This is a genomic window from Segatella sinensis, from assembly GCF_040095255.1.
GTDB lineage: Bacteria > Bacteroidota > Bacteroidia > Bacteroidales > Bacteroidaceae > Prevotella > Prevotella sinensis.
Genome location: NZ_JBBNGE010000003.1, coordinates 57,672 through 115,342, shown reverse-complemented (window position 1 = coordinate 115,342; position 57,671 = coordinate 57,672). Strand labels below are relative to the sequence as shown.

Genomic DNA, 57,671 nt, shown 5'->3' with positions numbered 1-57,671 from the left:
GAGCTTTCATACCCCTTCTTTTCTGCTCGTTTGTTGTATCTCTCTACCATTTTGGCCACTTTGTCTTTCAACTCAGATGGCACATTCCATTCATGATGTTCGCTTGAAATATATTCTTGCGTCTCAAAAAGCCCCATTAAATTATTTTTATCCATAACTATTTGATTCTATTTGAAATAACTTTTGTTATAAACAATAATATCAGTTGAAACACAACTATAAGTGTTATCACTATTATCACCCAATTATCCATTATTCTATTTGGAGAAAATAGCGACAATACAAGTTCGATGAATCCTAAGATGGGATATAACACATATAAAGACGATTTGAAACCATCTTTTAATTGCACTATCCCAGTCAACAACATAAAAATCCCAAACAATATGATGATTCCGCTGCTGAGAAGCACATTAAGCCACTCATAACTACTCAATAATAGACCAAACAAAAAGTTGGTGATAAGTAGTGTTGTGCAAGTGAATAAGACTATTCTCTTCATTGTCGTATACTTTTATATTATTGGTAACGGTGGAGGACATTCTTCGTCAAACAAAGATTGAAAGTCTTCCACGTTGCAAATTTTATCCCAAGCTTTCATGCCTTTTCTCCAAACTAATATGTTAGCATTGATTTCATTGCCTGAATACTTTTGGCATATAGTATCAAAATCCATTGGCCCAACAGATTTGCCATTTATGCCTAAGTAATAGACAAATGCTTTCGGTAATGGGGGAGGAACTTCATCAGAGTTTAAGCCATTGGAAAGTGTCTTTGAAGCCATGGCTCCGACTGCATTTCCTATGCCAACACCTGCTCCAAGTCCCATTGCTGTACCCATACCGCCCTCATTTTCAGCAGCTGCCTCAAGTACATCGTACGAACGAGATAGACGATAATTCTCTTTGCCCATGATATTGATATGAGCAGCCTCGTCTTTGACTTGTTTCAAGCGTACAAAACTTGGGTCGTCTTCTTTTACAGAAATGGAAATGATGTTGAATAGTTCCAAGCTGATACCATAACGCATAAAAGTATCTTGTAAATGGCTTTGTGCATATTCAGACAGACCTTCAACCTGTGAATTGACATTCAAAGTAGATAGACCTTCTTCCTTCAGCTTGTTGTAGATGATGGTTGTCAGTTTAGACAATATCATACCACGGAAATAAGACACAATCTTGTCAACGGCAAAGGTTGGCATATTCCCGACTAACTTCTCAAGAAAGATTCTTGGATTAGTAATTTTGAATCCATATTGCCCGAAAGCACGTATTGGAACAATCACATCATACTTTGGATCTTCTACTTGTAAAGGTGTTGCTGTTCCCCACTTGCAGTCAAGCAGTGATACTTGGTTGACAAACCACACTTCGGCAGTAAAAGGGGTATCACCTCCAAATGGAATGTTCACTACCTTATTTAATATGGGAATGTTTTCTGAATTTAGTGTGTATGTGCCACTTGTGAACTCGTCTAATATCTTTCCGCCTTTTACAAAGAATGCAGTTTGGCTTGGATAGACAATCAACTGACTGCCTAACTTTATATTGTCTGACTTAAACTTACCTACAAGTTCTGTATCAGAAATTTCATGCTTTATAACATCTACAATTGCCATGCGACAGACAAGTTAGAAGCACCTTCAGCTCAAACAGTGCAGTTTGATAAATCTACTTAAATAGGCATACAAAAAAGTGGAGCTTCTATTCGCACCCTTGATGTAAGCCTTCGACTGCTCATGGAATTGGGATATGAATAGACAACTCCACTTGCAGTATGTTCGTGTTGATATACGAATACACCGAAATGGAGCGTCCTTTCACATATACCCTCAATTCCATTTTGTGAGTTGTCGAAGTTCACATCAAATCAGGTATAAGCGAAATACGCTTTTTCTAATATGTCTGTCAAAAGCCTATTACAGCAATATGACGCAACAAAGTTAATGAAATTCTATGAGACTAAAGAATTTCTATTGATGAATTTGCTGTTTTCTATCTGTATTTAGAATAATTCCATTTTGCGGTTGCGTTTTGTTTGAAAACTGTGTGAAAATAACCTTTTCAATTAAACAGATACACTTTCTATAGCGTATCAATACCTTATCAAAGATTTAAATGATGCACCACATAGATTGATACAAAATCAAGTTGTCAGACTAGACTTCTATTATTAAAGAGGTAGCGACTTCATTTGTTGTACAAAAAGGTATATAGTCGTACAACTACAAGGTGTATAGTCGTACAACTAAAGGGTGTATAGTCGTACAACTAAAGGGTGTATAGTCGTACAACTAAAAGGTGTATAGTTGTACAACTGAAGGGTGTTGCCACTAGGCTCGTAAGGTCTGCTGACTGCAGTGAACAGACTTGCTGAGCCTAGAGGGAACCTTGCAGAAATGGTCTCCGATAAATAACCTATATAATAGCTAACCTCTAAATATCAGCTATAGAGTATAATTGAGTGGGAGTAAAGATATCAATAAAAAAAGACCACCATCTGAGTTGAATATCAAACTCAAATGGTGGTCTTTTTTTATTGATGAGTACTGAGTACTTTCTGAATGATGTACTCAGTACTTTTTGTTTTTAATAACCGTCGTTCTGCTTCAACTGCAAGTTAGCATCAAGTGCACCCTGTGGGATAGGGAGATAACGGTTGGTGGTCTTGAATACACGATCCTCAATCTTCTTGTCAGCTGCAGAAGCATTTACATTGATAGTGGCACGCATACCAGGAGCCACAGACTTATCCATGCTCACAGTACCAACCTGACGCTCCAATGTGCAGTTCAGCAAAGTCTCAGCCAACATCTTGCCACTGGCATCCTTCCAGCGTAAGATATCAGCACGGCGGATACCCTCACCTGCGAACTCAACACCACGTTCGCGACGAATCAACTCGCGAAGCTTCTCCTTGGTATTGTACTTAGCTTCATCTACATCAGGCATACCTACACGGTTACGAACCATATTCAGGTAGGTGTAAACCTGAGCAGAAGGACCGTTCAATTCATTCTCTGCCTCGCAGTAAGTAAGCAATACTTCTGCATAGCGGAAGACGATAGGCTGGCAAGTGGTGTTCCAGATGTCAGGATACTGGTTCATAGGTGCCAAGTACTTACCCCATGTCAAACCAGTCTTTGAACTGTTGTCGGCTGCGGTGTAAAAGTTGGCATTAGAAGCTCCATTTATAGTCTTGTCAAGCGAATTGTAGATAGCCTCTTTACCATTACCATTGATGTAGTCACAACCAGGATAGATGACAGTCATTGCCATACGTGGGTCACGGTTGTTAAATGGATGAGTAGGATCATAGCCAGAACCCGGTTCGTCCTTGGTCAAGCCGTTTGCCATTTCATAGGTGTCGATCAAGCCGTAGCTAGGGACGATAGAAGACCAACCACCATCGGCGTTGTTGTACATACGGCCAATCACATTGTTCTCGTAGTCGTTTTCTACAGCCTGAACGGCAAGGATGATTTCCTTGGAATCCTGACCTGCTACATTGAACAGGTTAGCATAGTTGTTGTCCAACTCATACTGGTTCAATGCAATGATCTTCTCTGCACGATCTTTAGCTGTAGCATAGTCTCCATAATAGAGAGCCTCTCGCATGCGGAGAGCCAGAGCTGCACCCTTGGCGATGCGACCACGGGCTGCAGGAGTTACATTGATATCGTTTACCAACTCGTCGAGTTCCTTCTCGATATACTCCTTCACCTCCTGCTCGCTTTTACGTGGAACCATAGCTTCCTCTGCAGTAGCATAGCTTTCGATGATAGGTACACCACCATAGTTCCAATTCATCAGGAAATAGCGGTAAGCGCGAATCCAACGAGCCTGAGCCATAATGTCTTTCTTGGCAGTTTCTGGCATAGTACACTTGTCTATGTTAGCCAACAGCTCGTTGACGCGACGGATGCGTGAGAAGTCGTACCAGTCTCTACCGCTGGATGCGGTCAAGGTACCATTACCTATGGCTGTATAACCCTCCCAAGGGAACTGGTCGTAACCGAAGTCACTTGTACCATCCCAATACAGGAGGAAACCGTCCCAACCCCAACCGGAGTTGTACTGGTCTTGCCAGTTGTTGTAACAGCCAACGAGGAACTTGTCTGCGTCTTCCTGCGTCTGCCAGGTGCTGACAGGTGAAAGAGCATCCTTTGGGGCTGTATCGAGGAAATCGGAGCATGAGGTTGCCAAGAGGGCGGTCATGCCGATGAATATATATTTCTTAAGATTTCTCATGATAATATCCTTTTTAAGTTATTAGAATGTTACGCTCAAACCGAATGAGTGAGTGCGGAGCAATGGATAAGAGCTGAGTCGCTGGCTCGTAGCCTCTGGATCCACGTTGATGTCGAGGTCGTCGATTGTGAACAAATTCTCGCAAGAGTAGTAAACACGTACCTTGTTGACATGCAGGAATTCGAGTGCCGACTTAGGAAGTGAGTAACCCAGCTGCAAGTTCTTCAAGCGGCAATAAGATACATTCTTGAGCCAGAATGTAGAAATCACCTGACGAGAAGAGCTAGGAGAGTTTGTATTGGTGAACAATCTTGGCATCTTAGGATTTGACTTGTTGTAAGTCCAGGAGTCTCTCCAGATGGTTGCTGGGTGAGAGCTGTCGCCCACAAAAGCACCTTCTACCTCGTAAGCATCGAAGTAGCGGTAAGCCTTAAACTGTCCATTGAAGAACAGAGAGAGGTCGAAACCCTTCCAAGCTGCGTTCAGGTTCAAACCGAAGGTCCAGCGAGGAACAGAACTGCCTGCATAGAAGCGGTCGTTCTCGGCATCAATCTTGCCATCACCGTTGATATCCGCATATTTCAAGTCTCCAGCCTTGAAGCTGCCACCGCCGAAAGGACAAGAACCCTTTGAACCGTCTGCTGGCCAGTAGTAGTCCATATAGTCCTGTGCTTCCTTATCACTCTGGAAGAATCCGTCAGCCTTATATACATAGTAGCTGTTGAACTCCTGACCCGTAGCGTTGCGCTGGTTGTAGCCAGTACCTACGTATCCCTTACCAGGCATGCTCTCAATCTTGTTCTTGTTGTATGCAACATTCAAGCCTGCGCCTACTGTCACCTCACCAAACTTATCGTTGTAGTTGAGGCTCATCTCGACACCCTGGTTGCGCATCTGGCCCACATTGTCAAGATAGCTACCCAAAGCAAACTCGTAAGGAGCATCTACAGAGATCAGGATACCATCTGTAAGACGGTTGTAGTAATCAACAGATGCAGTAATCTTGTTATCGAGGAATCCCAGGTCAACACCTACGCCCCATGTGGTCGCCTTCTCCCATGTGATGGTGTTGATCTTGTATGAACTCTGGTAGTATCCAGATGTTACCTTGCCATCGAATGCATACTTGGCATTGATATTGTATGTATTGATAGCTGGATAGTAATCGCTCAAAGCCTCCTGGTTACCCAACTGACCCCAAGATCCGCGAATCTTCAGGTTTGAGAGCCAAGACTTGGTTCCCTCCATGAAAGCTTCCTCGCTTACACGCCATCCTGCAGAGAATGATGGGAAGTAACCCCAACGATGACCATCTGCGAAACGGCTGGATGCATCGGCACGGAGGTTAGCCTCGAAGAGGTAACGGCCTGCGAAGTCGTAGTTTACGCGACCAAACCATGAAAGCATATTCAGCTCACGGGTATATCCCTGTGCCTGCTGGGTAGATACATCACCGGCATTGATATCGGTAACACTGTTGTTAGGGAAGTTCTTGCGATAAGTGTACCAGTACTTATAATCGTATGCCTCTGCATGCCATCCTGCCAAAGCACCTATGGTATGCTGTCCGAAGGTCTTGTTGTAGTTCAGCAATGCCTCGAAGGTCTTGCGCTCCCACTTATATACTCGTTCATCGTGGAAATTTGGATCGGTCTTCTTGTTCTCATTGTAAACAAAGTACTTCTGGAAGTAGTCGTAGTTCTGGTTGTTGTTTACATAAGATGCACTCAACTTTGCAACCAGTCCATCGATGATTTTGTAATCAACACCGAAGAGACCTGTGAAGTTGGTATTACGACGATATACCTTCAGATCGTTGTCGAGCCATGCAATAGGGCTACCATCAGAGATAGTTCCCCATGTACCATCGTCATAACGAGCGGTAATCCATGGTGCAATCAAGTTGAGCTGACGGATGATCTGATCAGAACCACCACCTGCGTATGCAGAAGAAGGGTCGGTATAATCGTTCTTGATGTAAGCGAGATTCAAGCGGGCAGTGAGGCGGCTGTTGATCTTCATCTCCAGGTTGGTACGGCCGTTAACCTGCTCACGGCCAGCGTGAGGCAAGATACCCGACTGCTTCAGATAACCTACAGATGCAAGATAGTTTACGCTCTCAGTAGCACCGTTCACGCTTACGTTGTGGTGCTGCAAGGAACCTGTCTTGTAAGCCAGGTCGTACCAGTCGGTATTAGGAAGTGCATTGATTTCCTCTTCTGAGGTAAATTTCTTAGCCTTGCCCTCGCTTTCGAGCGCATCATTCAGCATGTGGGCATACTCGTATGAATCCAGACGGTCAACCAGGCTGGTTGGATTCTGCACACTCACATAACCATTATAAGAAACTTGAGGCTTGCCGCTCTTACCACGCTTGGTGGTGATGAGGATAACGCCGTTGGCAGCCTTGGAACCATAGATGGCAGCAGAAGCAGCATCCTTCAATACAGAGATGCTCTCGATATCGTTAGGGTCGAGGCTACTCATGGTACCAGACTCTACGCCATCAATCAAAATATAAGGAGAGGAAGAGTTGAGGGTTCCCACACCACGTACGTTGATGCTACCAGAGTCCATACCCGGAGCACCATTGGTACCGCTGATGGTAACACCAGGCATCATACCCTGGAGTCCACTCTGCAAGTTCTGGATAGGACGGCTTTCCAAAGCCTTGCTATCCACTGATGATACAGAACCGGTGAGGTTCACCTTCTTCTGTGTACCGTAACCTACAACTACAACTTCATTGAGCTCCTTGTCTTCAGACTTCATGGTAATCTGCATGTTGCTTGCAGCTGTAAGTGTCTGTGGATTGAAGCCGATGTAGGAAATTGTAATCTTGCCATTAGGATTTTTCAGACTGAGGGAGAAATTTCCGTCTAGGTCGGTTACTGTTCCATTGGACGTGCCAACTTCCATCACGGTAACACCGATAAGAGGTTCGCCTTGATTGTCGACAACACGTCCTGTTGCTACTTTCTTCTGCTGTTGGATGCTGTTGGTAGGGTGGTTCAAGTTGTCAGCTTTTACCATAGTACCATTTGCAAACGCAGGAGACATGGAAGTCAGCGCACAAATCAGCAACGCTGTCTTCATTTGGTCTTTAGGTTTCATGTTCTTACTCATATTGTTTATGTTAAGAGTTGATGTTTAATTAAGATTTAGTGTATCTACTTAGATCTTATTTCGGGGCAAAGATACAAAAAAAATATGTAATCAGCAAGGAAAAATGAAAGTATTTTCTAATAAACGTGAAAAAATGTGTGTGTGTTTTCAAAAGTAGGGGAGTTATTGTGGCACTTTTTCTTTTATACCTTATTTATATAAAGTATTTTTCTTTAAGGAGGGGCAGGAATGGTTGGGATGGAATACTTCTCAAGCCTTGATAGTGGTATTCATATCCTCTCATTCCTGTCTTCTTTTTTTTATTCTGCCATGAAAAAAACAGTGGTTATCCCTTCTGCTCTTTCAGCAAATCACGGATCTCTGCCAGGAGCTTCTCTTCCTGGGTAGGCTCTGGAGCCTTAGGAGCTTCAGCAGGCTTCTCTTCCTTCTTGGCGGTAACCTTGTTCACTACCTTGATGAGCAGGAATACACAGAAGGCAACGATGAGAAAGTCGAGAGTGGTCTGGAGAAAATTGCCATAGTTGATGGTTGCCGCCTGAAGCTTCTCGCCACCGATCACCTCTACTGATGGAAGAGTGACTTTGAGGTCGGAGAAGTTGACGCCACCAATGAGCCATCCGATAGGAGGCATGATGATGTCGTCTACTACAGAACTTACAATCTTGCCGAAAGCACCACCGATGATTACACCGACTGCCATGTCGAGTACATTACCACGCATGGCGAATTGCTTGAATTCATTCAAAAATTTACCCATAGTCTTTAATGTTTATAATGATTAATACTTCCCTTGGAATGATACCTTTTTTGCTTTTCAGTGTACGATGAAGCTTTTTCCCCTTAATATAATAAGGTGTAAGTTTCAGACGCAACTTTCACTTTATCTTCTGGTGTCATATTCTACTTCCTTTTAATAATTGCATTTTGCTATATGGAGTTGTCAGTATGGCATCTTAAAGTGCTAAAAATAGGTAATATTCTAGTTCTATCGCCCTTTTTTAACTTATTTAATACTCTATTCGTGTGCAAAGTTAGAAAATTTTTTGTAACTTTGCGCTCGAAAAGAAGAAAAAATGCTTGATAGGGATGAAAAAAGGTGTTATCAGCTCCTTCGGATTCGCTTGATAGCTTAAAAGATATAATTTTTAAACTTTTAATTTAAATATTAGAACAATGATTAAGATTGGTATTAACGGATTTGGCCGTATCGGTCGTTTCGTATTCCGTTCTACAGTTGAGGCTGAGAACGCAAAGGAAGTACAGGTAGTAGCTATCAATGACTTGTGCCCAGTTGATTACATGGCTTACATGTTGAAGTATGATACAATGCACGGTCAGTTCGACGGTACTATCGAGGCTGACGTTGAGAAGAACGAGTTGATCGTAAACGGTAACCACATCCGTGTTACTGCTGAGCGTGATCCTGAGAACCTGAAGTGGGATGAGGTTGGTGCAGAGTACGTAGTTGAGTCTACAGGTCTCTTCCTCGCTTACGACAAGGCTGAGAAGCACTTGAAGGCTGGTGCTAAGTATGTAGTACTTTCTGCTCCTTCTAAGGCTGACGCTAACGGTAACCAGGCTGATATGTTCGTTTGCGGTGTTAACACTGACAAGTACAATGGTCAGAAGATCGTTTCTAACGCTTCTTGTACAACAAACTGCTTGGCTCCTATCGCTAAGGTATTGAACGATAACTTCGGTATCGAGACAGGTTTGATGACAACTGTTCACTCTACAACTGCTACACAGAAGACTGTTGACGGTCCATCTATGAAGGACTGGCGTGGTGGCCGTGCAGCTGCTGGCAACATCATCCCTTCTTCTACAGGTGCTGCTAAGGCTGTAGGTAAGGTTATCCCTGAGTTGAACGGTAAGTTGACAGGTATCTCTATGCGTGTTCCTACTTTGGACGTATCTGTTGTTGACTTGACAGTTAACTTGAAGAAGGCTGCTTCTAAGGAGGCTATCTGCGCTGCAATGAAGGCTGCTTCTGAGGGTGAGTTGAAGGGTGTACTCGGTTACACAGAGGATGCTGTTGTTTCTTCTGACTTCTTGGGTTGCGCTTTGACATCTATCTTCGACGCTAACGCAGGTGTTTACTTGACAGACAACTTCGTTAAGGTTGTTTCTTGGTATGACAACGAGATTGGTTACTCACACAAGGTTGTTGAGTTGATCAAGATCATGAAGAAGCACAACGGTTAATTCGTTGCCTCTTAACGATTAAGTAATATAGCCGCCCAGCATTTCTGATGCTGGGCGGCTTTTTCTATATACATACTTCTCTTTTCTGTCTATATACTTCCTTTTTTGTTCAAAAACTCACAAATGATTGCTCAGATCGTCTTGATGTGAGAATTTCTTTTCGTTTTATTTTGTATTATCAATTATTTCCTTTATCTTTGCGGCATGAAACAGACGATGATTACCATATTAGGTCCTACTGCGAGCGGAAAGACGAGCCTTGCCGCAGCGCTTGCTTCCAAGGTCAACAGCTTGGATGCTGCGTCGTGGGGTGGAACTACCCAGGGGGCGGAGATTATCAGCGCCGATAGTCGCCAGGTGTATCGTGGCATGGACATCGGTACGGGAAAAGACCTGGAAGATTATACCGTGGACGGCAAGTTGATACCTTATCACTTGATAGATATCTGCGAACCGGGAACCAAGTATAACCTCTTTGAATATCAGCAAGATTTCTATGATGCCTATCTCGATATCCGGAAACGGGGCGTACTGCCTATCTTGTGCGGCGGAACAGGACTGTATATTGAGTCTGTGCTCAAGGGATATCATCTTTCGCCTGTACCACAGAATCAGGAGTTGAGAGACCGGCTGGCTGATAAGAGCCTGGATGAGCTAACGGTGATGCTGAAAGAGTTGAAGGCTAAAACGGGTTCCAATATGCACAATCGCACAGATGTGGATACTGCACAGAGGGCTATCCGAGCTATCGAAATAGAAACCTATAATCTGGAGCATCCTATGCCGGAACGGGAATTGCCTTCGGTAGATTCGCTTATTATAGGTGTCAGTATCGATCGTGATGCCCGTAGAGAAAAGATTACCCGAAGGCTGAAGCAGAGACTCCAGGAAGGAATGGTAGATGAAATCAAAGGTTTGCTCGACAGGGGAATTCCAGCAGAAAACCTCATCTATTATGGTTTGGAATATAAGTTTATCACCGAATATGTGATTGGTAAAACCACCTATGATGAAATGTTCAGAGGTCTGGAGATAGCCATCCATCAGTTTGCCAAGCGCCAGATGACCTGGTTCCGCGGTATGGAGCGAAGAGGGTTTACCATCAATTGGATAGATGCCCTGCAGCCGATGGAACAGAAAGTGGAGCAGGTGCTGGAGATAGTTAAAAGTTCTAAGTAAGAATCATGGCAGTGAATGAAAATAAGTGGGGACTCCTGTATTGTCCCCGTGGCGGTTGGCGCAGTGCCAAGCGCTGGGAAAAGATAGAAAAGGTGCTCAGGCAGCAGGGCGTGGATTACGACTTCGTGCAGAGCGAAAACCAGAAGAGCGTTGAGCGACTGGTGAAGATGTTTGTCAATAATGGCTATAAGACGATAGTGATTGTTGGCGGAGATTCTGCGCTCAATGATGCCGTCAATTGCCTGATGCAGATGGATGCTTCCGAGCGCAATGAAGTGGCGTTGGGAGTGATTCCTAATGGCCTGATGAATGATTTTGCCCGCTTCTGGGGATTCGATGACAGTAACGTAGAGCAGACGGTGGCCTGGCTTAAGAAACGCAGGGTGAGAAAGATAGACCTGGGATGTATCCGATACACCAACAAGAAAGGGGAGAAGTGCTTGCGCTATTTCCTCAACTGTGTGAACATCGGACTCATTGCTGCGATTATGAATCTGCGTCGCCAGACCCATCATGTCTTCGGTTCCAGAACGCTGTCGTTCATCTTCTCGTTTATTCTGATGATCTTCCAGCGTCTCGACTACAAGATGCATATCAAGATCAACTCTGATGTCATCAGACGCAGAGTGATGACGATGTGTGTAGGCAATGCGGCTGGTTATGGTCAGACGCCAAATGCCGTGCCGTATAATGGATTGCTGGATGTATCGGTGGTGTATCATCCACAGATGACCCAGCTTTTCGAGGGTATTTATCTTTTTGTGAAGGGAAAGTTCCTGAATCATAAGAGTGTGCATCCTTACCGTACCCGCGAGGTGGAGGTAGAGGAGGCTTCTCATGCCTTGATAGGTATCGATGGCAGGTTGATGAATACGCCAGTGGGTCCTTATAAAATAACAGTAATTCAGGAAGTCATCAACTTTCTGATTCCTGCATAAACGCCAATGAGGGTGAGTTCTAATCGTAGAACTCGCCCTCATTGGCGTTTATGCAGTGGCTTTTATCCTTTTGCAATTTTCTTGATTTCCTCTTCGTTGAGGATTTTGATCTTTCTGACATTCGTTTCTATCAGACCTTCTGATACAAAGGCCGAGAGCGTGCGGATGCAGTTGCTCGTTGTCATATTGGAAATGTTAGCGAGGTCTTCACGACTCAGGCTGCAGTCCAGTGTGACTCCGTCTTTAGCCAGTCCGTATGAATCATGCAGAAACAGGAGTGCTTCGGCGAGGCGGGCACGGATGTGCTTTTGGGTGAGGTTGACTGTGCGGTCGTCTGATTTTCCAATTTCCACGCTCAGGTACTTGATAAAGTAGTATCCGATCTTGTAGCTTTTCTGCAGCAGCTTCATCAGTACGGGTAGTGGAAAATGTACTACGGTGCAAGTATCCAGAGCCTGGGCTGCAGTCTTGTAGATTTCGTTTGCAAAATAAGCACGGAATCCGAAGAATTCGTTCGGTTTGATTACGCGGATAATCTGGCTCTTTCCGTTGATGCCATCCTTGAATATCTTCACTTTGCCTGTGAGAAGACACATTGCATCAGTGGGAGTTTCATCGCACTGGTAAATCATCTCTCCTTTCTTGTATTTGGTGATTTCAACATGTTCTTTCAATGTTGCAATCTGGTCGCTCTCGAGTCCGCCCCATATTTTCGAAATCTCTCGAGCTACCTTAGCTTTATTCGCATCTTTCTTCTTTTCAACCATTATCGTTCTTCTATTTATGCACTAGTTCGTTAAATCGGCTGCAAAATTACACTTTTTTTTTGATATAACTCAATAAAAAACGCTAAAAATATGTTTTAAAACATACAAAAGTAAGATTTTCTAAAAATGTGTCACTTTTTCCTTTGTCTTCCCGCAAAAAAGCCGTACCTTTGAAAGCAATAAATATAGTCAACAAATATTAAAACCTTAATATAGATCTATGAGTTATCTAAAATTCGAAAAGGCCCTAATGACCAACTTACAAGAGTCATTGCCGAAAGAGTTGTTAAGGACTAATCGTTCGGGCGCATATTCGTGCTCAACGATAGTGGACTGTAATATCCGTAAGTACCACGGACTTCTGGTTGTACCGGTTCCTGAGCTGGACGACGACAACCATGTTCTCCTGAGTTCTCTGGATGTTACGGTGATTCAGCATGGTGCTGAATTCAATCTTGGTCTGCATAAGTACCAGGGCAACAACTTCAGTCCGTTGGGCCACAAGTACATTCGTGAGTTTGATTGCGATAAGGTGCCTACTACACTTTACCGTGTGGGTGGTGTGATCCTCAAGAAAGAGGTAGTTTTCCAGCATTATGAAGATCGAATTCTGATCCGCTATACGCTGGTTGACGGTCATTCTGCCACTACACTTCGTTTCCGTCCTTTCTTGGCGTTCCGCAGCGTGCGTCAGTTTACCCATGAGAATGCGACTGCATCTCGTGACTACTCTGGTGTTGACAACGGAATTAAGACATGTATGTATGCTGGTTATCCAGACCTCTACATGCAGTTTTCAAAGAAGAACGAGTTTAAATTCTGCCCAGATTGGTATCGTGGTGTGGAATACCCTAAGGAGCAGGAGAGAGGTTATGCTTCTAATGAAGACCTCTATGTGCCAGGATATTTCGAGATGGATATCAAGAAAGGCGAGTCTATCGTCTTTGCCGCAGCTACATCTGAAATCAAGACTTCCGGCTTGAAGAAACTCTTTGATAAAGAGGTGGATGAACGTGCACCTCGCGATAATTTCTTCCATTGCCTGGTGAATGCTGCACATCAGTTCCATCGCCGTGAAAAGAACGACGACCGCTACATACAGGCTGGTTATCCATGGTTCAAGTGCCGTGCCCGTGATACATTCATTTCGCTCCCAGGTCTTACTCTCTCTATCGAGGAGAATGATTACTTCGAGCTGGTGATGCAGACAGCCATGCGCGGATACTATGAGTTTATGGAGGGTAAGCCTCTTACCACTCATATTACTGAAATCGAGATGCCTGACGTTCCTCTTTGGGCTATCTGGGCTCTTCAGCAGTATGCCAAGGAGACCTCTAAGGAGGAGTGCTACAAGAAGTATGGCCAGTTTATCAAGGATGTCATCAATTTCATAAGAGACAACAAGCACCCTAACCTGGATTTGATGGAGAACGGCTTGCTCTATACCAATGGTAAGGACAAGGCCGTGACCTGGATGAACTCTACGGCTAATGGCCGACCTGTAGTGCCTCGTACCGGATATATCGTAGAGTTCAATGCTCTGTGGTATAACGCTTTGTGCTTCTGTGCAGCTTTGGCAGGAACTGCTGGCGAAGAGGATGCACAGCAGAAATTGCTGGCTCAGGCTGAGGTTACCAAGAAGTCGTTCGTTGATACATTCCTCAATGAATATGGCTATCTCTACGACTATGTAGATGGCAATATGATGGATTGGAGTGTTCGACCAAATATGATCTTCCCAGTGGCATTCGATTATTCTCCATTGTCACAAGACCAGAAGAAGAAGGTACTCGAAATCTGTACCCGCGAACTCCTTACACCTAAGGGATTGCGCTCACTCTCACCTAAGAGTGGCGGTTACAACCCTATCTATGTAGGTCCTCAGACACAGCGCGACTACGCTTACCATCAGGGAACAGCATGGCCATGGCTGGGTGGTTTCTATATGGAGGCAAGCTTGAAACTCTACAAGCGTACCCGCTTGAGTTTCGTAGAGCGCCAGATGGTAGGTTACGACGACGAAATGTCTTATCACTGCCTTGGCACTATCAGTGAGCTCTTCGATGGCAACCCACCATTTGCAGGCCGAGGCGCCATATCTTTCGCCATGAACGTGGCAGAGATTCTCCGTGCGCTCGAATTACTAGAAAAGTATCAATATTAATATAAGGAGGACGCTATATGAAAGTATTAATGTTTGGATGGGAGTATCCTCCTCACGTATTTGGTGGCTTGGCTACTGCCAACTTTGGTATCACCCAGGGCTTGCATGCCCAGGGAGATGTCGATATTACATTGTGTCTGCCTCATCCTTTCGGTGATGAGGACCGCAGTGCATGTAAATTTGTGGCTATGAACAGTGTGCCTATCGCCTGGCGCGAGGTCAATCATGACTATGTGCAGCAGCGTGTTGGCAACATCATGAATCCTGATGACTATTTCCGCTACCGTGACCACATCTATGCCGACTTTAACTATATGAACGTGAATGACCTCGGCTGTATGGATTTTGCCGGCGGTTATCCATCTAATCTCCACGACGAGATCAACAACTACAGCATCATCGCTGGCGTTGTAGCCCGTAGCGAAGAATTTGATATTATCCACGCCCACGACTGGTTGACATTCCCTGCTGGTATCCATGCCAAGCGAGTGAGTGGCAAGCCATTGTGCATCCATGTACATGCTACCGACTTCGACCGTAGCCGTGGTAAGGTGAACCCTACCGTATATGCTATCGAGAAGGACGGTATGGATAATGCCGACTGCATCATGTGTGTATCTGAGTTGACCCGTCAGACCGTGATCAACCAGTATCATCAGGATCCACGCAAGTGCTTTGCCATGCACAATGCGGTGTATCCACTGAAGCAGGAGTGGCAGGACATCCCACGCCCAGACCATAAGGACAAGGAGAAGGTGGTAACCTTCCTGGGTCGTCTCACCATGCAGAAGGGTCCTGAGTATTTCGTAGAGGCAGCCAACATGGTATTGCATCGTACCCGCAATGTGCGTTTCTGCATGGCAGGTTCGGGCGATATGATGGATCAGATGATTTATCTGGCAGCCGAAAGAGGTATTGCCGACCGTTTCCACTTCCCTGGTTTTATGCGAGGCAAGCAGGTATATGAGTGCCTGAAGGATAGTGATGTATATGTAATGCCATCCGTGAGTGAGCCATTCGGTATCTCTCCTCTTGAGGCTATGCAGTGTGGTACACCTACTATCATCTCCAAGCAGAGTGGTTGCGGTGAAATCCTCACCAACTGTATCAAGGTAGATTACTGGGATATCCATGCCCTTGCCGATGCTATCTACAGCATCTGCCACAACGAGAGTCTCTTCGATTATCTCTCAGAGGAAGGCAGAAAGGAAGTAGATCTGATTACCTGGGAGAAAGTGGGAGCCCGCATCAAAGATCTCTATCTCAAGACTTTGGGATGGAAGTAATGTTAAATGTTTAATGTTAAAGGGCTAATCATAAAGTTCAAAGTTCAAAATTTAAAGTTCAAAGTATGAAAACAATTTGTTTATATTTCGAGATACATCAGATTACCCATCTGAAACGCTACCGCTTCTTCGATATCGGTACTGATCATTATTACTATGATGATTATGAGAATGAGCGTAGCATCAACGACATCGCAGAGCGCTCTTATATGCCTGCACTCAATGCTATCCAGGAGATGATAGAGAAGAGCGGTCAGTATTTCAAGGTTGCCTTCTCGCTCTCTGGTGTCGGTATGGAGCAGTTGGAGCTTCACGCTCCTCAGGTTTTGGAGAAGTTGCAGGAATTGAACCAGACCGGTTGCGTAGAGTTCCTCGCTGAGCCTTATTCTCATGGCCTTTCTTCTCTCGTCAACGAGGAGACCTTCAAGTCAGAGGTGAAGCGCCAGTGCACAAAGATTGAAGAGTACTTTGGCAAGAAGCCTACCGTTCTCCGCAACTCTTCTCTCATCTACAGCGATGAGATTGGTGCTACTGTAGCTGATATGGACTTCGTGGGTATGCTTACCGAAGGTGCAAAGCACGTGTTGGGTTGGAAGTCACCACACTATGTATATCACTGTGCGATGAATCCAAAGCTCAAGCTCTTGCTTCGTGATGTACGTTTGAGCGATGATATCTCTTTGCGCTTCGCCAACAGCGACTGGGAGGGTTATCCACTCTTCGCAGATAACTATATGAACGACATTGCTTCATTCCCAGAGGAGGAGCAGGTTATCAATATCTTCATGGAGTTGTCGGCTCTTGGTATTGCTCAGCCATTGTCGAGCAACATCCTTGAGTTTGTGAAGGCTTTGCCAGAGTGCGCTAAGCAGCGTGGCATTACTTTCTCTACTCCTACAGAGATTTGCAAGAAGATCAAGTCTGTAGGAGAGATTAATGTACCTGATACATTGAGTTGGGTAGATGAGGAGCGTGATGTAAGTTCCTGGCTCGGTAACCCAATGCAGCGCGAGGCTTTCAACAAGCTTTATAGCGTAGCTGACCGTGTACGTATCGCCAACGATCCACGTATCAATCAGGACTGGGATTATCTTCAGGCAAGCAATAACTTCCGCTTCATGACCACCAAGCCTAGCAACGTAGGTCTTGATAGAGGTATTTATGCCAGTCCGTTCGATGCATTCACCAACTATATGAACATTCTTGGTGACTTCATCAACCGAGTAAATGATCTCTATCCTACTGATGTAGATAATGATCAGTTGGAGGGTCTTCTTACCACCATCACCAACCAGGATGAGGAAATCGAGATGAAGGACAAGGAGATTACCCGTCTCCAGGCTAAGATAGAGAAGATTGAGAAGGAGGTAGCAAAGCTTCGTGCAGAGAAGCCTGAGAAGCCAGCTGCCAAGAAGACTGCTGCCAAGAAGGCACCAGCCAAGAGAACTACAGCCAAGAAGGCAGCTGAAAAGCCTGCTGAGGCTGCAGAAGAGAAGTAAGCTTAGAATTTAGATTACTCATAACTTTTAGTCCCCCTTGCGGCTCGTGTTGAGCTGTGAGGGGGACTTTTTGTTTAGAAATACTTTGGATAACGTATTTCTCTGTTAGCATTAATTTTCAAAATGAATCCAGTCGATATCGAAGAAGGCTGCATCGTTCTTCTTGGCGGTGCGGGTGTTGAAGAAACCGAGTTTTGCACCAATCCACTTGCCTTCACGCATCGTGAAAGGATCACCTATTCGCAAACCACGTTATCTCTCCATTACTGATATTGCAGTTGTAGATGTTGACGTATGGTCCCCAGATGGCAACACCATCCGTATTATGAGAAGCTTTGCCTTTTCCTATTTCTGAGGCAGGCTCACTGATTATTATTACAGGTTAGAAAGTGCCTTGTTTCTCTTTTTGCCTGGTAATGGCACAATATTGCCCCGGTAAAGGGCAATATTGTGCCATTACCAGGCAAAAAACGATACGTCGGGAGAAAGATTTCTACAGGACTATCCTAGTGATTCGCTCTATGGCTTTCTGCTGCATATGGAGAGTTTTGCTTGTAGAAATCCCACTCTCGGTTTCACTCTTCACCATTTTGCCTGAAACCCCGATAAACACTGGGGGGATGAGAGGTGAAGAGTGGGTTACAACTCTTCACCTATTCAAATGCTTGTCTATGAGAAACTTGTAGCGCTTTCGTGAAGAGTGAAGAGTGTTTTTGAGAGTAGCTGCTTGCGCATAATACCGTGATGTTCTTGCAGAGTAATCGGTTCATTGCTTGTTTCAGAGATTAATGAATAAAAATTTTGTTTGTTGTATTTGGTTGTAATGATACATAAAAAAGATATATTTTCGATAGTTTTTTAGTTAAAAATTTGGCTGTTCTAACAAAAAAGTGTATCTTTGCGGTGAAATTTAACATTATTAATACTTCAAATAAAGATTCGCCTATCGATTTAGACATTTACTTAATGATAAAATAAGGATTAAGAAATGAGAAAACTCAATCAAATGACAGATGAAGAATTGGCCTTGGCTTACGTCGAGGGCGACAATAAGGCTTTTGACCTATTGCTGTCCCGCTGTGAGGTAAAGCTGTTTTCTTACATCCTCTTTGTCGTACATGATGAAGAGCTGGCGAACGATATATTTCAGGAAACTTTCGTGAAGGCGATTGTCAAACTTCAAGATGGGCAATATTCGCCTAATGGTAAGTTTGTCTCATGGCTTATGCGTATAGCTCACAATGTAATTGTCGATGGCTATCGTGATGCCAAAAATCTGCTTTTTACCGACCAGCATAACGATAATGATCTTTCTCGTCTGAAGGGTGATGCTGTGACGGATAGTTTTGTGGAGAAGGAAATCGTGCGCAACCAGGTGTTGAGCGATGTGAGACGGTTGGTGGATTTTCTGCCTCCTAACCAGCGGGAACTCATATATATGAGATTCTATCAGCAGTTGACTTTCAAGGAGATTGCTGAATTGACGAATGTGAGTATCAATACGAGTCTGGGACGTATGCGTTATGCGCTTCATAACCTACGTCGTATGGCGAAGGACTATCACATCAGCTTGCAGCTTGACTAAACTTTCCGCTGTTTTATCAGCGGGAAGTTTAATCTTCTTGCTACTTCTATATCGTTGGTTCAGGGCGTATTGGGTAATTTCAACCGTACAGGTCGAAATTCTTTAGTCCTCTTTCTTTTTCAATTCTTTCAGATTGTGAATAGTTGCACAAGGATCTGAACTCTTGAAGACGTAGCTGCCACTCACCAGTACATCGGCTCCAGCCTGTACAAGTCGTGGGGCAGTTTCACCCTGTACACCACCATCTATCTCGATAAGTGCATGGCTGCCGCTCTCCTTGATGAGCTTGCGTAGGCGATGTACCTTCTTGATGGTGTTTTCTATAAACTTCTGTCCGCCGAATCCTGGATTCACGCTCATCAGCAGCACCATATCCACATCGCAGATGATATCTTCCAGGACATTTACAGGAGTAGAAGGATTGAGGGTTACGCCAGCCTTCATACCAGCAGCATGAATCTGCTGGATAGTACGGTGTAAGTGAGTGCATGCCTCGTAGTGCACATTCATCATCATGGCACCAATCTTGGCGGTTTGCTCTATGTATTGCTCTGGGTGTACAATCATGAAGTGTACGTCGAGAGGTTTGGTGCAAACTTTCGCCACGGCTTCCAATACAGGGAAACCGAAGGAGATGTTGGGCACGAATACACCATCCATAATGTCCATATGGAGCCAGTCTGCTTCACTCTTATTGATCATTTCTACATCGCTCTTCAAGTCAATGAAATTGGCTGAGAGGAGAGAGGGGGAAACCATTGTTTTCATCTTTATTTCTTTACTTTGATTATATGTTGCAATCAGTTGATAAAATACGCCTTGCAAGATTCATTCTTCTTGAATGCGCGATAAGTGTAAGCCATCTGTTTGATGAAATAGATGGTCTTGGCAGATGGTCTCATCTCTTCGGAAGTAAATAAATGCTTCATAGGCATATTTTTTATGAATTGATTAATACTATGCTGTTTCTGATTGGCATCGGTTATGGGAAAGATTCCTCATCATGATGCTTATATATTCATAAACGATGACCTTGTGGTTTTATTATATCTGGTGCTTATATTTTTTTTGTGAATAGTACTCCGATTACTTATATATAATAAGGTGTAAGGGGAAAAAGAAAGAGAAAAATAAGAAGAAAATAACTTTTTTCTGTTAAAATGATTATTTTTTAGATAAAAATTTTGCTATTTCGTAGAAAAAGTGTAATTTTGCAATCGGTTAGTTGTAGTGACTATGCCAGTAACAAATTATAATTAAAAGAAACAAAATAAAAAATTAAAAATATGATGAACTCGTTTGTATCTACAGCATGGTGGTGGCGTAACTCAAGATCTAGAAAGTCGTGAGTCGAGTACCCGTGTGGATGCAAATCCAAATATACTAAGGGCCTGCCGTAACTTACGACAGGCCCTTTTTACATATCTGGGGAGTTTCGGAAAATGATTCTTACTTGAAAGAGTATTAACAAAATAAAAATATATAGGAGAACAGGATTATGGAAATGAAGAATATCTTGAACAGAATGTTGAACCACGAGGAGTTGACCCGTGACGAGACCAAGAATATTATCCTGGGAATTACTCAGAGTGAGTTTCCCGAGGAACAGATTACAGCCCTGCTTACTGGTTTGCAGATGCGCGGTGTGACCGTAGATGAACTTCTCGGTTTCCGTGATGGTATTTTGGAGACTGGTGTTCATGCCATTCTCAATTGTGACCGATATATCGATGTTGTAGGTACTGGTGGTGATCGCAAGAATACTTTTAATATCTCTACTACCTCTTGTTTCGTCATTGCTGGTGCAGGATATAAGGTGGCTAAACATGGTAACTTCGCTGCAACTTCGGTGAGTGGTGCTTCCAATGTTATCAAGAATCACGGAGTACAGTTTACTGATGATCTTGATAAACTCAACCGTTCTCTCGATGAGGCTGGAATCGTTTATCTTCACGCTCAGCTTTTCGCCAAGGCAATGAAGTTTGTGGGTCCTATCCGCAAGGCTCTTCAGTTTCCTACCGTCTTCAATCTCCTGGGGCCTTTGGTTAATCCTAGTCAGCCAAAATGCCAGTTGCTCGGTGTTGCCAACCTCGACCAGATGCGTCTCTATAATCAGGTTTACCAGAAAATCGGCATAGATTACGGAATCGTAAACAGTATTGATGGTTATGATGAAATTTCACTTACCAGTGATTTCAAGGTTACTACCAACAATTACGAGAGAATCTTCAAACCAGAGGACCTGGGCTTCGAGATTGCCAAGCCTGAAGAGGTAAGAGGAGGAGCTACCGAGCAGGAAGCAAAGGATATTTTTGATGCAGTGCTCGAAAATCGTGCCCTGCCAGCGCAGAAGAATATCGTGCTCGCTAATGCAGCCTTCGGCATCCAGGTGATGGAGAAGGGAAAGAAGAGCATCGATGAATGCGTGGAGATTGCACGCGAAAGCATTGATTCTGGAAAGGCTCTTGCAACATTCAAGAAATTCGTGGAACTCAATAGTTAAGGAAAATGGATATTTTAGAAGAAATCATCGCTCACAAGAGAATCGAGATAGCACAGCGTAAACGCTTTATCCAACCCCGCCAGATGATTACCCTCGCTGAGCAGAAGATGCAGGAGGATGAAGGATGTGTTCCGGGGGGAAGCATGAAGGAAGCGTTGATGAAGTCGGAGACTGGAATCATCGCAGAGTTCAAGCGTAAATCTCCTAGCAAAGGATGGATCAAGGAAGAGGGAAAGGCCAGCATCATTCCTCTAAGCTATCAGCAGAATGGGGCAACGGCACTGAGTATCCTCACAGACATAGATTACTTTGGTGGCTATGATGAGTTTATCCAGGAGGCTCGCCATGTAGGTGTAACTCTACCTATATTATATAAGAACTTCGTGGTAGATGAATATCAGCTCTTGCAGGCTCGATATTGTGGAGCTTCGGCGGTGTTGCTGATTGCTGCCTGTCTTTCCAAGGAAGAATGCAGAAATCTGATGAGAATGGCTCATCAGCTGGGATTGGAGGTTCTTTTGGAAATGCATGGCGAACGTGATTTCGAATATGCAGAGTTGGAACCGGATATGTACGGAATCAATAACCGCAACCTCGGAACCTTTGTGACGGATGTGGAAAACAGTTTCCGACTGTCCGAAATGCTTCCGAAGGATGTATGCAGAGTGAGTGAAAGTGGAATCTCCCAGCCCCAGACTGTTCTTAGATTAAGAGAAGAAGGTAGATTCAGGGGGTTCCTGATGGGAGAGCAGTTTATGAAACAGGCTGAGCCTGGAGAGGCGCTCGCTCAATTTATCAATCAGTTAAAATCATAGGCAGATGTTAGTAAAGGTATGTGGAATGCGTGAGCCTGAGAATATAGAAAAGGTGGCTCAGCTAGGGGTGGATATGATGGGATTCATCTTCTACCCAAAGTCGCCGAGATTCGCTTCTCAATCTGTGGATCGAACGGCTGCAGATAAGAATGTTTGCAGAGTGGGTGTCTTTGTCAATGAATCTGCTGGATTGATTTCTGATAAGATTCATCAGTTTGATTTGAATGCCGTGCAGTTGCATGGAAATGAGAGCCGCGAACTCTGTGAACTGCTTCATAAGCAGAATGGTTTGTTGAAAGTTATCAAGGCTATCAGCGTTTCCACAGCCGGAGATATCCAGAAATATAAGGAATACGTAGGCGCTGTTGATTACTTCCTTTTCGATACCAAGTGTAAAACGGTGGGTGGAAGTGGTCAGCAGTTTGATTGGCAGGTTTTGGAGAATTACGATGGCGATGTTCCATTCATCTTGAGTGGTGGAATAGGGCCGGAGGATGTAGAGAGAGTCAGAAACTTCCATCATCCAAAGTGCATCGGAATCGATCTGAATTCGAAATTCGAGTTGAAGCCGGGCTTAAAGGATGTGGAGAAGTTGAATACATTTCTTGAAAATATAGAAACAAAGAAATTTAAAAAGAGTATTATGAATAAGATAAATGCATTGTTTGCAAACAATAAAGACCGCAAGCTTTTGAGCTTGTATTTCTGCGCAGGTTGCCCAACCCTCGAAGGAACGGGTGATGTGATTAAGGCGATGGAGCGCAAGGGAATAGATATGATAGAGGTAGGAATCCCGTTCAGTGATCCTCTGGCAGATGGACCTGTCATTCAAAGTGCTGGTACTAAGGCTTTGAAGAATGGAATGACCGTAAAGAAGCTCTTCGCTCAGTTGAAGGCCATCAAGAATGAAGTGCAGTTGCCACTTGTGCTGATGGGCTATCTGAATCCTATCATGCACTACGGAATTGAGAAATTCTTCCAGAGTTGTGTAGAAAGTGGTGTGAGTGGAACTATCATTCCTGATCTTCCATTTGATGATTATCTGAAAGTGGTAAAGCCTATTGCTGACAAATATGATATCCGCGTTATCATGATGATTACCCCAGAGACAAGTGAGGAGCGTATCCGATTCATCGACGAACATACTGACGGCTTTATCTATATGGTCAGCTCCGCCAGCATTACGGGTGCCCAGAGTAGCTTCGGCGATGCTAAGTTGGCTTATTTCAATCATATCAATGCTATGAATCTCCGTAATCCTCGTATGATTGGTTTCGGAATCAGTAACAAGCAGACTCTTACGAGTGCACAGGATAACGCAGCTGGTGCCATTATTGGTAGTAAGTTTGTGACATTGCTCAATGAAGTTGGCTGTCCAGACCAGGCACTCGACCTGCTTTTCGAAGCATTGAAAAAATAATTCAACCTTTTAATTTTATAGGAAAGATGTATCAAGTTGACGATAAAGGATTTTTTGGAAAATTCGGAGGAGCTTATGTTCCTGAGATTTTATATAAGTGTGTAACTGAGCTTCAGGAGGCTTATAAGCCTATCATTGAGAGTGAGGAGTTCAAAAAAGAGTATTATGCGCTCCTGAAGGATTATGTTGGCCGCCCTTCACCTCTTTACTATGCGAAGAGAATGAGCGAAAAGTATGGATGTCAACTCTATCTGAAGCGTGAGGATCTGAATCATACCGGTGCGCACAAGATTAACAATACCATCGGTCAGATTCTGATGGCAAAGAAGATGGGTAAAACGCGTATCATCGCCGAAACCGGTGCCGGACAGCATGGTGTTGCAACTGCCACCGTCTGTGCCTTGATGGATATGAAGTGTGAAATCTTTATGGGTGCTACCGATGTGGAGCGCCAGCATACCAATGTGGAGCGTATGAAGATGCTGGGTGCCAAGGTGAATCCTGTCCGTACGGGCAATATGACTTTGAGTGATGCATGCTCTGAGGCTATCCGCGACTGGTGCTGTCATCCACAGGATACATTCTATATCGTAGGTTCTACGATGGGACCTCATCCTTATCCTGATATCGTTGCAAAGATGCAGAGCGTAATCAGTGAGGAGGTGAAATGGCAGTTGGAAGAGAAGATTGGTCGCGATTATCCTGATTACCTCATCGCTTGTGTTGGTGGCGGTAGCAATGCTGCAGGCACCATCTATCATTATATCGATGATGAGCGGGTTCAGATCTATCTGGCTGAGGCTGCCGGTCATGGTATTGATACCAATTACACGGCTGCAACCATGCATTGTGGTACAGAGGGAATCATTCACGGTGCCCGTACGCTTGTGATGCAGACAGAGGATGGACAGATTGAGGAAGCCTTCACCATCAGTGCCGGTTTAGATTATCCGGGTATTGGACCAATGCATGCAGACTTGGCAACAAGAGGCAGAAGTCATGTACTTGCCATCAAGGATGATGAGGCTATCTATGCCGGTTATGAACTGACTCGTATGGAGGGTATCATACCTGCCATTGAAAGTGCTCATGCTGTGGCTGCCTTGAAGAAAATGAAGTTCAAGAAGGACGACGTGGTTGTTTTGACCGTTTCTGGCCGTGGTGACAAGGATGTAGAAACCTATTTGAGCCATAAGGAAATGGCTGGAGAATATGGAAATTTCTAAAGTATTTTAAAGCTTTTGCCCTTTCAGGGCGACAGACTTACACTCATTACAACCCAGGGTGTTACCCTGGGCTAGGAGCTTCTGCCCTTTCAGGGCGTGTGGGTGTAATTAGTTAAAGTTCAATCAATAAGAAAAAATGGCTAAGTTTAATTATACGACAGTAACTCGCACGATTCTCGCCGACCTCTATACGCCTGTGGGAGTTTATATGCGATTGAGAGATATTTACCCCCAGTCGGCTCTGATGGAGAGTAGCGACTACCATGGTTCTGAGAATTCCCGTTCCTTTATAGGTGTACATCCATTGGCTAGCATTGCCGTGAGTCATGGAGAGGTTATCAAGACTTATCCTGATGGCAGTGTTGAAAAACAGCAACTTCCAGCTTTTGGCGAAGGAAAGGGAGAAGATTGTAAGCTCGCCATTTCGAAAGCTTTCAATGAGTTCATCCAGAGTTTCCATGTTGAGGGAGAGGGGAAGAATTTCTGTGGACTTTATGGATTCACGACCTTTAATGCAGTACGCTACTTCGAGAATATCCCTGTAAAGGATACCACGATGGCAAAGAATGATGCGCCGGATATCTATTATATTATGTATAAGGACATCATCGTGTTCGATCATTTCAATAATACGATGCAACTTATCGCTTTGAGCGAACGGTATGGCAAAGAGGGAACCGCTGATGATGATCAGGCTTCTGCGGCAAATAGGGCTGTCGGCAATGCTGAGTTGGATGCATTGATGAAGGCGGTGAACAAGGCAAATGTGAAGCCTTATGATTTCCATCCGGTAGGCGAAACAACCTCTACTCTTACTGATGAGGAGCACAAGGCGAATATTCGCAGGTGTATCCAGCATTGTATGCGTGGCGATGTGTTCCAGATTGTGGTGAGCCGAAGATTTGTGCAGCGTTATGAGGGGGATGACTTCAAGCTCTACCGTGCCTTGCGCAGCATCAATCCATCACCTTATCTCTTCTATTTCGATTTTGGTGGCTTCCGTATCTTCGGTTCTTCACCAGAAACTCATAATCGTATTGTTGGAGAGAAGGCTTTCATTGATCCTATTGCAGGAACGACCCGACGAACGGGTGATATGGAACAGGATAGAAAGGCTGCAGAATTCCTCCGTAATGACCCGAAGGAGAATGCAGAACATGTCATGCTTGTGGATTTGGCACGAAATGATTTGAGCCGTAACTGCCACAATGTGAAGGTGGATTTCTATAAGGATATGCAGTTTTACAGTCACGTGATTCATCTGGTGAGCCGTGTGAGCGGAACATTGGATCAGAATGCTGACCATATTAAGGAATTCATAGATACCTTCCCTGCTGGTACCTTGAGTGGTGCGCCTAAGGTGAGAGCGATGCAGATTATCTCTGAATTGGAGCCTCACAATCGTGGTGCTTATGGTGGATGTATCGGATTCATAGGACTGAACGGCGATTTGAATCAGGCTATTGTAATTCGTACCTTTATCAGCCGTAATGGCGAACTCTGGTTCCAGGCTGGAAGTGGAGTTGTGGCGAAGAGCAACGACCAGTATGAGTTGGAAGAGTGTAATAATAAACTAGGAGCTTTGACTAAGGCAATTCATATTGCTGAGAAGCTTTAGGTAGTGAAAAATGAAGAACGAAGAGTGAAGAATTCATGTGCTTCAAGTAAACATTAAACTCTAAACATTAATAAGATGAAAATAGTAATCATAGATAACTATGACTCCTTTACCTATAATCTTGCACATTTGGTGAAGGAGTTGGATGCTGAAGTGACGGTGTTCCGCAACGATCAGTTTCAGCTGTCGGAGCTTGACCGTTTCGACAAGATCATATTGAGCCCAGGACCAGGTATTCCTTCGGAGGCTGGACTTCTGATGGATGTGATCAGGAAATATGCAGGCAGAAAACCGATGCTGGGAGTTTGTCTAGGTCATCAGGCTATTGGTGAGGCTTTTGGTGCTAAACTAACCAATCTCTCTGAGGTTTATCATGGAGTAGCTACACCATGTACTCAGTTTGGTAACGATCCTATTTTTGAAGGATTGCCTAAGCGTATCGAGATTGGCAGATATCATTCCTGGGTAGTAGATAAAAGTGGTTTTCCTGATTGCCTGGATATTACGGCTGTAAGTGATGATGGTCAGATCATGGGTCTCAAGCATAAGAATTACGATATTCGAGGCATTCAGTTTCATCCTGAAAGTGTGCTGACACCTGATGGAAAAAAGATGATTCAGAATTGGTTAGAGCTTTAGTCCTTTGGGGCTAAAGCTTTTTCTTTGCACCTTGAAATGTGTGATGTTGCGATGATTGTTAAAAAAAACGAGTTTGATGTTCTGAAGGACACCAAACTCGTTTTTACTTTTTATATAATGAACTCTAATACGAGAACATATAATCAGATATTATAAATCCCAAGCTACAGCACTTGCACCAAGTACTGCTGCAGAACTGCCATCAAGAGTAGAAATGAGGAACTTAGCCTTGCCCTTGTAAATCTTGAGCACGTTCTTGTCGTAAGCCTCCTTCAGAGGCTTCATCAAGAGGTCACCTGCCTTGGTGAGACCGCCGAAGAATACGAATGCCTCAGGAGCTGAGAATGCTGCGAAGTTAGCGCAAGCCTCACCCAGCATCTTGCCAGTGAAGTCGTAGATGCGCTTGGCCAAAGCATCACCCTTGCTGGCAGCAACGCTGACATCGTAAGAGGTAATCTTCTCTGGATCCATCTCGCGGAGCAAAGAAGGCTCATCACTTGTTTTCAGGAACTCACGTGCGGTGCGAGCTACACCTGTAGCAGAGCAATATGTCTCCAAACAGCCTCTTCTACCGCAGCCGCAAACACGACCAGCCTCGCCTGGAACCATGATAACATGACCCAACTCACCTGCGAAACCATCGCTTCCATAGAGCATCTGACCATTGATGACAATACCAGAACCTACACCTGTACCGAGGGTAATATCAATGAAGTTCTTCATTCCACGAGCAGCACCATAGGTCATTTCTCCAAGTGCAGCAGCGTTGGCATCGTTAGTAAGAGCTACAGGAATACCGAGAGCTTTGCTGAACATATCAGCCAAAGGTACAACGCCATCGTGAGCCCAAGCCAAGTTTGGAGCAAACTCGATAGCACCCGTATAGAAGTTTCCATTAGGAGCACCAATACCCATTGCCTTGATCTTTTCGATACCGCCTACGGTCTCGATGATTGGCTGGAGTGCCTCTACAGATGCCTTTACATAGTCATCTACCTTATCATAACCACCAGTTTTGATAGCTGTTGTTGCCTTGATTTCGCCACGAGCATCAACGATTCCGAACACAGAATTAGTACCGCCAAGGTCTAAACCAATAACGTACGGTTTTAATGTATTTTCAGTCATGTTACTTTTTAAATTAGTTAGAATTGTTTATTTATGCTGCAAAGATAATGAATCCTTTTGAAAATATCAACTTTTTCTTGTATAAAAAAGTATAATTTTAGAAGTTTTGGGCAAAAATATTGCAAATGTGCCCTTTTTTTTGTAACTTTGCCCGCTGTTATAGAATAATGTACGAAAATGAGTTTAGCATTTCCAATAGAGATAAACATCCTTGACTTTATATTCAAAGGAATTATCATCGGAGTGATTGCCTCTGCCCCTATGGGGCCTGTAGGTATTCTTTGTATTCAGCGTACGCTCAACAAGGGACGCTGGTTTGGGTTCGTCACGGGCATTGGTGCTGCGTGCAGTGATATCGTATATGCACTCTTCACGGGTCTAGGTATGAGTTTCGTGATGGACTTTGTGAATAATGCGCAGAACAAGTTCTACCTGCAGATTTTCGGTAGTGTATTGCTGCTGGTGTTCGGAATCTATTGTTTCAAGAGTAATCCGATGAAGAATATGCACAAGTCGAGCAATAAGCAGGGTACTTTATGGCATAATGGAATTACGGCTTTCCTGGTTACCTTGAGTAATCCGCTCATCGTGTTTCTCTTCATGGCTACCTTTGCACAGTTTGCCTTTGTGGTTCCGGATATGCCGCTAGAGATGGGTATGGGATATCTGAGCATTATGTTTGGTGCCTTGTTGTGGTGGTTTGGACTCACTTGGCTCGTCGATAAGATCAGAGGTAAGTTTGATACTAATGGAATCCTTATCATCAATAAAGTGATAGGAAGTATCGTGATTATTTTCTCGATCATCGCTCTTTTTGGAACGATATTTAATCTTTATCATTTACCAGAATTTTAAGTTATGTTTGTAGCACAGAAATTAAGAAAAGAAAGTATTGCAGAATACCTTTTATATATGTGGCAGATAGAGGATATCATCCGTGCCTACGGATGCTCGCTGCCGGTGATTAAGAAAAACTATATCGAACGGTTCGATTTCACTCCTGAGCAGAAAGACGAGGAACTCGATTGGTTTGGAAATCTTATTCGTATGATGAATGAAGAAGGTAAGCGTGAGAGCGGGCATCTTGATATTAATAGAGTGTTATTGCAGGATGTCATTGATCTGCACGGCAGACTCCTTCAGAGTTCGAAGTTCCCTATTTACAATGCTGAGTATTACAAGGTGTTGCCTTTTATTGTAGAGTTGCGCAATCGTGGTGATAAGGATATTAATGAGGTTGAGACCTGTCTTGATGCACTTTACGGAGTAATGATGCTCAGACTGCAAAAGAAGGAGATTACCCCTGAAACAGAGAAAGCTATCAAGGAAATCTCAATCTTCGTTGGATTGCTCAGTGATTATTATATCAAGGATCGTACTGAAGGCTTGAAGTTTGAAGATGACGATATGTAATCTGCTGGTGTAACAAGTGTTTTTTAGTAATTAGAGAGTAGTATTTATTTTTTTAGGATATACATATTATAATATATATTATTGATGAAAGAGATTGAAAGAAGAAGAACGTTTGCCATCATTTCGCACCCTGATGCTGGTAAGACAACATTGACCGAGAAGTTCCTGCTCTTCGGTGGACAGATTCAGGTGGCTGGTGCCGTTAAAAATAATAAGATTCGTAAGACTGCTACTTCTGACTGGATGGATATCGAGAAGCAGCGTGGTATTTCCGTATCAACTTCTGTGATGGAGTTCGATTATCTGCCTGCTGGTCAGAGTGGCGAGCCTTATAAGGTAAACATTCTTGATACTCCGGGTCACCAGGATTTCTGTGAGGATACTTATCGTACTCTCACCGCGGTGGACTCTGCTATCATCGTGGTCGATTCGGCTAAGGGTGTTGAGGCACAGACCCGTAAGTTGATGGAGGTGTGCCGTATGCGCAATACTCCTGTTATCATCTTTATCAATAAGATGGACCGTGAGGGTCGTGACCCATTCGATGTCCTTGATGAGTTGGAGGAAGAGTTGAAGATTTCTGTTCGCCCTTTGTCTTGGCCTATCGGTCAGGGTGCTCGCTTCAAGGGAGTTTATAATATTTATGAGCATCAGCTCAATCTTTTTACACCTAATAAACAGCGTGTTACTGAGAAGGTTGAGGTAGATATTCAGTCTAAGGAACTTGATGAGCGAGTAGGTGAGCGAGAGGCAAATCAGTTGCGCGAAGAACTGGAATTGGTGGATGGTGTTTATCCGGAATTCGATGTGGAGACCTATCGTTCAGCAGAAGTGGCACCGGTATTCTTTGGTTCTGCCTTGAACAACTTCGGTGTGCAGGAACTCTTGGATTGCTTCGTGCAGATTGCTCCATCACCAAAGCCAACAAAGGCAGAGGAGCGTATGGTGGAACCGGAGGAGCCTAAGTTTACTGGTTTTATCTTCAAGATTACTGCAAATATCGACCCTAACCACCGTTCATGTATTGCATTTTGCAAGATTTGTTCTGGTAAGTTTGTGCGCAACCAGCCTTACTACCATGTACGTCTCGACAAGACAGTACGTTTCTCTTCACCTACCCAGTTTATGGCGCAGCGTAAGAGTACCATCGATGAGGCCTATCCTGGCGATATCGTTGGTTTGCCAGACAACGGCATCTTCAAGATTGGTGATACTCTGACTGAGGGCGAGAAGATTCACTTCCGTGGATTGCCATCGTTCTCTCCACTTCTCTTCAAGTACATCGAGAACGATGACCCAATGAAGAGCAAGCAGTTCCAGAAGGGTTTGGAGCAGTTGATGAACGAGGGTGTGGCACAGTTGTTCATCAACCAGTTCAATGGTCGTCGCATCGTGGGTACCGTCGGTCAGTTGCAGTTCGAGGTTATCCAGTATCGCTTGGAGAACGAGTACAATGCCAAGTGCCGTTGGGAGCCTGTTCATTTGCATAAGGCATGTTGGATTGAGGCTGACGATGAGAAGGAATTGGAGAACTTCAAGAAGCGTAAGTATCAGTATATGGCAAAGGATATTGAGGGCCGCGATGTGTTCCTCGCTGATTCTGGCTATGTGTTGAGTATGGCTCAGCAAGACTTCGAACATATCAAATTCCACTTTACATCGGAATTCTAAAATAACAAAAGAATGATGGATGAAGAGTTATCAGAATACAAACAAGGCTGGATAGAAAGATTTGTTGTTTGGCAGAAGGAACATATTTCCGACCGTCAGATGACTCTTATCCTCGCCTTTGTGATAGGTTTGCTTGCTTCTGTGGCAGGTTTCTTCCTGCATGGTATCGTGCACGAAATACAGTTGCTGCTTACTTCCGGGTTCCAGCAGAGCAGTTATAATCTGCTCTTTCTGCTTTTCCCTATTATTGGTATTTACCTTACCTCACTTTTTATCAAGTATGTGGTGAGGGACAATATTTCGCATGGTATTACCCGTGTGCTTTACGCCATCTCGACCAAGAACTCTCGACTAAAAGGACATAACTGCTGGTCTTCGGTGGTAGCGTCCGGTATTACCATTGGTTTCGGTGGATCTGTTGGAGCCGAGGCACCTATTGTGCTTACCGGTTCTGCTATCGGTTCCAATCTGGGACAGATTTTCCGTATGGATAAGAAGACCATGATTCTGCTGGTGGGCTGTGGAGCCAGTGCTGCTATTGCAGGAGTCTTCAAGGCTCCAATCGCAGGACTTGTCTTCACCCTCGAGGTACTGATGGTTGATCTTAGTATGGCTTCACTTCTGCCAATCCTTATCAGTTGTGTCACTGCTACCTGTTTTACCTATATCTTTATGGGTGACAGTTCGCTTTTCGATTTTACTCTTACCAATCCATGGGAGTTGAATCGTACGCCAGCATGTATCCTCTTGGGTATCTTCTGCGGTTTGATGAGTCTTTACTTCATGCGCACGATGTCATGGTGTGAAGGTCTTTTTGCCAAGATGAAGAATCATCCTTATTGTAAGTTGGTTTTTGGTGGACTCATTCTCAGTTCGCTCATTTTCCTTCTTCCTTCTCTTTATGGAGAGGGATATTCGGCAGTAAATGTGCTTCTTAAGGGGCAGAATGAGGCAGAGTGGGGGCAGGTGATGAACCGTTCTCTTTTTTCAGGTCATCAGAATCTGTTGATTCTCTATATCGGCTTGGTGACCTTTACCAAGGTTTTTGCCACTTCGGCTACCAATGGTAGTGGAGGATGTGGTGGAACCTTTGCTCCTTCTCTTATCATCGGTGGATTTGCAGGTTTCTTCTTTGCCCGACTCTGGAATGTCTATGAGGTAGGTGTTTATGTACCCGAGCAGAATTTCACCTTGATGGGAATGGCAGGACTGATAACGGGCGTGATGCATGCTCCACTTACCGGTATTTTCCTTATCGCCGAACTTACAGGTGGTTATCAGCTTTTTATGCCACTTATGATTGTGTGCATATCTTCGCTCCTTACCATCAGTATCTTTGAGAGCCACAGTATCTATGCCTTGCGTTTGGCTAGAGAGGGCAAACTTCTCACGCATCATATTGATCGTGCAGCGCTCACTCTGATGAGTATGCAGAGCTTGGTTGAGAAGGATTATCATCCAATCAAGGAAGATTTGCCGATGGAAAAACTGGTGAGCGAGATTAGTCGAAGTAATAATAACTTCTTGCCTGTGCTCGATGAAGCGGGTGTCTTGCAGGGAGTTATCGATATTACTAAGATTCGTCATATCATATTCCGAACCGAACTCTATAAGCATTTCAAGGTAAAACAGCTTATGTTGCAGCCTTCTGCCGTAATTAGTGAGAACGAGAGGATGGATGAGGTGATGCAGAAGTTTGATAAGACTGATGCCGCACAGTTGCCAGTAGTAGATATAAATGGTGTGTTGAAGGGCTATATCAGTCGTACCAAGGTGTATGAAGTATATCGACACATTGTGGCAGATATATCTGCAGAGTAATAATATTAATAATGAACAGTATGACAAAGAAAGATTTAAGAATCATATTTATGGGAACTCCAGAGTTTGCTGTGGAATCCCTCAAGCGCCTTGTAGAGGGCGGCTACAATGTGGTGGCTGTGGTTACGCAGCCTGATAAGCCTGTGGGCAGACATCAGGACACTTTGCAGCCTTCTCAGGTGAAGCTGTATGCTGTAGAGCATGGACTGCCTGTGCTTCAGCCTGTGAAGATGAAGGATCCCGATTTCCTGGAACAACTTAAGAGCTATCAGGCTGACTTGCAGGTAGTGGTGGCATTCCGGATGTTGCCAGAGGTTGTATGGGCAATGCCAAAGTTTGGTACCTTTAATGTTCACGCTGCCTTGTTGCCACAGTACCGAGGTGCAGCTCCTATCAACTGGGCTGTTATCAATGGTGAGACAGAGACGGGTGTTACTACCTTCTTCCTCGATCATGATATAGATACAGGTCGCATCATTATGCAGAAGCGTTTCCCTATTCCTGACGAGGCGAATGTAGAGTATGTATATGATGGATTGATGCATTTAGGTGCTGAAATTGCTTTGGAAACCATCGATCAGCTGATTGCATCAGATGGTAATATTTCGAGCATTGCTCAGGAAGAATTCATCGGTGAAGGTGTAGAACTCAAGTCTGCTCCTAAAATTTTCAAGGATACTTGCTGCATTGACTTCCACAAGCCTGCTAAACAGGTACACGATTTCATACGTGGTCTCTCACCATATCCGGGTGCCTGGACCTATATCAAGAAGAAAGATGCAGTGAAAGAGCAGGTGCTTAAGATTTTCAAGACTACAGTTAGCGAAGACTCGCGAGGTATGGCACCTGTAGGATGTTTCAGAATAGAAGGCGGACATTTGCAGATAGCTTGTATCGACCATTGGCTCAATATCTATGAGCTGCAGCTTGCTGGTAAAAAGCGTATGGAAGCTTCTGCCTTCCTCAATGGAATGAAGGATATTGCATATTACGAATGTCAGAAAGCACCAGATTCTGATGCAGGATTACGGTAATTTAGATTTAAATTTCAGGGTTCAATTTTCAAACAGTTAAGAAAATGACTAGAGAAGAGGATATTAAGAATGCAGTAGAATGCATGCGTAAGGGTGGAGTGATTCTCTATCCTACAGATACAGTTTGGGGAATCGGTTGTGATGCTACTAATCCCGAGGCTGTGAAGAAAGTATATGAGATTAAGCAGCGCGATGATTCTAAGGCGCTTATCTGCCTCATCGACTCGGCTGACCGTATGGCTCGTTATTTCCGTAACGTGCCTCAGGTGGCTTGGGATTTCATTGATGCGGCTATGCCTGTTAAGCCTACTACCATTATCTTGGATGATGCGAATGGTGTGGCTAATAATCTTGTCGCAGAAGATGGTAGTTTGGCAATGAGAGTTACTTACGAGGAGTTCAGCAAGCAGCTTTGCTATCGTTTCCAGAAGCCTATCGTAAGTACAAGTGCCAATGTAAGTGGCGAGCCTGCAGCTCAGAACTATCGTGATATTTCTGAAGAGATTCTGAATGCGGTAGATTACGTGTGCTGGACCCGTCGTCAGGAGCATAAGCCTCACCAGCCTTCAAGTATTGTTAAGATAGCTAAGAACGGCGAAGTAAAGGTTATCAGATAATCATTTATATTGATTGCTGTATATAAACAAGCCTGCTAGGAATTTTTTCTCTTAGCAGGCTTTTTCGTAGTCTATACCTTAACTGTAGATATATCATATAGCAAGAATTAATATGATAATATAACAAGAAACCCTGCAATAAATAAATCTTGCAGGGTTTGTCCTGGGTGGAAGGTGGGACTCGAACCCACGACATTCAGAACCACAATCTGACGCTCTAACCAACTGAACTACGTCCACCATATTGGTATGTTTTGCTTATCCGGAAAAGTTGGGTGGAAGGTGGGACTCGAACCCACGACATTCAGAACCACAATCTGACGCTCTAACCAACTGAACTACGTCCACCATTTTCTCGTAAGCGGGTGCAAAGGTACGAAAAAAAAATGATTCCACCAAATTTTTTCGTACCTTTTTTCTATTTTTTTATTTAGCAGGGCTATTTGGCACTACTGGAGCTGCCTTTTGAGCATCTGCACCTGCTGCAGGAGTCGCTTTCTGAGCACCTGCTGCTGCATCCTTGCTAGCACCTGGCATGGCAGGAAGAGCAGTCTGCTCCTGAGTTGCACCCTCCATGACGCTATTTTCGCCTGTTGCCTGCGGAGCAACGTATGCGCAAGCAACGCTGATTACTACCATAAGAGCTGCGAGACCCCATGTAATCTTTTCTACGATGTCGGTAGTCTTGCGTACACCCATGATGGAATTGGTTGAAGAGAAGTTAGATGCCAATCCACCTCCCTTTGACTCCTGGATCAACACGATGAGAACCATCAGGATTGAAACCAGGACGATTAATACTACAAATAATGTGTAAGCCATTTTTTAATTTTAAAACTAGTTTTATTATTATTATTTTATTTACTTTTTATCCCTTTGCAGAGCATATTATTTCTTAGCATTCAGTATCAGCTTCTCCAGGAACCTGAGTTGATCTACATAATAGGCACTCTTTTGTGGGTGCTGCTTATGCAGGCGATCGATAATCTGATAGGCTCTTTCATACTTTCCCTGCTTGATGTAGATTCTAGCAAGGGTTTCTGTAAAGATTCCGCCATTATCGCTAGACTCATTGTGAGGAGCTGCTTCTGCAGGCTCTGTGTCTGCTGATGATTTTGGTTCAGATTCCTCTGTGCCGTTAATCTTTTCCAGATTAAAACCACCTTCTTCAATGAAGTCATCGATGAGACTGATTGTACGGGATGGTTGTTCCATCTTCTGTTCTGTCTCAGTCTCCATCAGATATGATACGTAATCTACTGCTGCATCTGCTGGTGTAGGTTTGCGTTTCTCTTTCTTCTTCTCGTTTTCCTCAGCATCAGTAGGGATGGAGTCGAGGAAGTGGTCGATGAGGCTGCTGGTGCGATCTTCTTTCTTCTTGGCATCAAGAATGCCCATACCTTGTGGCTTATTCTGGGTACGCTTGAGCTGATAGTGAGCTGCCTCTATCATCTGGAAGATGACTTTGCGGTCGGAGATATAGATGGCTGCTCGGCGAAGTTCTTCATCGAAGCTGGGGTCGTGGAGCAGGTATAGGTTTTTCAACATCAGCAGGCGAGCCGTCTGATAGTACGGATAAAGAGCCAAGAGCGCACGTAGGTCGTAGAGCGTCTCTCGGTCCATTTCCTCAGGATGTTGTATTAATCTATTTAATTCCACGATGTTTTGCTTTTTTCTTTGAACATTGAATTTTTACCAGTTAGCTACAGTTGCATTGAATATCTGATCAACCAAATCCTTTACCATCTGGGTAACCAGCTCTTCCTGCACTGATGCCAGGCTCTGAGTGGTATCGTAGGTCTTGGCGGAGGTAAACTGTCGCTCGAAGTCCTCGTTGTGGTTTTTGGTATTGGTGAAGCGGACGTTCACTGTAATGCTCAATTCGGTCTGTGCAGAATATCCCTCTGCACTCACCGACTTGTTACGCTGTGAGTATTGGGTGATTTCTCCCTCAATCTTCAAATCTCCGTTTCGGGAAACCTGGCGTAGCTGAGTGTTGCTGGCAAACTTGTCTTTCAGCTCATTGTTGAACATCGGACCCATTGGTCCCCAGACATACGAGCTTCGGATAGGGAAGTCGGCCAACTGGATGGTCTTGGTCTTGGTATAGTCAATGCTGGCTCCGTTAAACTTGTAGCTTACGGAGCAGGCAGCAGTAGCTCCCATTACCAATATGATGCCTATTATATATAGGTACGCGCGTAAGTGCTTCATTTTTTTATTCTTTATTATTGTCTTTCCCAGCAATGGGTCGTTAATCATTTCCGAGCCCGTATTTCTTGATTCTTCGATAGAGGGTGCGGTCGGAGATTCCCAATTCGTCGGCTGCTTTTTTTCTGTTGCCATTGTTTCTCTCCAATGCTTTTTCTATCATCTGCCTGCCGAGTCTGCTGAGGTTTAGCGATTCGTTCTCGCTCATCTCTTCGTTGTCGAAATCCTTGATTTCCTCTGCTTCTACTTCCTGAGCTTCTGGTCGGGAATGTATCAGGTCTGAATGAGAGTTCAGCATATCCGAGTGCGACTGTATGATATCCGACGTACGAGATGGTGTCACATCTATTGGGTAGTTTGCTGGTATGATACTATTGTCTATCGGTTGTGATTGAGAGAACCCTTGGGCACCGTTCAGTCCGCGCGCTTCATCAAGTTGTTTTCTCAACGAGTTCATTTCGCGTCTCAAGTCGCTTACGTTTCCTCTCAATTCGTACAGAATCTTATAGAGAATTTCTCGTTCGCTTTCATAACTGTGCTGCCCTACGCTCTGTTGAGGAATCGGGGCCAGCTGTGTACTCTCCTCATCTTTTGGGATGAATTGGAGAAGTGCATCCAGTCCGATTTCTCTTTCTTTTGAGAGTACCGACATCTGCTCTGTGATATTCTTGAGCTGTCGTACGTTTCCTGGCCACTTGTATTTCAACATCAGTTGCTTGGCATCTTCCGAAAGCGAGATTTTCGGCAAGTGGTATTTCTCAGCCATTTGCATGGCAAAGAGACGGAAGAGCAGGAGTATGTCACCGCCACGTTCGCGCAAAGGAGGCATCTGGATAGGAATCGTATTGAGACGATAGTAGAGATCCTCGCGGAATCTTCCTTCGCTCACAGCCTTGCGCATATTCACATTGGTGGCAGCTACGATACGAACATTGGTCTTTCGGATTTCTGTACCTCCTACTCGGATATATTCACCAGTTTCCAGCACACGAAGCAGTCGGGCTTGGGTCTGGATAGGGAGTTCTCCTACCTCATCGAGGAAGATGGTTCCCTTGTTGGCTATTCCGAAGTAACCTTCGCTTTCACCGATGGCTCCAGTGAAGGAACCCTTTTCGTGTCCGAAGAGTTCGCTGTCAATGGTTCCCTCTGGGATGCTGCCGCAGTTGATGGCGAAGTATTTCTCTCTTCTTCGTGGAGAATTGTCGTGGATGACTCTTGGAATGATTTCCTTACCCACTCCGCTTTCTCCGATGATGAGCACGGAAAGGTCTGTCGGTGCCACCTGTAAGGCAACATCGAGAGCACGATTCAATCCGTCGCTGTTTCCGACGATATTGTATCGTTGTTTTATCTTTTGAAGTTCGGAATTATCCATTTAGCTGCCAAAATTACATATTTTTTTTGAATTATCTGCTTTTTTCGTCCAAAAATAGGTTATGGAGAGCAGAAAATAGGTGATTTTTAACTTTTTCGCCTATCTTTCTGCTCTTTTTCCCTAATTTCTAGTCTTATATAGGACTTGTCCTGCTGCTGGAAATTCATAAGTTTCAGTAGCAGTTTTCGTCTTGTTTTTTACTCCTTAGAAGCTGGCTTCTGGCCAGCCTGCACTGCAGAGAGAACAGCTGAGAGTGCTGCTGCAGTCTGTGCAGCCTTCAGCTTATTTGGCTGTTGAGCTTTCTGGTTGTTGTTGTGCTGCTCGTTGTTTCTTGGAGCATTGTTCTGCACCTCCTTCTGCTCATTGTTTCTTGGAGCATTGTTCTGTGCCTCCTTCTGCTCGTTGTTTCTTGGAGCATTGTTCTGCACCTCCTTCTGCTCATTGTTTCTTGGAGCATTGTTCTGTGCCTCCTTCTGCTCGTTACCCTTTGGTGCTCCCTGTTTTCCGTTCTTAGAAGGGAATGGAGATGGAGCGTGCTTCTTAGGGATAGAGAAGCGAACCTTTTCACTTTCGTCTCGCTTCTCGTGATAGAGTTTTGGCAGCGGGTTTGTACCCACCTCGTCGCTTGTTTCGCGATGGCGGAAAGCATCGAGTGCCGTGAAGATAGCATGGCGGAATGATGTTGGGTCTGCCTCGTTGCAGCCTGCCATGAAGTAGCAAGGAGTTGTGTTGGCTGCGGTATGGATAAGTGGCAAGCCTGCAGTGTAGAGCACGCCATCCTCGTTGTAGAGAGCATGGAATGGCACGGTAGCCTGATCGTAGTACATTGCCATGATTCCATCGAATTCGCAGAAGTAACCGCTGCCGAAGAATTCGTCTGCAGGGTAAGGACCAAACGCCTGGATTCCCTTGTCAGCAAGGTGGTCGATGGCAGGGATGATGATTTCGCGTTCCTCTTTGCCGCAACTCTGTTCCTCGTTGATGCTAGGATTCAGGGCGAGTACGGCGATACGTGGGTTGGTGATGAGGAAGTCGCGCTTCAATGTCTGCCAGAGCAATGTTGTCTTGCTCACAATACTTTCCTGACTGATTGCACCAGCTACTTGAGCCAAAGGTGCCTTTTCTGTGATAGCTGCGATACGGAGGTCGTCTCCGATGAGGATGCTCAGGGAACTGTTGCGGTCGCCGATGCATGTTTCGATGTACTCCTTGTGTCCCTTGAAGGTATATCCTTCTATTTTGACGTTCTGACTGCTTACTGGTGCTGTAATCAAGACATCATAGAGATTGTTGCGATAGTCGGTCATAGCACGGTCGAGTGCTTTGATGGCTGCAGCTCCTGATTCATCAGTAGGAAGTCCCATATCTACCTTAACCTCTTCATCTGCGGCTGCGAGGAGGTTGATACGTCCATCTTCAGCATCTTCTGCTTTCTGGATGATAGAGAACTGGGCTGGCAGATTCATCGCCTTGCGATAATAAGCTGCCACTTTAGGTGAACCATAGATGATTGGTGTGCAAAACTCCAACATCTCTGGCTCACTGAATGCCTTAAAAATGAGTTCATATCCGATACCATTGGTATCTCCGTGGGTGATAGCCACCCTGATTTTCTTGTTGTCCATTAATACTTATTTTATAGTAGAAATCGCAGCTTCGAGCTGCTTGATTAATATTTTCTTTTTCATTTCGGGAGCATAGACGAAGCCGATGATGTAGAGGTCGTAGCCTTGCTGAATTTCTGCTAGGCTTGTTGGCTTATGAATGCGATGCATGACATAAGGTCCTCCCATGGCATCCCCCTTCATCTCCCAGAGCCCTCTTTCTGAAAGAACTGGAATCTCCATATACATGCTGTCGGTTTCGCCGAGCATGTTGGTTCGAAGAATGCTGTCTATCTGAGCTTTATCATCTGCAGGAACTGCATTTGAATTCTTCATTCTTCGTTCTTCACTCTTCACTTTAAACACGAGCAGGTTTTGCATTCCCGTACTTGCATTATTCGAAATCCAGATGAAGTCTTTTGCTTTTTTGCTGGCGTTCATCGAGACCGGAATCTTCATGTCAATTCCAAATATCTTCTTGATTTCGTCCTGCATCTCCTTGTTTTGTTTGCTGGGGTTGCTGGAGACGATATCTGCCAGGTGTTTCAACTCTACCTCATTCACGATTTGGCGGAGTCTTTCGCCATTGAGCCTTTCCTGCAACTGCTGTGCCGAGCGGGCTGTAATGCGGATGATATTCTGCGGTGCAGCATTTTCGTCGTGGCTCAGCCTGACGGAGAAGTCCCGCTCTCCAATATTCACGACGATTCGGGTTCTGACGAGCAGATAGCTGCCCTGTGTCTTGCCCTTTTTCACCTGAATCAGTCGGCAGAGTGGTTCGCGTTGGGGCAGTCCTGTCACATCCTCCGTCAGCATCTTGGTTACGATGCTGTCGGTATCACCCTCGAGTACCACCTCGTAAGGTTGTCCCGTGCTGGCTGGCTTTTTCCTGTTCTTACCTGTTATGTCGCAACTTGTCAGGAGAATGAATATAAGATAGAACGGGAAAAGGAACGTTATCGTTTTTCTCACCATTATGCTATTCTCTCTACATCTCCTCTTTCTGCTTCTCATCCTCATGATGTCGGATTTCTCCGATCTTTTTCGAGGTGCTGAGCAGACCGCAGGCTGCATAGATGTCCTGGCCGCGGCTGGCACGGATAGTGGTGAAAACACCATGGGAAGTGAGGTAATCACGGAACTTCTCCATCTTCTCATCGTTCACACCCTGCAGCGGGATGTCGGGAATCTGATGGAAGCGGATGAGATTGAAACGGCAATCAAGCCCCTTCACCAGTTTGATGATGGCCTTGGCATGCTGCATACTGTCGTTCACTCCCTTGAATACGATGTACTCGAAACTCAGGCGGCGCTGATGAGAGAAATCGTAGTTCTTCAGAAGCTCTACCACCTGTTCTATACCCATTCCGCGTTCAGCAGGCATCAGTTCTGCACGTTCTGATGGTATCGGGTCGTGCATTGAAATTGCCACATGGCATTCGCTCTCTTCCAGGAATCGCTTCAGCTTATTCTTCACGCCTACAGAACTTACAGTGATTCGTTTCGGACTCCACGCCCAACCGTAATCGGCGGTGAGAATTTCTGTGGCACGAAGCACATTGTCGAGATTGTCCATCGGCTCTCCCTGTCCCATGAATACGATATTGGTGAGCTTATCCACCTCAGGCAGCGAATAAATCTGGTTCAGAATGTCGCCGGCAGGCAAACTGCCTTCGAATCCCTGCTTTCCTGTCTGGCAAAAGAGGCAGTTCATTTTGCAGCCCACCTGTGATGAAACGCATAGGGTGGCACGGTCTTTATCCGGGATATAGACCGTTTCTACGAATTTGCCGCTTCGGGTAGGGAAGAGGTACTTGATGGTACCATCCACAGAGTATTGTGCGTCAGAGAATTCTGCGCATCCTATTTCGTATTCGGCAGCGAGCTTGGCACGGTTGGCTTTCGAGATGTTGGTCATCTCATCAATGCTCTTTACGTGCTGCTCATAGAGCCACTTCGCCATCTGTCCGCCGGTGAAGGCAGGCATGCCGAGATCCTTGGCCACCTGCTTCAATTCAGCAAGTGTAAGACCTAAAAGATATTTTTTTTCATTATTCATACTGCAAAGATACGCTTTTTTGCTGAAAAATTCGTATCTTTGCCACATATTTTAATATAATAAGCTAAAATAAGGTGAAAATGAGAGAAAAAATAGATCTTTTCTTGCCTTGTGACGACCTACAGGAAGCTAGATTTACGACCATAGATCTTCACGAAGACAAAACAGTACAGCATATCAACCTCCTGGTGAACGCTGACTTCGCTGCCCAGCATCCGGTGCCGGAAGGTTGCACCTTCATTGCCGTTGACCGCCTTGAGAGTTCTAACACTGTAGAGAGCATCGCTGAGAACACCGATGCCGACTATGTGTTGATCTGTACCAAAAATACAGATATCCAATGGGGCAATCTCGCATTGGAGCGTTTTCTCCGTGTGGCTGATGACACGGGAGCTGTGATGGTTTACTCCGACCATTATACGAAGGTGTTGGATGAGGAGGAAACAGCCAAGTTCCAGGCTTCATTGGGTGAAGATGCTTCTGAGCAGGAGAAATCACTGAGAGTTTCTAAGTTGGAAAAGCATCCGGTAATCGATTATCAGCAGGGTTCACTCCGTGATGATTTCGATTTTGGAAGCCTCTGGCTCATCAAGGCACAGGCTCTCCGTGATTATGTCGCTCAGCGCGATCGTCAGGAATACCTTTATGCAGGTCTCTACGACCTGAGACTTTATCTGAGTCGAGTAGGAGAAATCTTCCATATCAATGAGTATCTCTATACCGAGACTGAGAGAGACAATCGTAAGAGCGGTGAGAAGCAGTTCGACTATGTGAATCCTCGTAACAGGGAGGTGCAGATAGAAATGGAAAAGGCTTGTACCCAGCATCTTGGCAAATTGGGCGCTCTGATTGATACCTGTTACTATCGTCAGCCGAATTTTGATGAGCAGGACTTTGAATATGAGGCATCTGTCATCATCCCTGTTTTCAATAGAGAGAAGACCATCGCAGACGCTGTGTTTAGTGCGATGCAGCAGAAGACCAATTTCAATTTCAATGTCATCGTCGTAGATAATCATTCTACCGATCGTACCGGTGAAATCGTGCAGAAAATAGCTGATAGTGCGAACAAGGATGTAGAGAAACTTGATTTGGAATATAAGGAGGGAAAGGTAAAATATACGATGCAGGAAAAGCTGGCTCCACGTCTCTTCCTGCTCCAACCTGCAAGCAAAGACCTTGGAATAGGTGGATGCTGGAATCTGGCCATCTCTAGCGAGTTTTGCGGAAAATTTGCCGTTCAGCTCGATAGCGATGACCTCTATTCTTCTACCGATACACTGCAGAAGATAGTAGATGCTTTCCATCAGCAGAAGGCTGCGATGATTGTGGGTTCTTATCGTATGTGCAACTTCGATCTGCAGACCCTTCCTCCTGGACTTATCGACCATAAGGAGTGGACCGAGGAGAATGGATGCAACAATGCCTTGCGCATCAACGGATTAGGCGCTCCTCGTGCTTTCTTTACCCCGTTGGCTAGACAGATACCGTTTCCTAATACCAGCTATGGCGAGGACTATGCGATGGGCTTGGCTTTCTCTCGCCGCTACCGCATCGGCAGAATCTATGAGGAACTCTACCTCTGTCGTCGCTGGGGAGGAAACTCTGATGCTGCTCTTAGTATAGAAAAGGTGAACGCCAATAATCTTTATAAAGACCGTTTGCGCACCATGGAGTTGAAGGCACGTCAGCAGATGCTGTTGGGTAAGGCTGATATCATGGAAGATAGCAGTATCTCCCGATTCTTCAATCGGCAGTTAGAGCAATGGGAGGAGGCTCGACATCGTTATCGCGACCTCAAGCACGTAGAGACCAAGACACTCTCTGAGTTTGTGAAGTTGCAGTGGAATCCGGCCCGTATGGTAAGCACGGGAGCCAAGATTGACAAGAAGGCATTGAGCGAGCGCCCTTGCTTCCTCTGTGCTGCCAATCGTCCGGAAGAACAGATGGTGCAGAAGATAGACGATAAGTTCCAGTTGTTGGTGAATCCGTTCCCTATCTTGCCAATCCATTTCACGATCCCTGCACGCAAACACCAGTATCAGCTCATTTATAAGAACTATGGTGAGATGCACAGATTCCTGAGTCTGCACAGCGACTTGATGGTATTCTATAATGGTCCGAAGTGTGGAGCTTCTGCTCCAGACCACCTGCATTTCCAGGCTGGTTCTAGTGGACTTCTTCCTTTGCAGGCAAACTGGCAGCGTCTTTCCCGCAATCTTACCGATATCATCTCGCTGAATGATGATGAGAAGATTGCATTGGTTCGCGATTTCATCGTGCCAGCCTTTGTTATCATTTCGAAGAGCGAAGAGAGTGATGAAACCCTCTTCCGCCGACTTTACAAGGCTTTGCCTCATCGTGGCGACGAGAAAGAGCCAATGATGAACATCGTTGCCTGGCGTAAGGGTGAAGAATTCATCACTGTGGTTATCCCAAGAGAGAAACATCGACCAGATGCTTACTTTGCTGAAGGGGATGCACAGGTGATGGTTTCGCCGGGAGCACTCGATATGAGCGGACTCATCATTACTCCTCGTGAGGAAGATTTCCGTAAACTCACCGAAGAAAAGGCTACTGCTATCTTGCAGGAATGCGGTATCAGTCCAGAGAAGGTAGAGACTATCGTTAACAAGCTGAAGGCGGCAAAGGAGGCTAAGGCTGCTGTCGGAGCTTCTGCCTTATATAATAATGGTAAGGAGCCGGAAGTAACTGTTGGAATCGTGAGTGCGCAGAAGGTTCATTTCATACTTAACAAACCTTATCTTGCCAAGGGAGAAATCGTGATTGGTGAGCAGGAGGTGGAATTCTCTGAAGGTGGCGTGCTTTGGAACGGAAATCAGTATAGTTCACTGACTTTCCATCCGCAGAGCTCGAATGCCTCTTTCTCCTTGAGTGATGTAACCATCGGTGTAAACTTCCATTGGGAACGCAAGGAAACCCAGACTTTCCTGGGTACGCTGAGATTCCTGGTAGAATCTGATAAGATTTTAGCCATTAATGAGCTACCTGTAGAGAAATATCTGGAGAGTGTCATCAGTAGTGAGATGAGTGCCACATCCAGTCTCGAACTCCTGAAGGCGCACGCCGTGATTTCCCGTTCTTGGCTTTTGGCTCAGATGCAGCATCGCAGAGAGGTGGCGGAGAGTGGCAACAATTTCTTCTCTTTCGTGAAGAAGGAGGATATGCTCATCCGTTGGTACGATCGCGAAGATCATACTCTTTTCGATGTTTGTGCCGATGACCACTGTCAGCGTTATCAGGGAATTACGAAGGAAACCTCACCACATGTGGCAGAGGCGGTAAGACTCACCAGAGGACAGGTTCTGCTGGATGGTGATGAGATTTGTGATGCCAGATTCTCTAAGTGTTGTGGCGGTATTACCGAAGAGTTCCAGTATTGCTGGGAGAATACGCCGAAGAATTATCTCACAGCCGTAAGGGATATAGCCTTGGGTGTCGAGGATGCAAAGGTTATGCCTGATCTTACCAGCGAGGAAGAGGCTGAGAAGTGGATTCGCTCGAACCCACCTGCTTTCTGCAATACGACAGACAAGAAGATTCTTTCGCAGGTATTGAATGACTATGACCAGGAGACTGCCGATTTCTATCGCTGGAAGGTAACGCTCACTCAGGAGAAACTCCAGCAGCTTATCGCTGACAAACTGAAGATGGACTTTGGTGCCATCCTCGACCTGAAGGCCGTGGAGCGTGGTAAGAGTGGAAGAATCAGCAAACTCCAGATTATCGGTACCGAGAAGACCTTCACCATCGGTAAGGAACTCGAAATCCGACGTGCGCTCAGCGATTCTCATCTTTTAAGTTCAGCTTTTGTGGTAGATAAACAGGATGAAGATGAGCAGGGAGTACCTCAGCGTTTCGAACTCATCGGTGCAGGATGGGGCCATGGAGTAGGTCTCTGTCAGATTGGTGCTGCGATGATGGGCGAGGAGGGGTATCTCTATGATGCTATCCTCCTGCACTACTATCAGGGTGCAGAAATCAAGAAACTCTATAAATAAAGCTGTAGAATGGGAACATTGAAAAATAGTCGGAATCCATGGGCTTGGATTCCGACACTCTACTTTGCGGAAGGACTGCCTAACGTTATCGTGACAGCCCTCTCTGTGGTTATGTATATGCAGTTGGGCTTGACCGATGCTGAGGTGGGTCTCTATACTGGATGGCTCGCCCTGCCTTGGGTTATCAAGCCTTTGTGGAGTCCTTTCATCGACTTGCTGAAGACCAAGCGCTGGTGGGTATTGACGATGCAGGCGCTCATCGGAGCAGCTCTTGCCGGAATCGCCTTTTCGCTGCCTACTGCCTTCTGGTTCCAGGCAACGATGTGTTTCTTCTTCCTCATCGCCTTCTGTAGTGCCACCCACGATATTTCGGCGGATGGTTTCTATATGATAGAGTTGGATGAGCATACGCAGACCAAGTTTGTGGGTTTGAGAAATACCTTCTATCGCCTTGCCATCATCTTCGTGAATGGATTCCTGGTGATGCTGGCTGGTGTTCTCCAGGTGCTGTTCCGTAACCAGATTCGCTTCTCATGGGCGCTTATCTTCTACGGATTGGCAGGTATCTTCATCGGATTGTGGCTCTATCATAGCCGGTTCATGCCGCGTCCGAAGGAGGATGTGCAGACCGATAGAACGGTGGGCGAAGTGGCGCACGAACTGAAGAATATGTTCCGCACCTTCTTTGTGAAATTCGGATTGGGAGAAACCATCTGTGTGATGCTCTTCCTCCTGCTCTATCGTTTCCCGGAAGCACTCTTGAATACGATGACCAAAACCTTCGTTCTTCGTCCTAATTCGCAGGGCGGACTGGGATTGTCTCCGCAGGAATATGGCTTTGCCAATGGTACTGTTGGACTGATCGGTTTACTGCTGGGTGGAATCATCGGTGGTATTCTGGTGAGTAGGGATGGTATGAAGAAATGGCTTTGGCCGATGGTTTGTGCCATTACCCTGCCTGATGTGGTTTACATCTATTTGAGTTACTCACTCAATAGCGACATCATCGTGGTTTCGAGCTGCCTCTTTATCGAGCAGTTCGGTTATGGTTTGGGCTTCACGGTTCTTACCCTTTATATGCTGTTCTATAGTCAGGGCAAGTTCAAGACATCCCATTATTCCATCTGTACAGGTATCTCTTATTTAGGTTTGATGTTGCCTGGTATGGTATCGGGATATCTGAAAGATATGGTAGGCTATCGCTTGTTCTTCATTATCGTGATGGCATGCTGCGCCATCACCTTCCTGGTTACCGCTTTCCTGAAGATAGATCCTGAGTTCGGAAAGAAAGAGAAGGAGATCAAGGAGGCAATAGAAGAGGAAGAAATGGAAGTGATAGAATAATATTTCTATAGAAGACAGAATCTATCTCTATGTGAAGATAGAAACTGTTTTCTATATATAAATAGGTGAAAATCTGAGAAAAGGTCGTTGGGTATCGTCCCAACGACCTTTTTACGTTAAAGTATTTGAAATCTTTTTCTTCTGCTCTTGTGATATCATTTTAATATCGTATATTTGCGATATCAAAATGATATCAACATTAATAACGTAATAAATAAAGTAAAATTATGGAGAATAAGGAATTTACGTATCAGGGAAAGACCTTGAATGGCATCCTGATGTTAGTGTTAAACATCATCGGCTTCCTGGCTGGAGTTGGCTTGTTTATATTTGCCTGCGTTTCGCAAGAAGGCTGGCTGGCAAATGTCTGTGGCGTTTGCGGCGTACTGCTTCTCATCCTGAGCATCATCTGCGTCTGCGGTTTCATCCTGGTGGAGCCGGGTCAGGCTCGCGTGTTGCTTTTCTTCGGTAAGTATCGTGGCACTTTTACAGAGCCGGGTTACTATTGGCTGAATCCGTTTATCAGTCAGAAGAAGCTTTCGCTTCGTGTGCGCAACCTCGATGCCGAACCTATCAAGGTGAATGACAAGACGGGTAATCCGATTATGATTGGTATGGTGCTGGTATGGAAACTGAAGGATACTTACAAGGCTATCTTCGAGATTGATACCCAGACCATGGCTGAGGGTTCTACGGGTCAGGCAGGCATCGGTGCTTCTGCTGCACAGATCATGAACATGCTGGGTCGCTTTGTCCAGATTCAGGCAGATGCCGCGCTCCGACAGGTAGCCGGACAGTATGCCTACGATGATGACGAGGGTGGAAAATCGAATCAGATTACGCTTCGAGATGGAAGTGATGAAATCAATAAGGAGTTGGAGGCTCGCATCGATGAGCGATTGGCAATGGCAGGTATCGAGGTAGTAGAGGCTCGCATCAACTATCTGGCTTATGCTCCGGAGATAGCAGCCGTGATGCTTCGTCGCCAGCAGGCTTCAGCCATCATCTCTGCTAGAGAGAAGATAGTAGAGGGTGCCGTGTCGATGGTGAAGATGGCATTGCAGAAGTTGAGCGATGAAGATGTGGTAGAGCTTGATGACGACAAGAAGGCTGCCATGGTCAGCAATCTGCTCGTAGTGCTCTGTGGCGATGATACCGCCCAGCCTGTAGTAAATACGGGAACATTGAATCATTAAAAAAGTATGGCTAAAAAGGAAACAAATACGAAGAGTTTTATATTGCGCATTGATTCGGAAACGATGGGTGCCATTGAAGCGTGGGCGGAGGATGAGTTCCGCTCAACCAACGGCCAGCTGCAATGGATCATCGCCGAAGCGCTGCGCAAGGCTGGCAGACTGCCGAAGAAAAAGAAGGCTGCATCAATGAAATCAAAGGAAGAAGATGAACCAAATCAAATAGAAGAGAAGAAGAAAGATGAAGAATAAAATATTTAATTTTGTGCTTGATTTATTCAAGAATGGCGATGAAGAAGAGCCAGCTGGCATCTTTGCGCAAGTCAAGATTTATCGTTCTACAAGTGCCAGGGTCTTTGAATTTATTGTAGGAATCCTGGTTCTTGCCATGTGGCTGCTCACCATCAGGAATGTCATTCATGCCACATCTGATGATTTGCCTTATCTTCTTCTGTTGGCTGGAATGGGTACTTCTTTCCCTATCGCTTGTTTGCTTCACAGCTATCATCCAAAGGCCAATGACTTTCCTTTCGTCAAGATAGTCAATGCCCGACAGGTATATTACCTGTCCCTGTTGGGTCGCTATGCAGCTTTATGGTCAGCCCTCTTCTGGTTATGGATTAGTTGTATGGATTTTATCGGAAGTGAGCCTGTATTTGTGGGTGGAGTGATCGTTTGCTGTGTTCTTTTATGTCTGAACTGTGTATTTTTTATCTATAAGATATACCAGTTGAGAAACCTGGTAGAAGTAGAGGATCCTGAGCCAGCTATCAAAAACGAGAAACTCTTGACCATCGGTGTGTTGGTATTGACGATGGTTTTAGGTTTTGCGATGCATCTCCTGCCTATTTGGGATTGTATGCCAAAGATATTAAGTGGATTTTTAAGAGGAATCCTCGTCATAGCAATGGTTGTCGGCATCGTCTGGGTATGCAAGAGATACTTCGGCCTTTTCCGTGAAATAGATAAAGACGCCTCCGATTCATCCAGGAAATAGAGGCGTCTCCGATTCGTCGCAACGGTTATTTATTCCCCGATAATCGTTGCGATGAGGTGTCGGCTTCCGCCTCCCTCTCTGAATTCACAGAGGTAAATCCCCTGCCATGTACCAAGGTTCAGTCTGCCATTGGTAATAGGAATGGTGAGTGATACGCCTACCATGCTCGATTTGGCATGCGCTGACATATCCGTAGGTCCTTCATCCTGATGCAGATACCTTGGGTCGCCATCCGGAACCAGTCTTTCGAAGATACCCTTTAAATCATGTCTCACATCAGGGTCGAAGTTCTCGTTCAGCGACAATCCGCAGCTGGTATGTCTTACGAAGAGATTCAGTATCCCCGTCTTAGGCAGCGCCGGCAAGTTCCTCATCACCTCGTTGGTTACGAGGTGAAAGCCGCGAGGAAGCGGGCGCAATGAAAATTCAACTTGCTGTATCATATTCTTCTTTTTGTTTATATTCTTATTCTTTATACTTCTATCTTCAGTATTTTATAATTCCTTCTTCAGCCATTCACCGAAGAACTTATCGTATAGTTCGTAAGTTCCATCCGTCTCCGTAACAAAATCTTTCTCCAATAATCCCTTGATACCACCTTGTACAAAACTGGCGGAAGGAAGATTGTGCTTCTTGATGAATGCCGATGACATGATGTTTTGAGCCTTGCCAGCGTTGCAGATGGCTAAGAGAAGTTCCTTTTGCTTGGCTGGCAACTGGAAAAGAAGGGCTTCATAGGCAAAAGCACTTTCGTCTATAATCGAGTTGAGCGCCAGTTCCATCATCTTATCATCGGCCAGTTCCCTCGTCTTGTCATCAGCCTTTTCCATCATCTTGTCATCAGCCTTTTCCGTGAGCGAGAAAATCTTATTGAGCATCCTTTGCAGATACCAGGTGATGCCGTCAAAACGGTCGTATATTCGATAAATGGTTTCTCGTTTGATATGCTTCTGTCTTTCCTCGAAAAGACGAGTAGCGAAGTCGGCATACACCTCTCTATCAATAGCTTTCAGTGTTTTGATGGAGGTGCTCTGGTAGAAAGGACGGGCATGGCTCAAGAACATTTCCGACATCATATTGCGCTGAGATCCGGCAAAGATGAAACTGGCATTATGGCAGTGCTGGATGTAGGTGCGCAGTATGGCTTCCACATTAGCTTCTCTATAGCTGCTGATAGTTTGGAATTCATCAATGGCCACGATGCAAGGCTTATCTGCGCTCTCCAGATAAAGGAAAATTTCATCGAGCGTTGTGGTTGGACTGGTGATTTCTCCCAAATCTACTCCCCACGAAGGTACGCCATTCATATCGAAGCTGATGGATGAACGGAGTGAGTGGAGGCAGTTAAGAAAATGTTCCACTACTTTGGTGCCTTTAGGTTTCAGACTTTGCAGAATACTTCTGCCTAGTTCCTGAATGAAGTCGGCTAGGGTTTTCGTAGCATAAATATCTACAAGAAATGTATAGTATTTATCCTTGATTTCTTCCTGAGCATAGACGTGTTGCACCAACCCTGTCTTGCCGATTCTTCTAGGTGCAATCAGGGTGATGTTATTGCCATTCTTGATTTCTCTTATCAAGTCGATGGTTTCCTTTTCTCTATCACAGAAGTAAGCGTCGGATATGTATCCTCGCAGAATAAACGGATTCTCTATCATTGTATGTTATCTTCTTTATTGTCTTTGAATAGTCTTATATCTTTCTGATAATCATAGTGCAAAGATAATTATAATTTTATTATTATGATACTATTATAATGCAAATATAGGAAAGTTTAACCATTTAAGGATTTCTCTTCCTTGCTATCTGCTACCCCGAAAAAACTTCTTCTTTAGAAGAAGGAAAAAAACAGGAAAAAATAATCCCGAAAAGATTTGGTGGTTTCAGAATAATGATGTACTTTTGCACCCGAAATCAAGCATTAAGAGTTGCCCAGTTGCGGCACACCAACCGAGTTTCGCATAGAGATAACCACGGTGGTAAAAGAATGTGTAAGTGTTTAACAACTTAAAATAATTATCTTTATGAATCCAAATTCAGATTTAAAGAACAATGAGAGTGTAATGGCAGCTAATGCCGAGTCATCAACAATTAAGACAGCTGATGCCGAGTCTTCAGCTGTTGATGCAGGTTATGCCGAGTCAAGAATTTCAGAGTATGCAGCCCGTTTTGCCGCTTACAGCGATGAGCATTTGAAGCAGACCGTGGATCACGAGCGCAAGGTTCGTGGTTGGGGCAGCGAGCGCAGTTACTTCCTCGCCGCCTTGCGAGGTGAGTGCGAGAAGCGAGGCATTGATTACTGCTAATCAAGCCCCATCTGTGTAAATCTGTGAAATCTGTGGGAGTTTATGACTTGAATTCCTCGATGAAGGGTTGCAGGTTTCCACCTCTTGGCGAGTTATGGTCTTCAAGGATGGCGAAGGCGATGAGCTTGTACTTGTCCTTGAACTCCTTCTCGTCGATGACTTCGTGAAACAGTCTTGCGATATGTTTCGGAGGATTGTGGAAGGCACCGCAACCGAATGCACCGAGCACGATGCTGTCGTGTCCGTTCTGCAAACCGATACGCAGCATCGTCCTCATTTTGTTTTTCGTCAGTGCGGCATCTTCTTCGCAGATGTTCCCGTCTCTATCTAAATCAGGATGATTGATGGCCGCTACTGCCACGAACGACATATAATAAGGAGTATCGAGCAAGGCAAAGTCATCCTTAGCTCCAGCCCTGAACACGGTAGCGTCTGGCACATAGATGCCTCCGAATCTCACAGGCATCGGATACTGGAACTTGCTTTTCTCCAAACCGTAATCCTCGGCATATTCTGCATAACGATACATAGAGAGAAAGAGGTTGGTGCTGCGGAAGAGGCTCTCTTCCTGAGCCCGGCTTCCGTTCTTCACGCCACCGCCCGGGTTGCGACGGCTTGCCAGGTTGAGAACCACGGGATTGTATCCTTCCTGTTGCAACTGATGGCCACAATGGATGCTGTCGTCATTCTTCACAATAATCTTGGTGGAACCTTCTGCAAGGGTAGGTATGTTTGAAGCATCCAGTGGCTTGGTATAGAATCTGCTTCCCTTCAGCATCTTCGTGTTGTCGGGCAGTTTCACTTCCTCCCCATTCTCAGATGTGTAATGTCCCTTCAGTACAATATCTATAGTTTGCTGATACACGTCAGCCAGTTGTCTTCTGTCGTTTATCATGATTTCTTCTGTTTATTTTGTTTGTGTCACTAAAAATCCATTCTTTTTGGCAAAATTATAAGTTTTCTTTGTATTCTCCAAACTTTTATATATAAAATATGTGGTATTCTCGATATTTCTTTGTAAATTTGCCCACAAAAGAAAAATATATAATTATGGAAGGACAAACAAAACTTTCTGCCGGACAGATAGGCATATTGATTAATGCCCGTATCAAAGATATGGCAATGTGGCTGATGGAAGACTTCAAGTATTCTCTTGAAGAAGCTTTAGATTGTGTTTATAATTCAGAGTTATTCGAGAAACTTCAGGATTTAGAGACAGGGCTATATTATCAGAGTTCTGGCTACAACTATGAGTTGCTGAAGGAGGAAATTAAATATGGAAAGGTAGGTTGAGAATTATGGAATTAGAAAGTAAGACTTATTACATTATATATTGTGTGAGCCAATTTGCACAGCGGTTTGGCATATCTTTGAAGCAATCCTATGCTTATCTGAAAAGGCATAAGGGATTGGATTTTTTGTATGAATGTTATGGAGCGGAGCATCTTCTTTCTTTAGATGATGCAGTGGATGATTTGGCTGTTATTTGTCATAGGCATGGAGGGGCTTTGGTATGATAGAGTTGTATCATGGATCCAATCTGTTTATAGACAAGATTGATTTTACTAAGTGTAAGCCTTATAAGGATTTTGGGCAAGGTTTTTATCTGACGGATATTTTTCCGCAGGCAATGGAGATGGCAATCAAGCGAACTCGTATTGTTGGCTCAGGTTCTCCTGTCGTAACAAAATTCTTGTTTGACGAGAAACTGTTGATTGATGGAAGTCTGAAAGTGTTGACTTTTGATAGTCCATCAATAGAATGGGCAAAATTTATCTTAGCTAACCGTAAAAGAAGTAAGGATAAATTTATTCATGACTATGATGTTGTGGTCGGTCCCGTTGCTGATGATGGTGTCGCTTTTCAATTGGAAAGATATTTGTATGGAGGACTGACTTTAGAGCAACTTGCAAAAGAGTTGACCTACAGAAAGCTGAATCGCCAGTATTTTTTCGGTACAGAGAAGGCTATAAGTTATCTTCAGCAGATTTGATATGTGTCGTATAGATTCATTAAGAGTCTGAGCAAGAAGCAGAGAGAGGATTATATGATTATGGATGACCAGTATTTCTCCTTTGATGCTTCAAGTAAAATTTACTCGGTAAAAGATATTTTGAGGTATTAAGTTGCATATTTCATTTATTTTTTGTAACTTTGCCCTCGAAAAGGGGGAGAGGTTGCCCTAGGGGGCTACTCCCTTGTAACATAAGTTGAACAAATAAAATAGAAAAATAAGAAACAGAAAGAATAAACTTTAGACATATAATATAATAATATACAAGCGTTTACGATTATTTGGAGTCTCTTGAAATTTGGCGATTGATAATTGAGTCCACGTAATAGATAAAAGTGAATGCTCACGCTCATAAGGCGTGAGCTAAACTTATCTATGTGGACAGGTCACGCCAAATACCTTAGAGACTGATAAGTGAGGCTTACGCCTTTCTTATATAGTTTCGCCAACAAGGTATTTGTCTCTTCTGTATTGTTTTAGTAAGCCTGGAAGTTTCCCCAAGCATAGCAAAAATGTGACCTGCTAATTCCGATAAAGTTTACGCTCATAATCCCTTATAAGCGACGATGAAACAGGAAATCCCTTATTCATCTGCGCAGCTCTTGTATTATGCCTGGCAGTTGTCACGTAATAGGGGTGGTGCGGATGATGATAAGTTGACGGGTGTCTTGTCGGAGGCACGTGTCGATCTGAACCCCCATCAGGTGATGGCGGCTCTTTTTGCATTCCAGTCTCCTTTCTCCAAAGGTGTTATCCTTGCCGATGAGGTGGGATTGGGAAAAACGATAGAGGCTGGTATTGTTATCAGCCAGTTTTGGGCTGAACGTAAGCGTCGTATCCTCATCGTTGCTCCAGCTACCCTTCGCCGACAGTGGAGCATGGAGCTGGAGGAAAAGTTCTTTTTGAATTCTTTTATTCTCGAAAAGAAAAAGGGGATTTCTTTAGACCATCTTTCCGATGGCAAGCAAATCTATATCTGCTCTTATCAGTTTGCTTCCAGACAAGCCGAAATCTTGTCGCGCACTCATTGGGACCTGGTGGTTTATGATGAGGCTCATAAACTACGCAACGTTTATAAGTCAACCCCTTCGATGGCTTCCCGTCTGAAATCCGCTTTTTCTGATAGTCATAAACTCCTCCTTACCGCCACTCCGCTTCAGAATAATATTGAGGAATTATATGGTCTGGTAAGTATCATCGATGACCATTACTTTGGTGACTTGAAGAGTTTCAAGGCTCAGTATTGCTATAGTAACAAAAACGATGATATTGCTTTTGGTGATCTTCGCAGGCGTCTTCGTCCCATCGTGCATCGCACGCTTCGCAAACAGGTTACGGAGTATGTAAAATATACTTCCCGTATCCCGATGGCGCAGGAATATTATCCTGCCGTTGAAGAGCAGAAACTCTATAATCAAATCAGCGAGTATCTTCGCCGTGATGATACTTACGGATTACCAACCAGTCAACGTCAGTTGATTACGCTGATATTCCGCAAACTCATGTCTTCATCAACCTTTGCCATCGGCTATACGCTCAAAACGCTTATCGATCGTTTGCAGACCAAGATTGCTCCTTATTCAGCAGATAAACCGCAAGGCTGGTATGGGGAAGATGGAAAAATAGCTATGGTTGCCGAAGATATGTTGGGCGATGATTGGGATGAATGGAATGAGCAGGATGAGAACGAACAGGAAGGAGAAATCCTTACTTCCGATGAGATAGAAGGTATCAAGGATGAAATCAAGGAACTCCAACGTCTATATGATCTTGCCAATAGTATCAGTAGTAATAAAAAAGGTGATTGCCTCTTGTCGGCACTCCATACCGGCTTTCAGAAGATGGAAGAGTTGGGAGCCAACCGCAAAGCATTGATATTTACGGAAAGTACCCGTACCCAGCTCTATCTGAAACAGCTTTTAGAGGAGAATGGTTATATGGGCAAGATAGTACTTTTCAATGGTTCCAATAATGATGAAACTTCCCGGAAGATATATAAGGCATGGAAAGAGCGGAATATAGGCACATCAGCCTTAACCCCTTCTTTGTCGGCAAACAAGCGCCAGGCTATTGTAGATTATTTCAGAGACGAAGCCGAAATCATGATTGCTACCGAGGCGGCATCAGAAGGTATCAACCTTCAGTTTTGTTCACTTATAGTGAATTATGATTTGCCGTGGAATCCTCAAAGGGTGGAACAGCGCATAGGTAGATGCCATCGTTATGGACAGAAAAATGATGTTGTGGTTTTCAACTTCATCAACAAGGCAAATGCAGCTGATGTGCGTGTGTTCCAACTGCTTTCTGAGAAATTCCATCTCTTTGATGGTGTCTTCGGTTCCAGTGATGAGGTGCTGGGCAGCATCGAGTCGGGGGTTGACTTCGAGAAGCGGATGCTCAACATCTATCAGCAGTGCCGTACTCCTGAAGAAATCAATGCAGCCTTCGACCAGATTCAGCAAGAGATGGATGCAAGTATCAAGGCAACGATGCAAGATACGCGCAAGCAACTGCTTGAAAACTTTGATGAGGATGTGGTGGGATTGCTGAAGATTCGCCAAGGCAAGGATATGGGAAATCTGAATAAGTTCCATCGCTGGCTTTGGACGATAACCATTGCTACGCTTGGTAAGGAGAATGTAGAAGTAGTAGATGAAACCAATCTCGTCTTTCGCTTGAAGCACAATCCTTATCCTGATGTGGCAGCAGAATGTGGCATGTATCAGATAACGACGCTGCAATCGCAATACATCAATTATCGTTTGTCGCATCCTTTGGCTCAAAAGGTCATTGCCTTGTGTAAGCAGAATGAGCAAAGCCAGCAGAATCTCCTCTTCGATTATAGCCTATATCGTTATAAGGTGGCAGATATAGAACAATGTGCTTATGAAAGTGGATGGCTTCAGGCTCATCTTGTTTCTTTTATATCCGAAGGACAACAGGAACAGCACATTGTGCTGACGGCACTTGCGGAAGATGGAACGGCTTTGGGTCAGGAGTTTGCTGAAAAACTATTGAATGTTCCAACGATAAGTACCGGAAATGTTCTTGTGCAGGAGGAAGCAAGCCAGAAGTTGGCTTCCCTGTATGATAACCGGCGAGCAGCCTTGACCGTTCAGATAGAAGAACGAAACAAGGCTTTGCTTGATGCCGAAATTCAGCATATCGAGAAATGGGCAGAAGACCAGCAGCTCACTTTGGAGAATGAACTGAAAGACATCAAGGCTAAAATCAAGGAGAAGAAAAGATTGTTGAGTCGTTCGGAGAATGCACAGCAAACATTGACCCTGGAGAAGGATTTGAATACCCTTACTCGTCAGCAGAAGCGTAAGCGAGCCGAAATCTTTGAACTTGAAGATGAGATAGAGGAGAAGCGAGACGGAATGATAGACAAAGTGAAGGCATTTATCCAGCAGCATATTACGGAAGCAGAACTCTTCTGCGTGCATTGGACTTTAAAGAAATGAAACGGAATCAAAGCAAAAAGAATATAACTAAGAAATAAACAATGACACAATACGAACAGAAATTTAGAGATATACTTGCAGAAATACTGCAACTCGACCAAGCCGAACTCGACTTTGGTATATATCGCATTATGAATCAGAAGCGTAAGGATATCGAGGCGTTCTTGAACAA

The 57,671-nt window shown here is 44.6% G+C and carries 49 protein-coding genes, 2 tRNA genes, 2 pseudogenes and 1 riboswitch (2 of these 54 cut by a window edge); of the genes and pseudogenes, 31 read left to right on the top strand and 22 right to left on the bottom strand.

Annotated features, from left to right (window positions below; genetic code table 11):
• The 5 genes from AAAT87_RS01740 to mscL all read right to left on the bottom strand — a co-directional run.
• On the bottom strand, nt 1-155 hold the start of the coding sequence (locus AAAT87_RS01740; protein WP_349225442.1) for a zinc ribbon domain-containing protein. It extends 967 nt beyond the left edge of the window; only the first 155 of its 1,122 coding nucleotides appear in the window; the start codon lies at nt 153-155; the stop codon falls past the left edge of the window.
• A gap of 359 nt (nt 156-514) precedes the next feature.
• Nucleotides 515-1,621, bottom strand: a complete 1,107-nt coding sequence (locus AAAT87_RS01735) for an SPFH domain-containing protein (RefSeq protein ID WP_349225441.1) — start codon at nt 1,619-1,621, stop codon at nt 515-517.
• 970 nt (nt 1,622-2,591) lie between these two features.
• The gene (locus tag AAAT87_RS01730) at nt 2,592-4,253 is read right to left on the bottom strand and encodes a RagB/SusD family nutrient uptake outer membrane protein (protein ID WP_349225440.1); all 1,662 of its coding nucleotides are present in this window, start codon (nt 4,251-4,253) and stop codon (nt 2,592-2,594) included.
• A 21-nt stretch (nt 4,254-4,274) separates the two neighbouring features.
• Entirely contained in the window at nt 4,275-7,379 is a 3,105-nt protein-coding gene (locus AAAT87_RS01725) for a SusC/RagA family TonB-linked outer membrane protein (protein WP_349225439.1), read from the bottom strand.
• A 325-nt stretch (nt 7,380-7,704) separates the two neighbouring features.
• Nucleotides 7,705-8,136 carry a large-conductance mechanosensitive channel protein MscL gene (gene mscL, locus AAAT87_RS01720; RefSeq protein ID WP_295024569.1) on the bottom strand — a complete coding sequence of 144 codons (432 nt, stop codon included), beginning with the start codon at nt 8,134-8,136 and terminating at the stop codon, nt 7,705-7,707.
• A 416-nt stretch (nt 8,137-8,552) separates the two neighbouring features.
• Here mscL and gap point away from each other — a divergent pair, with 416 nt between their 5' ends.
• From gap to AAAT87_RS01705, 3 genes are all read left to right on the top strand, one after another.
• Nucleotides 8,553-9,584, top strand: a complete 1,032-nt coding sequence (gene gap, locus AAAT87_RS01715) for a type I glyceraldehyde-3-phosphate dehydrogenase (protein WP_117662844.1) — start codon at nt 8,553-8,555, stop codon at nt 9,582-9,584.
• A 204-nt stretch (nt 9,585-9,788) separates the two neighbouring features.
• Nucleotides 9,789-10,763 (top strand): tRNA (adenosine(37)-N6)-dimethylallyltransferase MiaA, encoded by a 975-nt coding sequence (gene miaA / locus AAAT87_RS01710; RefSeq protein WP_295024571.1) that lies wholly within the window; start codon nt 9,789-9,791, stop codon nt 10,761-10,763.
• 5 nt (nt 10,764-10,768) lie between these two features.
• Nucleotides 10,769-11,701, top strand: a complete 933-nt coding sequence (locus tag AAAT87_RS01705; RefSeq protein ID WP_089544257.1) for a diacylglycerol/lipid kinase family protein — start codon at nt 10,769-10,771, stop codon at nt 11,699-11,701.
• A gap of 62 nt (nt 11,702-11,763) precedes the next feature.
• On the opposite strand, the gene AAAT87_RS01700 is transcribed toward AAAT87_RS01705, so the two are convergent.
• Nucleotides 11,764-12,468, bottom strand: a complete 705-nt coding sequence (locus tag AAAT87_RS01700; RefSeq protein WP_089544256.1) for a Crp/Fnr family transcriptional regulator — start codon at nt 12,466-12,468, stop codon at nt 11,764-11,766.
• Between the two features lie 220 nt (nt 12,469-12,688).
• On the opposite strand from AAAT87_RS01700, the gene AAAT87_RS01695 reads away from it, so the two are divergent.
• The 3 genes from AAAT87_RS01695 (at nt 12,689) to AAAT87_RS01685 (ending at nt 17,417) form a co-directional block, all read left to right on the top strand.
• Nucleotides 12,689-14,632, top strand: coding sequence for a glycogen debranching enzyme N-terminal domain-containing protein (locus tag AAAT87_RS01695; RefSeq protein WP_349225438.1), 1,944 nt, complete (start codon nt 12,689-12,691; stop codon nt 14,630-14,632).
• A gap of 17 nt (nt 14,633-14,649) precedes the next feature.
• Entirely contained in the window at nt 14,650-15,918 is a 1,269-nt protein-coding gene (locus tag AAAT87_RS01690) for a glycosyltransferase family 4 protein (protein WP_295024574.1), read from the top strand.
• Between the two features lie 65 nt (nt 15,919-15,983).
• Nucleotides 15,984-17,417, top strand: coding sequence for a glycoside hydrolase family 57 protein (locus AAAT87_RS01685; protein WP_295024575.1), 1,434 nt, complete (start codon nt 15,984-15,986; stop codon nt 17,415-17,417).
• Nucleotides 17,418-17,528: 111 nt separating this feature from the next.
• Here the strand turns inward: AAAT87_RS01685 and AAAT87_RS01680 are convergent, their stop codons facing one another.
• Nucleotides 17,529-17,663 (bottom strand): hypothetical protein, encoded by a 135-nt coding sequence (locus AAAT87_RS01680; RefSeq protein ID WP_349225437.1) that lies wholly within the window; start codon nt 17,661-17,663, stop codon nt 17,529-17,531.
• 742 nt (nt 17,664-18,405) lie between these two features.
• Here AAAT87_RS01680 and AAAT87_RS01675 point away from each other — a divergent pair.
• Complete coding sequence (locus tag AAAT87_RS01675) at nt 18,406-19,002, top strand: sigma-70 family RNA polymerase sigma factor (RefSeq protein WP_254952626.1); 597 nt, start codon at nt 18,406-18,408, stop codon at nt 19,000-19,002.
• A 102-nt stretch (nt 19,003-19,104) separates the two neighbouring features.
• Here the strand turns inward: AAAT87_RS01675 and rpe are convergent, their stop codons facing one another.
• Both rpe and AAAT87_RS01665 read right to left on the bottom strand, forming a co-directional pair.
• Entirely contained in the window at nt 19,105-19,770 is a 666-nt protein-coding gene (gene rpe, locus AAAT87_RS01670; RefSeq protein ID WP_295024617.1) for a ribulose-phosphate 3-epimerase, read from the bottom strand.
• 32 nt (nt 19,771-19,802) lie between these two features.
• On the bottom strand, nt 19,803-19,931 hold the full coding sequence (locus tag AAAT87_RS01665; RefSeq protein WP_254918927.1) for a hypothetical protein: 129 nt from the start codon (nt 19,929-19,931) through the stop codon (nt 19,803-19,805).
• A gap of 569 nt (nt 19,932-20,500) precedes the next feature.
• Between AAAT87_RS01665 and trpD the strand changes: the two genes are divergently transcribed.
• The 7 genes and pseudogenes from trpD (at nt 20,501) to AAAT87_RS01630 (ending at nt 27,223) form a co-directional block, all read left to right on the top strand.
• Nucleotides 20,501-21,505 carry an anthranilate phosphoribosyltransferase gene (trpD, locus tag AAAT87_RS01660; protein ID WP_349225436.1) on the top strand — a complete coding sequence of 335 codons (1,005 nt, stop codon included), beginning with the start codon at nt 20,501-20,503 and terminating at the stop codon, nt 21,503-21,505.
• Between the two features lie 5 nt (nt 21,506-21,510).
• Nucleotides 21,511-22,320 (top strand): indole-3-glycerol phosphate synthase TrpC, encoded by an 810-nt coding sequence (gene trpC / locus AAAT87_RS01655; protein ID WP_349225435.1) that lies wholly within the window; start codon nt 21,511-21,513, stop codon nt 22,318-22,320.
• 4 nt (nt 22,321-22,324) lie between these two features.
• A pseudogene (locus AAAT87_RS01650) lies at nt 22,325-22,921 on the top strand (phosphoribosylanthranilate isomerase); the annotation flags it as partial.
• Nucleotides 22,922-22,963: 42 nt separating this feature from the next.
• Nucleotides 22,964-23,740, top strand: a complete 777-nt coding sequence (trpA, locus tag AAAT87_RS01645; RefSeq protein WP_295024632.1) for a tryptophan synthase subunit alpha — start codon at nt 22,964-22,966, stop codon at nt 23,738-23,740.
• 26 nt (nt 23,741-23,766) lie between these two features.
• Nucleotides 23,767-24,966 (top strand): tryptophan synthase subunit beta, encoded by a 1,200-nt coding sequence (gene trpB, locus AAAT87_RS01640; protein WP_295024622.1) that lies wholly within the window; start codon nt 23,767-23,769, stop codon nt 24,964-24,966.
• Between the two features lie 136 nt (nt 24,967-25,102).
• A complete protein-coding gene (locus AAAT87_RS01635) occupies nt 25,103-26,584 on the top strand; it encodes an anthranilate synthase component I family protein (RefSeq protein ID WP_295024624.1) in 1,482 nt (493 codons plus the stop codon).
• A gap of 75 nt (nt 26,585-26,659) precedes the next feature.
• Nucleotides 26,660-27,223 (top strand): anthranilate synthase component II, encoded by a 564-nt coding sequence (locus tag AAAT87_RS01630; RefSeq protein WP_117662709.1) that lies wholly within the window; start codon nt 26,660-26,662, stop codon nt 27,221-27,223.
• 150 nt (nt 27,224-27,373) lie between these two features.
• On the opposite strand, the gene AAAT87_RS01625 is transcribed toward AAAT87_RS01630, so the two are convergent.
• The gene (locus tag AAAT87_RS01625; protein ID WP_295024626.1) at nt 27,374-28,351 is read right to left on the bottom strand and encodes an ROK family protein; all 978 of its coding nucleotides are present in this window, start codon (nt 28,349-28,351) and stop codon (nt 27,374-27,376) included.
• 177 nt (nt 28,352-28,528) lie between these two features.
• On the opposite strand from AAAT87_RS01625, the gene AAAT87_RS01620 reads away from it, so the two are divergent.
• The 6 genes from AAAT87_RS01620 (at nt 28,529) to AAAT87_RS01595 (ending at nt 34,907) form a co-directional block, all read left to right on the top strand.
• Nucleotides 28,529-29,206 (top strand): LysE family translocator, encoded by a 678-nt coding sequence (locus tag AAAT87_RS01620; RefSeq protein ID WP_349225434.1) that lies wholly within the window; start codon nt 28,529-28,531, stop codon nt 29,204-29,206.
• A gap of 3 nt (nt 29,207-29,209) precedes the next feature.
• Entirely contained in the window at nt 29,210-29,764 is a 555-nt protein-coding gene (locus AAAT87_RS01615) for a DUF4924 family protein (protein WP_117662710.1), read from the top strand.
• Nucleotides 29,765-29,848: 84 nt separating this feature from the next.
• Nucleotides 29,849-31,435, top strand: coding sequence for a peptide chain release factor 3 (locus AAAT87_RS01610; RefSeq protein WP_117662712.1), 1,587 nt, complete (start codon nt 29,849-29,851; stop codon nt 31,433-31,435).
• Nucleotides 31,436-31,450: 15 nt separating this feature from the next.
• On the top strand, nt 31,451-33,256 hold the full coding sequence (locus AAAT87_RS01605) for a chloride channel protein (protein WP_153092275.1): 1,806 nt from the start codon (nt 31,451-31,453) through the stop codon (nt 33,254-33,256).
• Nucleotides 33,257-33,276: 20 nt separating this feature from the next.
• Nucleotides 33,277-34,290, top strand: coding sequence for a methionyl-tRNA formyltransferase (gene fmt / locus AAAT87_RS01600; protein WP_296972962.1), 1,014 nt, complete (start codon nt 33,277-33,279; stop codon nt 34,288-34,290).
• 44 nt (nt 34,291-34,334) lie between these two features.
• Nucleotides 34,335-34,907 carry an L-threonylcarbamoyladenylate synthase gene (locus AAAT87_RS01595; RefSeq protein ID WP_119249902.1) on the top strand — a complete coding sequence of 191 codons (573 nt, stop codon included), beginning with the start codon at nt 34,335-34,337 and terminating at the stop codon, nt 34,905-34,907.
• A gap of 165 nt (nt 34,908-35,072) precedes the next feature.
• On the opposite strand, the gene AAAT87_RS01590 is transcribed toward AAAT87_RS01595, so the two are convergent.
• The 9 genes and pseudogenes from AAAT87_RS01590 to rlmN all read right to left on the bottom strand — a co-directional run bounded on the left by AAAT87_RS01590 (nt 35,073) and on the right by rlmN (nt 42,156).
• A tRNA-His gene (locus AAAT87_RS01590) sits at nt 35,073-35,148 on the bottom strand.
• A 32-nt stretch (nt 35,149-35,180) separates the two neighbouring features.
• Nucleotides 35,181-35,256 (bottom strand) — tRNA-His (locus AAAT87_RS01585).
• Nucleotides 35,257-35,333: 77 nt separating this feature from the next.
• Nucleotides 35,334-35,729 carry a preprotein translocase subunit SecG gene (gene secG / locus AAAT87_RS01580; RefSeq protein ID WP_295024902.1) on the bottom strand — a complete coding sequence of 132 codons (396 nt, stop codon included), beginning with the start codon at nt 35,727-35,729 and terminating at the stop codon, nt 35,334-35,336.
• Between the two features lie 66 nt (nt 35,730-35,795).
• The gene (locus AAAT87_RS01575) at nt 35,796-36,566 is read right to left on the bottom strand and encodes a DUF8458 domain-containing protein (RefSeq protein WP_089544237.1); all 771 of its coding nucleotides are present in this window, start codon (nt 36,564-36,566) and stop codon (nt 35,796-35,798) included.
• A gap of 33 nt (nt 36,567-36,599) precedes the next feature.
• Complete coding sequence (lptE, locus tag AAAT87_RS01570; RefSeq protein ID WP_187360457.1) at nt 36,600-37,121, bottom strand: LPS assembly lipoprotein LptE; 522 nt, start codon at nt 37,119-37,121, stop codon at nt 36,600-36,602.
• A gap of 40 nt (nt 37,122-37,161) precedes the next feature.
• Nucleotides 37,162-38,493, bottom strand: coding sequence for a sigma-54 interaction domain-containing protein (locus AAAT87_RS01565; RefSeq protein WP_296972925.1), 1,332 nt, complete (start codon nt 38,491-38,493; stop codon nt 37,162-37,164).
• A 536-nt stretch (nt 38,494-39,029) separates the two neighbouring features.
• Nucleotides 39,030-40,118, bottom strand: a pseudogene (locus AAAT87_RS01560) (PdxA family dehydrogenase); the annotation flags it as partial.
• 6 nt (nt 40,119-40,124) lie between these two features.
• Nucleotides 40,125-41,072: a DUF4837 family protein gene (locus AAAT87_RS01555; RefSeq protein WP_349225433.1), complete on the bottom strand. Its 948-nt coding sequence runs from the start codon at nt 41,070-41,072 to the stop codon at nt 40,125-40,127.
• Nucleotides 41,073-41,085: 13 nt separating this feature from the next.
• On the bottom strand, nt 41,086-42,156 hold the full coding sequence (gene rlmN, locus AAAT87_RS01550; protein ID WP_296972922.1) for a dual-specificity RNA methyltransferase RlmN: 1,071 nt from the start codon (nt 42,154-42,156) through the stop codon (nt 41,086-41,088).
• Between the two features lie 80 nt (nt 42,157-42,236).
• Here rlmN and AAAT87_RS01545 point away from each other — a divergent pair, with 80 nt between their 5' ends.
• From AAAT87_RS01545 to AAAT87_RS01525, 5 genes are all read left to right on the top strand, one after another.
• On the top strand, nt 42,237-46,178 hold the full coding sequence (locus AAAT87_RS01545) for a DUF4922 domain-containing protein (protein ID WP_349225432.1): 3,942 nt from the start codon (nt 42,237-42,239) through the stop codon (nt 46,176-46,178).
• Between the two features lie 9 nt (nt 46,179-46,187).
• Complete coding sequence (locus AAAT87_RS01540) at nt 46,188-47,522, top strand: MFS transporter (protein ID WP_298531650.1); 1,335 nt, start codon at nt 46,188-46,190, stop codon at nt 47,520-47,522.
• 227 nt (nt 47,523-47,749) lie between these two features.
• Entirely contained in the window at nt 47,750-48,718 is a 969-nt protein-coding gene (locus AAAT87_RS01535) for an SPFH domain-containing protein (RefSeq protein ID WP_117662731.1), read from the top strand.
• 6 nt (nt 48,719-48,724) lie between these two features.
• Nucleotides 48,725-48,967 (top strand): type II toxin-antitoxin system antitoxin, encoded by a 243-nt coding sequence (locus AAAT87_RS01530; protein WP_294969060.1) that lies wholly within the window; start codon nt 48,725-48,727, stop codon nt 48,965-48,967.
• Nucleotides 48,957-49,712 carry a hypothetical protein gene (locus AAAT87_RS01525; RefSeq protein ID WP_349225431.1) on the top strand — a complete coding sequence of 252 codons (756 nt, stop codon included), beginning with the start codon at nt 48,957-48,959 and terminating at the stop codon, nt 49,710-49,712. Before AAAT87_RS01530 ends, AAAT87_RS01525 begins: the two co-directional genes overlap by 11 nt.
• Nucleotides 49,713-49,741: 29 nt before the next feature.
• Here AAAT87_RS01525 and AAAT87_RS01520 read toward each other — a convergent pair whose 3' ends face one another.
• Both AAAT87_RS01520 and AAAT87_RS01515 read right to left on the bottom strand, forming a co-directional pair.
• Nucleotides 49,742-50,155, bottom strand: a complete 414-nt coding sequence (locus AAAT87_RS01520) for a secondary thiamine-phosphate synthase enzyme YjbQ (RefSeq protein ID WP_006846346.1) — start codon at nt 50,153-50,155, stop codon at nt 49,742-49,744.
• A gap of 51 nt (nt 50,156-50,206) precedes the next feature.
• Nucleotides 50,207-51,370 carry an AAA family ATPase gene (locus AAAT87_RS01515; protein ID WP_349225430.1) on the bottom strand — a complete coding sequence of 388 codons (1,164 nt, stop codon included), beginning with the start codon at nt 51,368-51,370 and terminating at the stop codon, nt 50,207-50,209.
• A 255-nt stretch (nt 51,371-51,625) separates the two neighbouring features.
• Nucleotides 51,626-51,737: riboswitch (SAM-I-IV-variant riboswitch) on the top strand.
• Between AAAT87_RS01515 and AAAT87_RS01510 the strand changes: the two genes are divergently transcribed.
• Nucleotides 51,737-52,018 (top strand): hypothetical protein, encoded by a 282-nt coding sequence (locus tag AAAT87_RS01510; RefSeq protein ID WP_298530555.1) that lies wholly within the window; start codon nt 51,737-51,739, stop codon nt 52,016-52,018. It overlaps the preceding riboswitch by 1 nt.
• A gap of 40 nt (nt 52,019-52,058) precedes the next feature.
• Here AAAT87_RS01510 and AAAT87_RS01505 read toward each other — a convergent pair whose 3' ends face one another.
• Nucleotides 52,059-52,913 carry a TIGR02452 family protein gene (locus AAAT87_RS01505; RefSeq protein WP_349225429.1) on the bottom strand — a complete coding sequence of 285 codons (855 nt, stop codon included), beginning with the start codon at nt 52,911-52,913 and terminating at the stop codon, nt 52,059-52,061.
• 155 nt (nt 52,914-53,068) lie between these two features.
• Between AAAT87_RS01505 and AAAT87_RS01500 the strand changes: the two genes are divergently transcribed.
• The 5 genes from AAAT87_RS01500 to AAAT87_RS01480 form a co-directional block, all read left to right on the top strand.
• Nucleotides 53,069-53,311: a hypothetical protein gene (locus AAAT87_RS01500; RefSeq protein ID WP_117586144.1), complete on the top strand. Its 243-nt coding sequence runs from the start codon at nt 53,069-53,071 to the stop codon at nt 53,309-53,311.
• A 5-nt stretch (nt 53,312-53,316) separates the two neighbouring features.
• Entirely contained in the window at nt 53,317-53,535 is a 219-nt protein-coding gene (locus AAAT87_RS01495) for a DUF3791 domain-containing protein (RefSeq protein ID WP_117586164.1), read from the top strand.
• Nucleotides 53,532-54,011, top strand: coding sequence for a DUF3990 domain-containing protein (locus AAAT87_RS01490; protein ID WP_349225428.1), 480 nt, complete (start codon nt 53,532-53,534; stop codon nt 54,009-54,011). Before AAAT87_RS01495 ends, AAAT87_RS01490 begins: the two co-directional genes overlap by 4 nt.
• A gap of 587 nt (nt 54,012-54,598) precedes the next feature.
• The gene (locus AAAT87_RS01485) at nt 54,599-57,499 is read left to right on the top strand and encodes an SNF2-related protein (RefSeq protein ID WP_349225427.1); all 2,901 of its coding nucleotides are present in this window, start codon (nt 54,599-54,601) and stop codon (nt 57,497-57,499) included.
• 41 nt (nt 57,500-57,540) lie between these two features.
• On the top strand, nt 57,541-57,671 hold the 5' portion of the coding sequence (locus tag AAAT87_RS01480; protein WP_349225426.1) for a site-specific DNA-methyltransferase. It continues 2,731 nt past the right edge of the window; the window shows 131 of its 2,862 coding nt (coding positions 1-131); the start codon lies at nt 57,541-57,543; the stop codon falls past the right edge of the window.

What these genes read in the sequence shown, in the direction of transcription:
- AAAT87_RS01620 (WP_349225434.1), top strand. Translation starts at nt 28,529, where the DNA reads ATGAGTTTAGCATTTCCAATAGAGATAAACATCCTTGACTTTATATTC.
- gap (WP_117662844.1), top strand. Translation starts at nt 8,553, where the DNA reads ATGATTAAGATTGGTATTAACGGATTTGGCCGTATCGGTCGTTTCGTA.
- AAAT87_RS01695 (WP_349225438.1), top strand. Translation starts at nt 12,689, where the DNA reads ATGAGTTATCTAAAATTCGAAAAGGCCCTAATGACCAACTTACAAGAG.
- trpC (WP_349225435.1), top strand. Translation starts at nt 21,511, where the DNA reads ATGGATATTTTAGAAGAAATCATCGCTCACAAGAGAATCGAGATAGCA.
- AAAT87_RS01700 (WP_089544256.1), bottom strand. Translation starts at nt 12,468, where the DNA reads ATGGTTGAAAAGAAGAAAGATGCGAATAAAGCTAAGGTAGCTCGAGAG.
- trpD (WP_349225436.1), top strand. Translation starts at nt 20,501, where the DNA reads ATGGAAATGAAGAATATCTTGAACAGAATGTTGAACCACGAGGAGTTG.
- AAAT87_RS01525 (WP_349225431.1), top strand. Translation starts at nt 48,957, where the DNA reads ATGAAGAATAAAATATTTAATTTTGTGCTTGATTTATTCAAGAATGGC.
- AAAT87_RS01530 (WP_294969060.1), top strand. Translation starts at nt 48,725, where the DNA reads ATGGCTAAAAAGGAAACAAATACGAAGAGTTTTATATTGCGCATTGAT.
- AAAT87_RS01635 (WP_295024624.1), top strand. Translation starts at nt 25,103, where the DNA reads ATGGCTAAGTTTAATTATACGACAGTAACTCGCACGATTCTCGCCGAC.
- AAAT87_RS01515 (WP_349225430.1), bottom strand. Translation starts at nt 51,370, where the DNA reads ATGATAGAGAATCCGTTTATTCTGCGAGGATACATATCCGACGCTTAC.
- AAAT87_RS01615 (WP_117662710.1), top strand. Translation starts at nt 29,210, where the DNA reads ATGTTTGTAGCACAGAAATTAAGAAAAGAAAGTATTGCAGAATACCTT.
- lptE (WP_187360457.1), bottom strand. Translation starts at nt 37,121, where the DNA reads ATGAAGCACTTACGCGCGTACCTATATATAATAGGCATCATATTGGTA.
- AAAT87_RS01725 (WP_349225439.1), bottom strand. Translation starts at nt 7,379, where the DNA reads ATGAGTAAGAACATGAAACCTAAAGACCAAATGAAGACAGCGTTGCTG.
- AAAT87_RS01730 (WP_349225440.1), bottom strand. Translation starts at nt 4,253, where the DNA reads ATGAGAAATCTTAAGAAATATATATTCATCGGCATGACCGCCCTCTTG.
- AAAT87_RS01705 (WP_089544257.1), top strand. Translation starts at nt 10,769, where the DNA reads ATGGCAGTGAATGAAAATAAGTGGGGACTCCTGTATTGTCCCCGTGGC.
- rlmN (WP_296972922.1), bottom strand. Translation starts at nt 42,156, where the DNA reads ATGAATAATGAAAAAAAATATCTTTTAGGTCTTACACTTGCTGAATTG.
- secG (WP_295024902.1), bottom strand. Translation starts at nt 35,729, where the DNA reads ATGGCTTACACATTATTTGTAGTATTAATCGTCCTGGTTTCAATCCTG.
- AAAT87_RS01630 (WP_117662709.1), top strand. Translation starts at nt 26,660, where the DNA reads ATGAAAATAGTAATCATAGATAACTATGACTCCTTTACCTATAATCTT.
- trpB (WP_295024622.1), top strand. Translation starts at nt 23,767, where the DNA reads ATGTATCAAGTTGACGATAAAGGATTTTTTGGAAAATTCGGAGGAGCT.
- AAAT87_RS01595 (WP_119249902.1), top strand. Translation starts at nt 34,335, where the DNA reads ATGACTAGAGAAGAGGATATTAAGAATGCAGTAGAATGCATGCGTAAG.
- AAAT87_RS01485 (WP_349225427.1), top strand. Translation starts at nt 54,599, where the DNA reads ATGAAACAGGAAATCCCTTATTCATCTGCGCAGCTCTTGTATTATGCC.
- AAAT87_RS01520 (WP_006846346.1), bottom strand. Translation starts at nt 50,155, where the DNA reads ATGATACAGCAAGTTGAATTTTCATTGCGCCCGCTTCCTCGCGGCTTT.
- AAAT87_RS01735 (WP_349225441.1), bottom strand. Translation starts at nt 1,621, where the DNA reads ATGGCAATTGTAGATGTTATAAAGCATGAAATTTCTGATACAGAACTT.
- AAAT87_RS01605 (WP_153092275.1), top strand. Translation starts at nt 31,451, where the DNA reads ATGGATGAAGAGTTATCAGAATACAAACAAGGCTGGATAGAAAGATTT.
- AAAT87_RS01510 (WP_298530555.1), top strand. Translation starts at nt 51,737, where the DNA reads ATGAATCCAAATTCAGATTTAAAGAACAATGAGAGTGTAATGGCAGCT.
- AAAT87_RS01545 (WP_349225432.1), top strand. Translation starts at nt 42,237, where the DNA reads ATGAGAGAAAAAATAGATCTTTTCTTGCCTTGTGACGACCTACAGGAA.
- AAAT87_RS01685 (WP_295024575.1), top strand. Translation starts at nt 15,984, where the DNA reads ATGAAAACAATTTGTTTATATTTCGAGATACATCAGATTACCCATCTG.
- AAAT87_RS01505 (WP_349225429.1), bottom strand. Translation starts at nt 52,913, where the DNA reads ATGATAAACGACAGAAGACAACTGGCTGACGTGTATCAGCAAACTATA.
- fmt (WP_296972962.1), top strand. Translation starts at nt 33,277, where the DNA reads ATGACAAAGAAAGATTTAAGAATCATATTTATGGGAACTCCAGAGTTT.
- AAAT87_RS01610 (WP_117662712.1), top strand. Translation starts at nt 29,849, where the DNA reads ATGAAAGAGATTGAAAGAAGAAGAACGTTTGCCATCATTTCGCACCCT.
- AAAT87_RS01490 (WP_349225428.1), top strand. Translation starts at nt 53,532, where the DNA reads ATGATAGAGTTGTATCATGGATCCAATCTGTTTATAGACAAGATTGAT.
- AAAT87_RS01500 (WP_117586144.1), top strand. Translation starts at nt 53,069, where the DNA reads ATGGAAGGACAAACAAAACTTTCTGCCGGACAGATAGGCATATTGATT.
- AAAT87_RS01690 (WP_295024574.1), top strand. Translation starts at nt 14,650, where the DNA reads ATGAAAGTATTAATGTTTGGATGGGAGTATCCTCCTCACGTATTTGGT.
- miaA (WP_295024571.1), top strand. Translation starts at nt 9,789, where the DNA reads ATGAAACAGACGATGATTACCATATTAGGTCCTACTGCGAGCGGAAAG.
- mscL (WP_295024569.1), bottom strand. Translation starts at nt 8,136, where the DNA reads ATGGGTAAATTTTTGAATGAATTCAAGCAATTCGCCATGCGTGGTAAT.
- trpA (WP_295024632.1), top strand. Translation starts at nt 22,964, where the DNA reads ATGAATAAGATAAATGCATTGTTTGCAAACAATAAAGACCGCAAGCTT.
- AAAT87_RS01495 (WP_117586164.1), top strand. Translation starts at nt 53,317, where the DNA reads ATGGAATTAGAAAGTAAGACTTATTACATTATATATTGTGTGAGCCAA.
- AAAT87_RS01675 (WP_254952626.1), top strand. Translation starts at nt 18,406, where the DNA reads ATGAGAAAACTCAATCAAATGACAGATGAAGAATTGGCCTTGGCTTAC.
- AAAT87_RS01540 (WP_298531650.1), top strand. Translation starts at nt 46,188, where the DNA reads ATGGGAACATTGAAAAATAGTCGGAATCCATGGGCTTGGATTCCGACA.
- AAAT87_RS01535 (WP_117662731.1), top strand. Translation starts at nt 47,750, where the DNA reads ATGGAGAATAAGGAATTTACGTATCAGGGAAAGACCTTGAATGGCATC.
- AAAT87_RS01625 (WP_295024626.1), bottom strand. Translation starts at nt 28,351, where the DNA reads ATGACTGAAAATACATTAAAACCGTACGTTATTGGTTTAGACCTTGGC.
- rpe (WP_295024617.1), bottom strand. Translation starts at nt 19,770, where the DNA reads ATGAAAACAATGGTTTCCCCCTCTCTCCTCTCAGCCAATTTCATTGAC.
- AAAT87_RS01565 (WP_296972925.1), bottom strand. Translation starts at nt 38,493, where the DNA reads ATGGATAATTCCGAACTTCAAAAGATAAAACAACGATACAATATCGTC.
- AAAT87_RS01555 (WP_349225433.1), bottom strand. Translation starts at nt 41,072, where the DNA reads ATGGTGAGAAAAACGATAACGTTCCTTTTCCCGTTCTATCTTATATTC.
- AAAT87_RS01665 (WP_254918927.1), bottom strand. Translation starts at nt 19,931, where the DNA reads ATGAAGCATTTATTTACTTCCGAAGAGATGAGACCATCTGCCAAGACC.